The sequence below is a fragment of the Tsukamurella strandjordii genome (assembly GCF_039525985.1).
Classification (GTDB): domain Bacteria; phylum Actinomycetota; class Actinomycetes; order Mycobacteriales; family Mycobacteriaceae; genus Tsukamurella; species Tsukamurella strandjordii.
Map to the genome: position 1 here is coordinate 451,151 of NZ_BAAAII010000008.1, position 57,671 is coordinate 508,821.

Consider the following 57,671-nt stretch of genomic DNA (forward strand, 5'->3'; position numbering starts at 1 on the left):
ACGCGCAAGCAGGAGGAATCATGACCTACGACATCGACGAACTCGCCTCGGCGGCGCCGGACGCCGTCTCCCGCACGGCCGAGGTCCGCGACACCGGCGAGGGCGACGTCTTCGTCTCCGCCTCGCTGAGCCAGACCTACCCCACCGACCCCGCCGACCTGTGGGACGCCGTCACCAACGCCGAGCGCCTGCCCCGCTGGTTCGCGCCCGTGCACGGCGATCTGGAGCTGGGCGGCCGGTTCCAGGTGGAGGGCAACGCCGGTGGAACCGTCCTCGAATGCGAGGCCCCGCACCGCTACCTGGTGAGCTGGGAGATCATGGGCGGCGCCTCGAAGGTCGAGGTCACGGTGACCCCCGACGGTGACGGTGCCCGGCTCACGCTGACCCACTTCGGCGACAACGCACGAGACTTCTACGAGCAGTTCGGCCCCGGCGCCACAGGCGTCGGCTGGGACCTGGGCCTGCTGGGCCTGGCCGCTTACCTCACCACGGGCCAGGACCGCCCCGAGGACGCCGAGGCCTTCTTCGCCACTGCGACGGCGAAGTCCTTCGTGGCCGCCTCCGCCCAGAAATGGGCTGAGGCCACGGCCGCCGCGGGAGTCCCGCAGGAGCAGGCCCGCGCGCAGGGCGAGCGCACCGCCGCGTTCTTCTCGGGAAGCTAGCGAGGGCCTAGGCCGCGGCGGCCACCTCGACCGGAGCCTCGGCCGAGGAGCCGGACTTCTCGGAGCCGGTGTCGCTCTTCGCCGAGCCGGACGAGGCCGAGTCCTTCGCCGACCCCGTCGAGGTGCTCCGCTCGGTAGCCGCCGTGCCGGTGCCCGTGGTCTCGGCGGTCCCGGTGCTCGGGGACTCGGAGGCCTTGGCTCCGGTGTCCTTCGTACCGCTCGATGCGGTGCCCGATGCGGTGCCCGACGCGGTGCCGGTGGAGCTCGTGGTCGCCGTCGGGGCGGTCACCGCCGAGGTGGACGCCGATCCCGAGGAGACCTCGGCCGAGACCCGCTGCGGTGCAGTCACTGTCGGCTCGCCGGCCGCGGTCACCGGTGCGACGGTGGCGGGCTCGGTGGGCTTGGTGGCCAGGTAGCGCGATGCATCGCCGGTCCCGGTGGCGGCGGCGCGGACGCCCTCGACCACGCCGCCGGCGAGGCCGGCGGTCACCGCGAACGGGTTCACCAGGGGCAGCAGGCCGAAGGGCGTCTGCCGGCCGTAATCGCCACGGGAGTAACCGGTCTCGATGAGGACGCGTGCCACCGGCGAGACGAGATCGACGAGCGGTCGCACGAGTCCGGTGGTGCCGGTGGCGGCGGCCAGGTCCAGCAGCGGCAGCATGATCGGCAGGATCGTGGCGGGCAGCGTCACGTAGCGGGTGTCGCCGCTCACCTGGCAATAGGTTGCCGCGGTGCAGTTCTCGGTGGCCGCGGTCACGGCCTTGCGCACCTGATCGGGGGTGTAGCCGATCGGTGTGGCGTTGGCCGGATCGTCGCCCTTGGGGGTGAGGTACTTGCCGTGCACGTACCAGAAACCGGCGAGCGCGTTGGCAGTGGCGAGCAGGTTCACGGGGTAGCGCGGGAAGTCGGTCACGCCGTCGTACTGGAAGGCCACGTCGGTGGTGTTCACCGTCGTGGAGGTGTTGGTGGGCGTGCCCGGCTTGAAGGTCACGTCGAGGATCGGGATGTGGCCGAGGAAGGACGGGCGCGAGAACAGGCCGCCGTTGGGGCGACTGGCGTTGCCGATCAGCACGAACGAGACGTTCTCGGGTACGCCTCCCGGCTGCGCCGCGAGCTGCTGCTTGACCTCGCTGACCACGGTGCCGCCCTGGGAGTAGCCGAAGATCACGATCGGCGAGGTCTTGTCGGCGGCGCCGTACGCATTCTTGAGGCTGGTGACGCCGCTGGCCACCGAATCGTCCCACTTGGCTCCGCTGAGGCCGCCCCAGCCCTTGAGCGGGATCGGCCAGAACTCCGCGATGTACGGGACCGGGGTGGCGGAGCATCCCTGTGCGCAGGCACCGGTCGGCGCCACGTAGTAGCCGACGGCGTTCTCCTGGTAGTTCGGCACCGGTGCCGGATTCTTGGTGCCCGTGCCGGGGACCACGAGCACGGTGGTGGCGGCCCAGACCACGGCACCCGCGAGGGCGGAGCCGACGGTGAGCGCGATGGCGCTCAGCAGCGCGATCAGCCCGGTGGCCAGGCGGCGGGGGCGGTACGTCGATACGAACTCCGGCATGGATCGCTCAGCTTTCGGCAGGAAGGGACGGACTTCGCCGATCAGCCTGGCACAGTGTTCGTCATTGCATCGGCCGATGATGACCGGATCTCACAATATTCATCGATCGCTTGCTCAGCCTTCATCATCGAGGTGCCCGCGGCCCGCCACGAACCGCGCGAACTCGGCGGCGGGCGTCCGTCCGTCCCCCGATGCGGTCACCACCACGACCGATCGGACGGCCGCCGCATCGGTCAGCCGCACGTGCCCGTGCGGGAAGGGGGGATCGCCGGGGGCCGGGCCGGGCACCAGCGCCAGTCCGAGGCCCTCCTGCGCCATCGCGCGGGCCATCGCCATGTCTTCGGTCTCCAGCACGATGCGCGGCTCGAAGCCCGCGCCCAGGAACAGTGCGTCGGTCGCGGCGCGCGTGCCCAGGCCGGCCTGCGCCAGGATGAAGCCCTCGTCGGCGAGCTCAGCGAGCGTCACCTCGTCCCGCCGGGCGAGCGGGGAGTCGGGCGGCGGCACCACCACGAGGGCCTGGTCGAACAGCGGTGTCACCGTGAGACCTTCGCGCTGCGGGGGTGGCGAGACGAGGGCGGCGTCGATGCGCCGCGCGGCGACGGCGTCGAGCAGATCGTCGGTGACACCCTGCTCGAAGACGAACCGCACGTCCGGGTGCGGGCGCCGATAGGCCGCCACGATCCGCGGGACGAAGGAGGCGCCGAGCGTCCGGATGAAGCCGAGCCGGATCAGCGGGACGGGGGAGGCCTTCAGGTCCGCGCGCTGCAGGCCCAGCGCCAGATCGTCGAGGGCCCGCTCCGCGTAGAGCGCGAGCTCGACGGCGGCCGGGGTGGCGACGATGCCGCGACCCTCGGGCACGAACAGTCGCAGGCGCAGCCGGCGCTCGAGCCGGTGGATCGAGCGACTCACGGTGGTGGGGGTGAGCTGGAGGTCGGCCGCCGCACCGGCGAAGCTGCCGGTCCGCATGACGGCATGGAACTCGGTGAGCCCGGGAGCGAGGGCGTGCTGCCGCGCGGACGTCGATTGCTGCATATTTGCATCGTAGCGCTGCAAAAGATGCTGTTTTCATACCGAACGCAGAGCAATAGCCTGGGAGTAGTTAGCCAAGCGATGAAAGGGGCGTCATGACCCAGGCAGCAGCCGCCGCGACCGTGGGTTCCTCGGTGACCGGCCCGCAGATCCCCGGTCCGCGCCGGTCCGCATCGATCGGTTTCCTCGGCGGGATCTCGGGAGGCCTCCTCGGTGGTGGTACCGGTGTGGTCACCGTCCCCGCCCTGGACCGGCACTCGACCCTCCCGCGACACGTCATCCACGGCACCTCGACCCTCGCCAACGTCTCCGCCGCGCTAGTCGGCTCCATCGTCTACGCCCTGCGGGGCGGTCACGTCGACTTCGTGCCCGGTATCGGTCTGATGATCGGCGGAGTGGTGGGCGCCTACGTGGGCGCCCGCTGGGTCTCGAAGGTCCCGGAGGTGGTGCTCCGGTCACTGTTCGTCCTGGTGCTCGCGCTGTCGGCGACCAAGTTCCTGTTGCAGGGCTTCGGCATCCAGGTCGGCTCGTCGTCCGGCCTGTTCCACGGCACCGCCGTGATCGTCTCCGTGGCAACGGTGACCGGCCTCCTGGTGGGTGCGTACTCGGCGGCGATGGGCCTCGGCGGCGGCCTGCTCGTGGTGCCGGTGATGGCCGTGCTGTTCGGCGCCAACCTGCACACCGCGGCCGGAACCTCGCTGCTGGTGATGCTGCCCAATGCCATCGTCGGGGCGGTCACCCACATCCGGCACGGCAGCGCCGACCTGCGCGTCGGCAAGCCTCTCGCGCTCGCTGCACTGCCCGGCGCACTGGTGGGCGTGAGCCTCGCGCTCGCCCTTCCGGAGAGAGGACTCGCCGTGGTTCTGGGTACCTTCATGGCCTTCCTCGCGGTGCGCGAGGTGCTCCGCTGGCGGCGGTCGGCGCGGGCAGCACGCCTCGCCGAACAAGCCTGACCTGGTACTACACCCCCACTCGGTCCGCTCGGGCCGGAGGTCTGTCCGGACCGTGACGGGAAAGGAGCGCGCTGTGTTCCCCGCGAATGATTCGTCGACGAAAACGACTGGTAGTAGAATTCCCGTCATGGCAAGCGGGGAGATGGCGGCGGGGGCGGAGGCCCACCTGCTCGCTCAGCGCCTCAACGCGCTGTACGAACGCGAGGCGAAGGCGGGGCGCCCCCGCACCAACAACGCGATCGCCCAGGAGCTCCGGGACCGCAATCCCGGATTGCGGGTGTCGGGCGGGTACCTCTCGGCGCTGCGCAACGGAGGCCGCGCCAACCCGTCGATCGAGCTGCTGCGGGCCCTGGCGTCGTACTTCGAGGTTCCGATCGATCACCTGACCGCGCCGAGCACCGACGACGAAGCCGCACTCGCAGCCGAACTGGTGATGCGGGAGGCAGGAATCCGTGCACTCGCGCTGCGGGCCGAGGGCCTGGGTGAGGCGAGTCTGGCCAGCATCGTGGCCATCATCGACAATGCGAGGAAGCTGGAAGGCCTGCCGGCGGCGGGCGGCGCAGCACACAACCCGGCCGACGAGTAGTCGGCCGGGCTGCGGGCGGGATCGACTCAGGCGGCTGCGGGCAGCTGCTCCAGAGTGTCGAAGTGGCGCAGGATCTCCGGTGCCGCGGCACGGATCGACGCACCGTGGTCCGCGTCCTCGAGCACGGACAGGCGGGCGCCGGGCATGGTGCCGGCCAGCAGCCAGGAATCGGCCAACCGCTCGGTGTCGTGCTCGCCGGCGAGGAACAGCGCGGGCGTGAAGATCCGTGCGTAGTCGTCGATCTCGCGGCCCTCGTCCAGCTCCTGGGAGTCGAAGAAGGCTGCGAGAGCGCCGGGCTCGTTGGTGCGCAGACGATCGCGCGCCGCAGCGCTCAGCGGGCGCTCGCGCTGCGTGTCCCAGTGGTCCATGAAGGTGTCCATCGAGCCACTGTCCAACGCGGCGCGGGCGCCCGGGAAGAACACCCGGTCGGCCATCGAGGGCTGCGGGCGGTGCGAACCACCCACGCACACCATGGATTCCAGTCGTCCGGGTGCGAGGAACGGAATCCGCAGCGAGGTGCGTGCGCCGAGCGAGAAGCCGACCGTGTGGAACCGGTCGAAGCCGAGCAGATCGGCGATGCCGAGCAGATCGCGGGCCATCGTCTCGATCAGGTAGTCCTTCGGATCGCGCGACTTGTCGCTGGCGCCGTGGCCCAGCATGTCGACCTCGATCAGCGGGCGCTCGCCGTGCAGGGCGTCCGTCACTCCGATGGAACGCCAAACGCCTGCGGACTGGAAGGTCCCGTGCAGCAGGAAGACCGGGGTCATATCGGCCGCGTGGTCGGCGGCCGGGGTGTAGCGGTAGGAGATCCGGACGCCGGTGGGCCGCCGGAAGGTTGCAGTTCGGGTTTCGACGACGGATTTCTCGTTCATGGCGAGTACCTCGGGGTCGTACGGGCATCCCCGTTGCGGGGAGGAGGACGACGTCCGGCGGCGTCGGCGGAGCGTCTGCACACCAAGGTATCTACTGGCAGTAGAAATCGGTAGTGACCCGAATCACTTTTTAGGTTTGTTTACGATCCGTTAACGCCCGATATTCCCGGGCCACCGAGCTCACCCACGAAATCTGCTGGTCAAGAGGTAGATCAGGCCTGCGGGTGATGCCGCCGAACCCGCACTCGCCCTCGATCCCCGTGTCCGATTTATGCATCTGTAACACCGCCCCACGGATCTCCCGAGCGAACTCGGCGCTCGACTGTGGGTGTGATCGCTCCTCGACGCCGGGCAGCAGCGGCGCCAGGTGCAGCAGCCCGTCGTGGATGTCCACCATCATTCGATACACGCGGATCTCCGCGTGCGCGGCCGCGAACCACGGCGAGGGAATCGCTCCCCGGGTGGTGTTCAGATCCGTCCACAGCGGAGTCAGGGCGCGGCAGGTGCGGCGCGCTCGGGCACTCCGCGTGGCGTCGAGCCATCGGTGCCGCGCCTCGGGATAGGCGAAGCCCACCGCCAGCAGGAGCGCCGCGAGGATCGCCGTGGGCGCCGTGAGGTATTCGAGTGCCACGGGCGGGGTTCCGTGCGCACTCGACATGGCCTTCGCCGCCTGGTTGGCGGCGAAGACGAGATCGAGGACCACGCCGGCGGAGATGATCGCCAGGGCGGTGCGCAGCGTGGGGGTGAGGCCGTCGCCCAGTCGATCGGTGTGGAACCGGCAGGCCCCGAGCAGGATGATCAGGCCGATCGCGAGCGACCCCGCGTAGGTGAACACCAGTGCCGCCCCGGTCGGTTGCTCCGCGAGCTTCGCGCTGACGGAACCCACGAGATCCGTTCGCGGCGTGAGCCACCACAGCACGATCATCGTGACGGTGCAGGCGATCGCGGCACCGCCCACGGTGAACCCGAAGGCGCGGGACACCGAGCCGTGCCGCCACGTCCGGGCCACCAGGATCATCGACGCGCACCACAGCGGCGAGATGGAGTAGGTGATCAGCAGTGACGCGGAATCGGCGAGGACGGCGTTCACTCGGCGCACGATCCACGGTGCGGCACTGGCGAATCCGAGTGCCTTGAGAGCGAAGGACAGCGCCAGCCAGCGGCGCACCTGTGCGGCCCTCCCCGGGGTGAAGCAGGTGGCGGCGATCAGCAGGGCTGCGAGTGCGCAGGCCAGCGCCGCCCCCGTGAAGAGGGCGTTGTTCAGCGCGACGACGGTGGGCGGCGGCGGCATGGCGGGTTCATCGCGACAGCAGGTGCGGGGCGAGGGTGGCGATGAGGCCGCCGTCGTCGGCCACGCGGTCCGCGGTACGGCCGCGCTCGCGACGCACCTGTGCGAAGGCCGTCGCCAGCAGCTCGGCCTCCTGCTCCTGCGCGGGATCGGAGTGCGCGCTGCGCAGCAGCATCGGACGCTCGACGGCACGGTCCAGGTGGCCGCACAGCAGGTGGCTGAGCTCGTGGAAGATCACGTGTTCGGTGAAGAACGGGGGCAGGCCGGTGGCGTGCACGATGGTGTCCCGATCGCGGCCGCCGAGCACTGTCCCGGTGATTCCGGTGCCGGTGAGGTCGGTGGCGGCGATGTCGATCGGCCGCCCGCGGCGCTCTGCCACGAGCTGCACGAGTTCCGGTGCCGTGGACCAGCCCTCACCCAGGCCGCGTGCGAGCCGCATCGCGTCGGCGAGGTCGATCACGGTCCACTGCATCACTGTCTCCGGTGCGGGGGCATGGGTGCGGATGCCACCCGAGGGTAGTGACAACCGGGCTCGCGCGCAGCGGAAGCACTGTTTTGTGAGGGACCACACTATTCGGGCATGTCGCCCAAACGGGACGGCTCTCAGTCGGCCTCCGCCGCGGCGAGCACCCGGGCGAGCCGGTCCGGGAGCAGGTGCGCGCCGTCGGCCTCCAGGGTCACCGCGTCGTCGCCGAACACGGTGCGCGCCCGCGCCGCGGCCCGGGGTCCGTCGAGCATCCGGTCCCGCGCGCCGAAGGTCGCCGTCACCGGTGCCGAGATGGCGGCGAGCACCGCATCGTCGAATTCGGGCAGGCCGTCGGTGCGCGGTGCGAAATTGCGGAAGGTGAGCCCGCTGAAGGCGGCGAGATCGGATTCCAGGCCGGGTTCGCCCGATGGGTGCCAGCCGGTGAAGTAGCTCATCGCCCGCCGCCGCCCGGGCTCGCCGAGCAGGCTCAGCAGACCCGCCACGAACAGCGGGGCGATGCGGCGCGGACCGAGCCCGCCCGGTACGAGCAGGCCCAGCGCGGACACCCGCGACGGATGCGCCGAGGCGTAGTCGAGTGCCACCCAGCCGCCCAGCGATTCCCCGATCACCGTCGCCCGCGGCGCCGCCAGCGCCTCGGTCACCCCGGCCAGCCACGAGGCGTGCGCTCCGGGGTCGAGCGGAAGCCGGGGGACGACGGTGCCGCCCGGCTCGCCCGGCAGGTCGATCGCGTGCACCCGGCGCGAGGCCGCGAGGCGTGGGATCTCCGCGGTCCAGTTCAGCGAGGTCCCGCCGGAACCGTGCAGCAGGATCACGGGCGGAGCGTCGGCGGGGCCGGCGCTGAGTACATGCGTCCCATCGACGACGGTGCGCTCCACCTCGGGCAGGTACTGCGCGATCAACCGCGCGTATTCGTCGTGCACCGCGCGGGCTCCCGCGTCGCTGCGGAACCGTGGATCCGTCACCGTCGGACTCCTCTCCAGAGGCTCCAGTCTCGCCTACTCTCGGGAGATGTTCGAGATCGAGCGCGACCCCGCCGCGGTGGTACATCGACGGTGTTCCACTTACAGATCAGGACGACTGCCCGCAACGCGAAGATCGCATCACCGGAATTGTGGTGGTGGCTCATCACCGAAGATGCCAACTGGTATCAGCCGTTCGGCCCCGGCTCCAGTGTCGTCGAACTCGATGACCACCCGGTGGTACATATCTCGCACGCTGATGCGCTCGCATACTGCCGCTGGTCCGGACGGGCGCTGCCCAGTGAGGCGCAGTGGGAAGCTGCAGCCCGAGGAACTCTCACCGGACAGCCCTATCCATGGGGCGGCCAGCCACCCACCGATGCGGACGAGCCGCGAAAGCTGAATATATTCCGCGGTACCTTCCCCGGTATTCCGCCGGAGTACCCCATAGGGACGGTTCCGGTGCGCTCATTCGCGCCCAATGACTTTGGGCTCTACAACACTGTCGGCAACGTGTGGGAATGGTGCGCAGATACTTTCGCTACCGGTACCTACCGCGAGCGCGCCGAATCCGGGCAGTTAGTCACCGACCCCTTCGTTCGCGATCCCGCCGCGCCGGATCGCGTGCTGCGGGGAGGTAGCTACCTCTGCAACGCCGGCTACTGCGCCCGCTACCGCACCAGCGCCCGTGGCCACGCAACTCCACTGACCACCAGCACCCACATCGGATTCCGCACCATCGCCGCCAGCTAAGCAAGGCGAGGCAAAGGCCCGGTCCGCTGATAGAATCACTAATAACCGCAGCATCTTTCGGACGGAAGACAGAAGACGTGCGCACAGACATCATGGAACAGCTCACCAGCCGAACGCTGGCTCCGATCTACGACCTCAACAAAGTTCCTGCGAACGTTCCACAGACCTGGATCGACGCCGCCCGGCTAGGCGGCCCCGAAGGTGTTCGCTCCTTCCTTGACGATCCCGACAACGTAGCGTTGCGCGAAACACTCCCGCTGATGACGAGCTACATCTACGAGTACGCAGTTGACCTGTTCATCGCAGAATTCAGGCGCCCCGACCATGAAAACGCCAAGCCAGAGCCTGTCCTCGCCTATGCGTTTCTGGCTCACGATGAACAAGAGCCCTACCTGACATTAAGAATCGGTCCCCTTCCATGGATCGTTGATTATCCGGATGGTTACCCGGCCGACCTCAAGCAACTTGCGACGGTTCACGCCGGATTTTTCGATGACTGGACGTTCGGCGGACCTGCGCCCGTCGACGTGTTTAAACCACTCGGTGGATTGCACCTAGAGAAGATGGAACGGAAGATTGCCGCCGCGGACACCGATCTGTTCCCCTTCGATTTTCAAGACGAGCACGGCAACAGTGTTCCGAGATCGGAGCTTCCCGACATCCACAGCTTGTGTCCTGTGTGGAGTCTCGGAGATAGAGAGTGGGTTCGGTTCCTGTGTGTGGACCGCACCTCTCAACAGGTTTGGTTCGTAATTCCGTCTGAAGAAGTGAGCCGAGAGTTCGGAACGGCTTCGAAGTACATCGATGACGCCGTAGGCACGTCGTTCTCCGCTATGCCGACGCTTAGCTCGAACCCTGCCCCCTTCGGGTGACTGCGAACCGTCTCATGTTGATCTTGCTGGGGCGGCCCTAACGCTGAATCGATTCGCTTGGTCGATCTCAGAAGTTCTGTCTTGCCGTGTTAGCTGCTGGGACGCAACAGCGCGGATGCCAGCCCGACGCCACAAACGCTAGACCAGCGGGACGCGACGTGGCGTGCACGGGTGGAAGTCAACGGGGAGGGCGCTCTTCTCGGTGTTTGACCCGGCGCGGCCACTCTGACGGCCGAGTGGGGGCACAGCCAAGCGCTGCGGCGGCACAACAGCGACATGATCGGCCTCTCGGTGCTCCGCGCCGCGTACGCGCCACCCAAAGACTGAGGTCGCACCAGGCGGCGCGAGCCATGGCGATGGTCCTGGCGGTACGCGCACCGAGCCACTCAACGAAGAACGGCCCGCGACCATGCTGGTCGCGGACCGTTCTCGCGGCGGAGGATAGGGGATTTGAACCCCTGAGGGCTATTAACCCAACCCGCGTTCCAGGCGAGCGCCATAGGCCACTAGGCGAATCCTCCGTGGACCATCCTAGACGACGGCCCCCGTACACCTGAAATCGGCCGGACCCGTATAGTGGTGGACGGACTCCGCGCGGCGTCCATCCTGTGAACTCCCCCAGGGCGGGAACGCAGCAAGGGTCAACGGGCTCTGGCGGGTGCGCGGAGTCCCCTTTCATGTTCGGGGCTGATCCGTCGGAGGCGCGAATGTCCACCTATGTGTCCATGAGCCCGGCGGAACTCGCCGCCGTGCACAGCGACCTCACCGCGAGGTACGACAAGCTCAAGGCCGCCGGACTCACGCTGGACCTCACCCGGGGCAAGCCCGCCCCCGATCAGCTCGACCTGTCGAACGCGCTGCTCGCGCTGCCCGGCGAGGGCGACTACCGCGCCGCCGACGGCACCGACACCCGCAACTACGGCGGCCTCGCCGGCCTCCCGGAGATCCGCGCGATCTTCGGCGACCTGCTCGGCATCGACTCCGCCCAGCTGTACGCGCAGAACAACTCCAGCCTGGAGATCATGCACCGCCTGATCACCCTGGCCTGGATCCACGGCACCGTGGACGGTGAGCGCCCCTGGAGCGCTGAGCCCACGGTGAAGTTCCTCTGCCCCGCCCCCGGCTACGACCGGCACTTCGCGATCACCCAGGAACTGGGCATCGAGATGATCGTGGTCCCGATCAACCCCGACGGCCCCGATATGACGGTGGTCAAGGAGCTCGTGGCCAACGATCCGGCGATCAAGGGCCTGTGGGCCGTGCCGAAGTTCTCCAACCCCACCGGCGCCGTGTACTCCGAGGAGGTCACGCGCGAGCTGGCCACCATGCCCACCGCGGCACCCGACTTCCGCATCTTCTGGGACAACGCCTACGCCGTGCACCCGCTGGAGGGCGACGCACCGTCGGACCCCGACATCCTGGGCTTCGCCGCGCAGGCCGGCCACGCGAACCGTCCGTACGTGCTGGCCAGCACCTCGAAGATCACCTTCGCCGGCGCCGGCGTCAGCTTCCTGGGCGCGTCCGCCGAGAACCTCGCCTGGTACGGCAAGCACGTGGGCCTCACCTCGATCGGGCCCGACAAGGTGAACCAGCTGCGGCACGCCCGCTTCTTCGGCGACGCCGACGGGGTGCGCGCCCACATGCGCCGCCACCGCGACCTGCTGGCCCCGAAGTTCAGCCGGGTCCTGGAGATCCTGGAGGAGCGGCTCAGCGAGGCCAAGGTGGCGTCCTGGAGTGACCCCAAGGGCGGCTACTTCATCAGCCTCGACGTGCTCGACGGCACCGCCAAGCGCACGATCGCCCTCGCCAAGGAGGCCGGGATCGCCCTCACCGCCGCGGGTGCGACCTTCCCGCTGGGGGAGGACCCGCACGACCGCAACATCCGCCTCGCGCCGTCGTTCCCCGGCATCGAGGAGCTGGAGACGGCCATGGACGGCGTCGCCACCTGTGTACTCTTGGCTTCTGCTGAAAAACTGATGCAGCAATAAGGATCTTGAGCAGGAGGATCGCGCCGGTGGCGGACGACATCAGCCGGCGGTTCCCGCGCCAGTGGTGGGTCATGGCCCTCTTCGCCGTCGCGGCGGGCGTCGCCGTGTGGCAGCAGTTCGTGCGGATTCCGTTCTCCACGCCGATGTTCGGCCTGTTCCACAACCAGATCGACGCCGAGGTGTACCGCAGGGGCGGCGAGATCGTGGCGCACGGCGGCGACGGCCTGTACGACGGTCCGCTGCTCAACGACATCCTGCCCTTCACCTACACGCCCTTCGCGGGCGTGATCTTCGTGCCGCTGTCGTGGATGTCGACCGAGGTGCTGCGCTGGGTGTGGACCATCGCGATCATGGCGGCCCTGCTGGCCTGCATCCTGATCGCCTTCCGGCTGCTCGGCTTCGCCCGCGACGGCCGCGTGTGGTTCGCCGCGATCTGCCTGACGCTGGTGGCCACGGTGCTCGAACCGGTGCGCACCACCATCTGGTTCGGGCAGATCAACGTCTTCCTCATGCTGATCCTGCTGTGGGACCTCGGACGCCCGAAGGGGGCGCGCGGCAAGGGATTCAGCATCGGCATCGCCGCGGGCATCAAGCTCACGCCGTTGTTCTTCCTCGCCTATCTCGTGGTCACCCGGCAGTGGCGCGAGGCCCGCAACGCGCTGATCACCCTCGCCGGCACCGTGGCCATCGGCTTCGCGGTGATCCCGCAGGAATCGCTGAAGTACTGGTCGGGCACGTTCCTCGACGCCAACCGCGTGGGCGAGCCCAACCAGGTGGGCAACCAGTCCATCAACGGCCTGATCGCCTACCTCTCCCATGCTGACGAACCGTCGACCGCGCACTGGCTGCTCGCGGCCGTGCCCGCCGCGCTCGCCGGTCTCGCCGTGGCCGCATGGGCGTACCGGCGCGGTCACGTGCTGCTCGCGATCACCCTCGTCGGCCTCACCGCGTGCGCCGTCTCGCCGTTCTCGTGGGGCCACCACTGGGTGTGGTTCGTGCCGCTGCTCATCGTGCTGCTCACCCCGGCGCTGCTCGCGACGGACTGGTCGCACCGTCTGGCCTACCTGGTGGCGCCGCTCGCGCTGGTGGCGGCCACGTTCATCTGGGTCACCTACTTCCCGGGCCTGCAGCCCACCGGCGTGGAGACCGTGCACGACACCTACGCCATCGGGATCTTCCTGCGGCCCTTCGATAATCCGGTGCTCAAGGCCCTCGCCGGCGGTGTCTACGTGTGGCTGTTCCTGGCCACCCTGATCGGCAGCGCGGGGTACCTCGCCCGGGCGGACCGGTCCGGCCGTGCGGCCTGACGACGCGTCCGATCCCGGGGCCGAGCATCGCCGGCTCCTCGCCTACCTGGGCGCCGCCATGATCGCGGGCGGGCAACCCGTGCACGAGGTGGAGGACGAACTGCGCGCCGTCGCCACCGCGCTGGGCCACCCGATGACCCAGGTCGGCGCCACACCCACCGGACTCACCGTGGGCCTGGCCCCCGGCGACCCGGCCACCTTCGAATCGATCGACGGTCCGCTGCGGCTGGAACAGTCCGCCGTGGTCGACGATGTGCGACGGGGCCTGGTGGCCGGGACCACCGCGCCCGACGAGGCCTTCGGCCGGCTCGGCTCGCTGCGCTCGCTGCCGCACCGCTACTCCCGCTGGGTGCAGGACGCCTCGTGGTCGGTGATCGCCATCGGTATCGCGATGCTGCTGCAGCCCGGGTGGGCGAACATCGCCGCGGCGGCGATCGGCGGCGTGGTGGTGATGCTCCTGGTGAAACTGTCCGGGCGGGTGCAGTTCGCGTCCACCCTGCTGCCCACGATCGCGGCCTTCACCGTTGCCACCGGCGTCTTCGCCGCGGCCCAGGCCGGCTGGCTCGACGGTCCGCTGCGCACCCTGCTCGCGCCGCTGGCGGTGCTGCTGCCCGGTGCGCTGATGGTGACCGGCATGTCGGAACTGGCCGCGGGCGCGATGGTCGCGGGCACGGCACGGCTCACCTTCGGCATCGTCCAGCTGATGCTCTTCTCCATGGGCGTCTTCAGCGCCACCACGATGCTGAACGTGGCGCCCGAACTGATGATCAACCTGCGCGTCAACGAACTCGGCTGGTGGGGGCCGCCGGTGGGCCTGCTGCTCATCTGCATCGGGGTGTGTCTCAACGAGGGCGCGTCGATGCGGCTGCTGCCCCCGATCGTCTGCGTGGTGGCCGCGGCCTTCGGCGCCCAGCTCGCCGGGCAGGAGCTCTCGGGTGCGGTGCTCGGCGGCTTCCTCGGTGCCGTCGCCGGGAGCCTCGGCGCCTCCATCGCCGAGTCCATCCGCCCCGATCTGCCGCGGCTCGTGGTCTTCCTGCCCGCCTTCTGGGTGCTGGTGCCCGGCAGCCTGGGGCTGCTGTCGGTGACCTCGGTGGGTCTCGATCCGGCGCAGGGCGCACGCACCGCGGTCGACGTGGCCGCCGTCATCTGCGCGCTCGCTTTGGGGCTTTTGTTCGGTTCGGCGCTGGCGCAGGCATTCACCGGAAAACGCCGGGGCCAGCGCTGATCGGTGCGCGTTCCGGAGAGTTCATCCCGGCAACGGCGACTGTTCAAATACATATGTTCCTATGCATGAATGACGACATTCGAGGGTAAGAAGGTGCGCACGGCGCTGGCCGCGAGCACGGTGGCGGCGGTCGCGATCGTGGCCGCGGCGTGCGGGAACAAGAGCGACGGTCTCGGCACGTCGGGCGATACGGCCGCCGGCGTCGACATCAAGCGCGAGGCCGCCGGTGACATCACCACCAACGGCGGGGCCCGCCGCCTCGACGGCGATCAGACCAAGGCGATCGCGGATTCGATCCAGAAGTCGAAGGCCAAGAACGTCATCCTGGTGATCGGCGACGGCACCGCCAACCAGGAACTCACCCTCGCTCGCGACTACCAGTGGGGCGCCGGCGGCCAGATCCCCGGCATCGACCAGCTGCCGCTGTCCGGTGACTACACCACCTACGCGCTGAACAAGGACACCAAGAAGCCCGACTACACCACGGATTCCGCCGCCTCCGGCACCGCGTGGTCCACCGGCACCAAGACCTACAACGGCGCCGTCGGCGTGGACGTCAACGGCAAGGCCCAGCGCTCGATCCTGGAGATCGCCAAGGCCAACGGCCGCAAGACCGGCAACGTGACCACCACCGAGCTGCAGGACGCCACCCCCGCCGTGCAGGTCGCGCACGTCGCCCAGCGCAAGTGCTACGGCCCCGTCGAGACCAAGGAGAAGTGCGGCTCGGACTCCCTGGCCAACGGCGGCCCCGGCTCGATCACCGAGCAGCTCCTCGCGGCCCGCGCCGATGTGACCCTCGGCGGCGGCTGGAAGACCTTCCAGCAGACCGCGGATGCCGGTGAGTACAACGGCAAGACGCTCGAGGTGCAGGCCAAGGAGCGCGGCTACCAGATCGTCCGGTCGGGTGAGGAGCTCGACGGCATCAAGGACGCGAACCAGGACAAGCCCCTGCTCGGCGTGTTCGCCGAGGGCAACCTGCCCCGCCTGTGGGACAAGGCCACCGCCACCAAGGAGGGCGGCAAGGAGCCGGCCGTCACCTGCTCGCCCAACCCGGCCTTCGGTGCCACCCCGAAGCTGCAGTCGCTGACCAAGAAGGCCATCGACCTGCTCAAGAACGACAAGGGCTTCTTCCTGCAGGTGGAGTCCGGTTCGGTCGACAAGGCCAACCACGACGCCGACCCCTGCGGCCAGATCGGTGAGACGGTGCAGCTCTCCGACGCCGTGAGCACCGCGCTCGAATTCGCCAAGCAGGACAAGGACACCCTCGTCATCGTGACCGGCGACCACGCGCACACCAGCCAGATCATCGAGACCGGCTCGGTGACCCCGGGCCTGACCCGCACCCTGAACACCAAGGACGGCTCGACCCTCACGGTGAACTACGGCACCTCGCTCGATCCGGGCGAGGAGCAGCACACCGGCGGCCAGGTGCGCATCGCCGCCTACGGCCCCGGCGCCGCCAACGTGGTGGGCGTGACCGACCAGACCGACCCGTTCTTCTACATCACGGACGTCCTCGGCCTGGACCGCACCAAGAAGTAGCCGACTCACCTCGAAGCCGCACCCGTGCACGCCGCGGGTGCGGCTTCGTCGTCGGCCCGGCACCGGGACCGACGGGGCGCTAGCGTGGACGGTGCACACGCAAACGAGGGGAAGACCATGTATCCGTACCCGGCCCCGGTGCCGCGCCTGTACCGCGCCCTCGCGTTGATCCAGGCGCTGATCGCGATCCTGGCCCTGCTCGGCCTGGTGATCTACTGGATGACCTCGGCGACCGAGGAGCCCGTGCAGCCCCGTCGCTACGCCGATTACTACTACGACGACGCGGTCGCGGTCTTCGCCGTCGTCGCCGTCCTGCTGGTGGTGCTGTTGGTCTCGCTGGTCGGGCTCGCCGTGTTCGTCGCCAAGGGCTCCCTCGGCGCCAGGGTGGCGAGCTGCTGCGGCTGGGCGATCCTGATGATCGGCGGACTGGTGGCGGTGCAGGTGCACCCGGCCTTCGTGCTCGTGCTGTTCGTCTCGCTGTGCATGCTGTTGGCGCTGGCCCTGGCGGACCGGCTGTCGTCGAGCCGGTCCGCTCCCGCGTCGGTGTCCGCGGCGGCCCCGGCGGCTTTCCAGACCGGGCAGATCCCCGTGCAGCAGCCCGCCCCCGCACCGTCGGACACGGGGTCGTTCCCGCAGCAGCCGAACGGCCCGCAGTAACCGTCGGACGGCACCGGTAGCCTGACACCGTGGCTCTCTACCGCAAGTACCGTCCCGCGACGTTCGCCGAGGTCGTGGGGCAGGAGCACGTCACCGATCCCCTGAGCACCGCGCTCGATTCGGGACGCATCAACCACGCCTACCTGTTCTCCGGTCCGCGCGGCTGCGGTAAGACCTCGTCGGCGCGCATCCTGGCCCGGTCGCTGAACTGCGAGCAGGGCCCCACGTCCACCCCGTGCGGGGTGTGCAATTCGTGCGTGGCCCTGGCCCCCGGCGGCCCCGGCAACCTGGACGTCACCGAGATGGACGCCGCCAGCCACGGCGGTGTCGACGATGCCCGCGAGCTGCGCGACCGCGCCTTCTACGCCCCGGCGGAATCGCGCTACCGCGTCTTCATCGTGGACGAGGCGCACATGGTCACGCCGCAGGGCTTCAACGCGCTGCTCAAGATCGTGGAGGAGCCGCCGGAGCACCTCATCTTCATCTTCGCCACCACCGAGCCCGAGAAGGTGCTCACCACCATCCGGTCCCGCACGCACCACTACCCGTTCCGGCTGCTCGCGCCGAACGTGATGCGGCCGCTGCTGGAGAAGATCACCGGCGCGGAGAACGTGGCCGTCGAGCCCGCCGTGTATCCGCTGGTGATCCGCGCCGGTGGCGGTTCCCCGCGTGACTCGCTGTCGATCATGGACCAGCTGCTGGCCGGCGCCGGAGCCGAGGGCGTCACCTACCAGCGCGCGCTCGGCCTGCTCGGCGTCACCGATGCGGCGCTCATCGACGCGGCCGTCGAGGCGCTCGGCACGGGCGACGGTGCGGCCCTGTTCGGGGCGGTCGAGCGGGTGATGGAGGCCGGTCACGATCCCCGACGGTTCGCCACCGACCTGCTGGAGCGCTTCCGCGACCTGATCCTGCTGCACACGGTGCCCGATGCGGCCGATCGCGGCCTGATCGACGTGCCCGTCGACGTGCTGGAGACGATGCGGTCCGAGGCCGCGCAGCTGGGCCTGGCCACGCTCACCCGGTGCGCGGAGGTCACGCACGCCTCGCTCGCGGAGATGCGCGGCGCCACCTCGCCGCGCCTGCTGCTCGAGGTGATGTGCGCGCGGATGCTGCTGCCCGCGGCCGACGAATCGCAGGCCGCGCTCCTGCAGCGGGTCGAGGCCTTGGAACGCCGTCCCGCCGGGGCGCCGTCCGCCGCGGGAGCGCCCGGTCCGTCCGCGGCCCCGGCGCCCGCCGAGGCGTCCGCACCCGCCGCGGCGCCCGCGGGTGAGCAGCGCTTCGTGCGTCCCAGCCAGCGCGCGCCCGAGCCCGCCGCGCCCTCGCAGCCCGCAGCCGCTCCCGCTTCCGCTCCGCAGGATCCGCCGGCACCGCCCGTGCAGCAGTCCGCGCCCGCGGCTCCGCAGCCCGAGCGGGTCACCGAGCCCGTGGCGCAACCGGCACCGCTCGCCGAGCCCGTGGCGCAACCGGAGCCGGCAGTCCAGCCGGAGCCCGCCGCGCGGCCGGAGCCCGCACCGGAACCGCCCACCGAGGCCGTACCCGTGCTGCACCGTCCGGAACCGGAGCCGACGCCGGAGCCCCCAGCGCCCGAGCCCACCCCGGAACCCGCAGCCTCCGAGTCCGCTGCCGCCGAACCCGCTGCTCCGGAACCTGCTGCTCCGGAACCGGCTGGGGCACCGTCGGGCCCGAGCCTCGACGAGGTGCGCACCGCGTGGCCCAAGGTGCTCCGCGCCGTGGGCGACCGCAGCAAGGTGACCGCCACGCTGATGACGAACATGCAGGTGGTCGGCATCGCCGGCGATACCTTGCATCTGGCGCTCGCGATCCCCGCGCTGCTCGCGCGGTTCAGCGATCAGCAGCACGTGGGCAACCTGCGGGAGGCCGTGCGCGAGGTCTTCGGCACGCAGTGGAACGTCGAGGTGGGCGACGGTGCGGGTGCACCCCAGGCCGCGGCCCCGCAGACCGCGAATCGTCAGCGTCCACCCGCCGAGCAGGCCCGCAAGGCGCCCACCTTCGAGCGGCGCAGCCGCCAGGGCGATCAGCAGGCGCAACAGCCCGACGCCCGGCCCTCGGGCCGGGAGAACCGCGCACCGTCGCACCACGACGACATCCCGCTCCCGCCCGAGCCGGAACCTGAGCCGGAACCCGTCGCCGAGGTCTCCGAGGAGGAGATGATGGCCGAGGCGGCCCGCGAGGACGCCGTGGCCGGCGGTTCCTCGGCTCCGCGGCGCGATCCGGAGGAGATCGCGCTCGAACTGCTCCGCAGCGAACTCGGAGCGCGGCCCATCTGATGCGGCTCACGGTGCGGGCAGCCGGCGTCGTCGCGACAGCGATGATGGCGGGATCGGTGCTGTCGTGCGGTTCGCCGAGCCCGGCGCCGCAGGCCGAGCCCACCGTGGTGCGTAAGGACAAGGAACCGATCAACAAGCGCATCAAGAACATCGGCGAGAACTACGTGGTCCGCTGGGTGAGTGGCAATTACACCAACGAGCGGATACCCGGCCCCAACTCCTACTGGCTCGACGCCTCGATCACCCTGCGCGACGACGAGGTCGCCAGCGGCCTGCGCGCCGCCGCGGGGAGCCCGGTGGGGCACGAGACCCCGGACGTGCCCGCGGAGATCAACCGCAGCGGCGACCCCGGAATCACCAGTGCCGGGCTCAACGCCTTCGTGGCGGTCGAACCCGGCACCGTGCGCGCCTACCTCTATCCGGAGCGGGGCGTGCTCGTGGTGAAGTACCTCGGCGGGAACTAGGCCTTCCACCAGGGCCGCAGGGGAAGATCGCCCGCGCCGCCCTTGGCGTCCAGCTTGACCGCCAGGATCTGGTGCAGCTGCACCACGTTCCGTTCGAACCCGAGCCGTGAGCCGGCCATGTAGAGGCCCCAGACGCGGGCGGTACCCAGGCCCACCTCGGCCACGGCCTCGTCCCAGTTGTCCACCAGGTTCTGGCACCAGGCGGCCAGGGTGAGGGCGTAGTGCTCGCGCAGGTTCTCCTCGTGCCGCACCTCCATCCCGCCGATGTCCTGGATCGCGGCGATCACCTTGCCCGAGCCGGTCAGCTCACCGTCGGGGAAGACGTACCGGTCGATGAACTGGCCACCCTTGCCGGACAGCTTGTTGTCGTGCCGGGTGATGGTGTGGTTCAACAGGAGTCCGCCGGTCTTGAGCTTCTCCCGCAGCGAGCTGAAGTACGCCGGGTAGTTCTGCACGCCGATGTGCTCGGTGAGGCCGATGGAGCTGATCGCGTCGAAGTCGCTCTCCGGTACATCGCGGTAGTCGCTGTAGCGCACCTCGGCGAACTCGCCCAGGCCCTCCGCCTCGATCGCGGCCTGCGCCCACTGCGCCTGCTCCTTCGAGAGCGTGGCGCCGATGGTGTGCACCCCGCGCCGGGCGGCGTAGCGCACCATGCCGCCCCAGCCGCAGCCCACGTCCAGCAGCCGGTCGCCGGCCTTCAGCCGCAGCTTCTCGAAGACCAGGCGGTACTTGTTCTCCTGTGCCTCCTCGAGGGTGGCATCAGCGGTGGGGTAGCAGGCGCAGGTGTAGGTCATCGACGGTCCTAGCACCAGCTCGTAGAACCGGTTGGACACGTCGTAGTGGTGGTGGATCGCCTCTGCATCGCGGGTCTTGCTGTGCCGCAGTCCCTCCGCGATGCGACGCCACCGCGGCAGCGCCTCCTGCGGCGGCGGCGCGATGGGGATCAGCCGCTCGGGTCCCACGGAGCGCGCGATCTGCGCGAGCAGCCTCGGCGTGGGCTTGGCGAACTTCAGGTCGTCCGAGAGGGCGCGCAGCGCGGGGTACGGATCACCGGCGGGGGCGCCCGTCAGCTCCAGATCGCCCGCGATGTAGGCGCGGGCGAGGCCCATATCGCCGGGGGCTGTGGCGAGATATGTGGTGCCGCGGGGCGTGAGGAGTTCCAGGCCGTACTGCGCATCGTCCGGCCCGGCCGACGAGCCGTCGTAGGCCTTGACCCGGATGGCCAGATTCCCACCGGCCACCTTCTCGATGACCTCGGCGAGGCTCAGCTTGGGAAGATGCTCGGTATTGGTGTGGCGCGACATGTTTCACTGCCTCCTGACTGTCTTGTCGTACAGCCCCAGCAGCCTGCCCGCGGGGTCGTAACGAGTCTTCAATTGTTCCAAGACCGGGCCGCCGTAGAGCGCGTCGAACTCCTCACGCCCGTAGAAGGCCTCCGAGTAGAGCGACTTGTGGCCGCCCAGTTCCGAGACCTTCTCCTCGATGAGCCGGTTCGCGCGACCGTCGATCTGGCCGGGCTGCTTGGGGACTGCGGACCAGAACCCGATGTTCACGTAGGTGCGGTGGGGTTCCAGCGGGTACAGCGGCCACGGCCGCTGCGGGTCGGCGCCGACGGGCGCGGGATCACGCAGGCGCAACGGGCACAGCCAGATCGGTTCGATCGGGATCTCCCGCAGGAACCAATCGAGGAAGTCGGTCAGCTCCTCGATCCGCACCTCCACGTCCTGCACCACCCGCTCGCCGGGCGGCTCGCCCTTGCGGGCGGCGAGCCGGTCGCCGATGTCGTAGCGCCGGTCGAGCGCCACCAGCTTCCAGTAGAAGCTGCTGCGCAGCAGGTGCTTCGGCCAGTAGCGCCGCACCTTCGGGTTCTGCGCCCCGAAGGCCCGCGAGCACCAGAACCAATCGGTGTCCCAGCGCCACAGGTAGTCGTGCGTGGTGAGCCGGTCGCGGGTGATCCCCTCGGCGTGCTGCAGCGAGCGGTAGTAGACGTCCATCCCGGTGTAGTCGCTCACCGGACCGTCCTCGTCGGACTTGCGGCCCAGCGTGAGGTAGGCCTCATCGCGGGTGAAGACCACGCCGTCGAGGTAATCGACCCGCTCCCCGTCGAACTCGCCGGCGTCCACGATGGCGTTCATCGTGGTCTGCAGGTCCGACAGGTCGTGGAAGCGCACGTGCCGCAGTTCCACGAACCGCTCCACCTCGTCCAGCTCCACGGTGAGCCGGGTGGCGTAGCCGAGCGTGCCGTAGGAGTTGGGGAAGCCGAAGTACAGATCGGAGTTCGGGCCGTCCGGGGTGGCGGTCACGATCTCGCCGGACCCCGTGAGGATGTCCATCGAGCGCACCACTTCGTGCGGCAGGCCGGCGTGGAAGGAGCTCGACTCGATGCCCATGCCGGTCACCGCCCCGCCGAGGGTGATCGTCTTGAGTTGCGGCACCACCGTGGGAGCGAGCCCGAAAGGCAGTGTGGCGGCGACGAAGTCTTCGTAGGTGCAAACCCCGCCGACATCGGCGGTGCGCGCCTCGGGATCGATGGAGATCACCGAGCCGAGTCCGCTCACGTCGAGGCCGGGCGCATCGGACGCGGCACGGGCGCGGAACAGGTTCGACGTCTTCTTCGCCAGTCGCACTCGGGAATTCACGTCGATCGCTCGATAGCTGGCCAGGAGGCGTTCGAGGCCCTCGCGGTACGCGGCCTCGCCCCCGATCGCGATCGGCGCTGTAGTGCGGGCCTGCGTTCTGATGCGAGCACTCACCTCTTGGACGCTATACCCGTCGGCCGCTGTGCGCGCGTCCGGCCACCCATTCGCTAGGCTCAACGTCGAACCCGAGAGCAGAGGAACGAGCTACGTTGGCCCAGGTAACCGCCACCAAGTCCATCACGATCGCCGCCACGCCCGAGCGCGTCCTCGCGGCGGTCACCGACTACACCCATCGCGGCGAGATCCTGCCGCCGAACTACCGTGACTACCGCGTGCTGGAGGGCGGCCAGGGCACCGGCACCGTCGCCGAGTGGGTCCTGCAGGCCACCGAGAAGCGCTCGCGGAACGTGCACGCCACCGTCACCGTCGATGGCGACACCGTGACCGAGAAGGACGCGAACTCCTCGATGGTCACCACCTACCGGGTGGTCGCCGCCGACAGCGCGGGCGATCAGACCACGGTCACCATCACCACCACCTGGCAGGGCGCCGGCGGCATCGGCGGCTTCTTCGAGAAGACCTTCGCGCCCAAGGGTCTGGCCCGCATCTACGGCGAGCTGCTCACCAACCTCAGGGTCCAGCTCGAGAAGGGCTAGTGACCGCACGCCGCGGTAGCAGCGGGCGGCGCCGGCATCGGGGCACCCCGGTGCCGCCGCTCCCACTGCGCGCCGGCGTCGATGCCACCCGGCTGGTGATCGCCGAGGAGGAGGCCGGGCAGGCGCTCGGCGACGTCCTCGAGGCGCGGTTCCCCGGCACGGGCGATTACCTGGCGGGGGAGTACGCGACCGGCTCCGTCGTCACCTCCGACGGTGCGCCGCTCGGTCCCGGATCGCCAGTGGCCGCGCGGCAGGCGGTGTGGCTGTACCGGGAGCTGCCCCACGAGGTGCCGGTGCCCTTCCCGATGCCGGTGCTCTACGCCGACGACCGCATCGTGGTGGTGGACAAGCCGCATTTCCTGGCGACCATGCCGCGCGGTGCCCGGGTGGTGCAGAGCGCGCTGGTGCGGCTGCGCCGCGAACTCGACGAACCGCGGCTCTCGCCCGCGCACCGTCTGGACCGGCTCACCGCGGGTGTCCTGCTGTTCACCCGCGACCCCGCGGTGCGGGGCCCCTACCAGCAGCTCTTCGCCCAGGGGTTGGCGCGTAAGGAGTACGCGGCGCTGGCCCCGGTCCGGCCGGATCTCGGCCTGCCGGTCACCGTCGAATCCCGGATCGAGAAGACGCCCGGCATCATGCGGGCCTACGAGGTCGACGGTCCGGTCAACGCGCGCTCGCACGTCGAGCTGGAGGCGGAACTCGGCTCCGTAGGGCGGTACCGGCTGCGGCCGGAGACCGGCAAGACGCATCAGCTGCGGCTGCACATGGCGCGCCTGGGGGTGCCGATCCTGGGTGATCCGCTCTACCCGGAGCAGCGCGAGGTGGTCGACGGCGATTTCACCGATCCGCTGCGCCTCCTGGCCCGGCGGCTGGCCTTCGTCGATCCGATCGACGGAACCGAGCGGGAGTTCGTGAGCGCGCGGGAGCTGACGCCCTAGCGCGAGCCGAGGTAGGTAGCGACGCCGCCCGCGATGGCGCGGGCGAGGCGTTGCTGACCGTCGGCCGAGGCGAGCATCGCCGCCTCCGTGGGGTCCTTGAGGTTGCCCGATTCGACCATGATCGACGGTACGGTCGCCAGGTTCAGTCCGGCGAGGTCGGACCGCGGGTACAGCCCACCGGAGCCGAGGTAGGTGGCCGGAGTGAAGCCGCCGCCGACCAGCGCGTCCCGCATGACCTGGGCGTATCCCGAGGAATTCTGCTGGGCGGTGTTGAGCGGCGGCGAGGAAAGATTCACGTGAAACCCTCGGTTACCGGCAGCGGAGCCGTCGGCGTGGATCGAGACCGCGGCGTCGGCGCCGAACTGGTTCGCGGCGGCGGCGCGCGCGTCCACGCACGGTCCCACCGAGGTGTCGTCGTTGCGGGACATGAGCACCTGGGCGCCGGCGGCCTTGAGGAGTTGGTACACCTGGTAGGCCACGGCGTAGTTGAAGGTGTGCTCGGCCAGCCCGTTCACGCCGGTGGTGCCGGTGGTCTGGCACTCCTTGGTGCCTCCGCGGCCGTTCGGCACCTGCTTGCCGATCGAGGCGTCGTTGCTGCCGTTGTGGCCGGGATCGATGAAGATCTTCTTGCCCGCGAGCGAGCCCGCGTCGAGCGGCGCCGCGTTGTTCACCAGGGCGGGCTCGGAGGGCGATAGGCTGGAGCAACCGGTGAGGATCAGGGCCGGAACGAGGCTCGCTGCCAGCAGGGCGATACGGGTCTTCACAGCTCGGACTGTACCGCCTCATGCGGCGCAGTGGTAACACAAGTAACACGAATCGGACATAGCGGGTCGGTGGACCGGCGGAGGGAGACGGCAATGCAGCCCGGAGGCTCGATGGAAGACCTGATGGCCCAGGTCGGCGCGATGCAGCAGCAGCTCATGGCCGCGCAGCAGGAACTCACGGCCACCACGGTCGAGGGACAGGCCGGCGGCGGCCTCGTGAAGGTCACCGGCACCGGCGACGGCCAGGTGACCTCCGTGGTCATCGACCCCAAGGTCGTCGACCCGGAGGACGTGGAGACCCTGCAGGACCTGGTCCTGGGTGCGCTCTCCGACCTCACGAACAACACCGCCGAACTGGCGCAGCAGAAGATGGGGCCGCTGGCCGGCGGCCTGCCCTTCTGACCTCGTGTACGAAGGCCCCGTTCAGGAGCTGATCGACGAGCTCGCCAAGCTCCCGGGGGTGGGACCGCGCGGTGCCCAGCGCATCGCCTTCCACCTCCTGGGGGCGCAGCCGAGCGAGATCGATCGGCTCACCCATGCCCTCACCCGCGTGCGCGACGACGTGCGCTACTGCGAGGTGTGCGGCAACGTCTCCGCCGAGGTCCGGTGCCGGATCTGCTCGGATCCCCGCCGCGATGCGTCCAAGATCTGCGTGGTCGAGGAGGCCAAGGACGTTCAAGCCGTGGAGCGCACCCGCGAGTACCGCGGGCTCTACCACGTGCTGGGTGGGGCGCTGAACCCGATCAAAGCCATCGGTCCCGACAAGCTGCGCATCCGCGAACTGCTGGTCCGCCTCGGCACCGTGGTCGACGGGGTGGAGGTGGCCGAGGTCATCATCGCCACCGACCCCAACACCGAGGGCGAGGCCACGGCCGCCTTCCTGGTGCGCATGCTCCGCGACTTCCCCGGTCTCGCCGTGACCCGGCCCGCCGCTGGTCTCCCGATGGGCGCCGAGCTGGAATTCGCCGACGAACTCACCCTGGGCCGCGCGATGAGTGGCCGCCGCTCGCTGGCCGAGCCACCGCGCGTGCTCGAAGAGACACCGCCGAGCTGACGTGGACGCCGCGCAGTTGCTCACCCGGCTGGGACGCGCCGAGGGCATCGTCGCCGTGGACGGCCCGTCGGGTGCGGGCAAGTCGACCTACGCCGAAGGGTTGGTCGCCGACCTGCGCGCCGACGGTGCCCGCGTCGCGCTGGTGCGCACCGATCACTACGCCACCTGGGACGATCCGGTGTCCTGGTGGCCGCGGCTCATCGACGAGGTGATCGTCCCGCTCTCCCGTGGCTGGGATGCGCACTACCGGCCCATGGTCTGGCGCGACGGTACGCCGCGCCCCGGCCCGGAAGTGCGGTTGCCGTGGGCGCCGCTCGTGGTGCTGGAGGGCGTGTCCAGCGCCCGTCGCTCCTTCGCCGACCGGCTGGAGCTGGCCCTGTGGATCGAGGGCGGCACCGCCGCGGAGCGGCTGGAACGCGCGGTCGCCCGCGACGGTGAGGCCGAGCGGGAGAACCTGCGCCGCTGGCAGGAGTTCGAGCGCGGCTGGTTCGCGGTGGACGGCACGCGGGAGCGGTGTCTGCCCGTCGTCGCGAAACTGTCCGTGGGAGGCCCGACGTCGACATAGTGGTCGCCGGTGCTCCCTGAGAGACAGTTTCGCGACGCGGTTCGCATCAACCTGTCGGTGCGGCCTGTCAAGGTGGAGGTATGGACGCCGCCAAGGAGGATCTGCAGCGCTATCTCGATCACGCACGGGATGCGCTGATCTGGAAGCTCGACGGCCTCGGCGAGTACGACCTGCGCCGGCCGCTCACGCCTACCGGTACCAACCTGTTGGGCCTGGTCAAGCACTGTGCGATGGTCGATGCGGGGTACCTCGGCGACTGCTTCGGCCGGCCCTTCCGGCATCCGAACCTGCCTGATCCGCTGGGGCCCGAGGCCGATCCCAACGACGATCTGTGGGTCCGCGCGGACGAATCCAGCGCGGCGATCCGCGATCTGTTCGCGCAGGCGCGGGCGCACGCGACGGCCACTGTGGCCGCGCTACCGCTCACGGCGGAGGGTGTGGTGCCGTGGTGGGGCGAGAAGGGCCGCGGCGTCACGCTGCACCGGCTGGCGGTGCACGTGATCCTCGACCTCAGCAGGCACGCCGGTCAGGCCGATATCGTGCGGGAGCAGATCGATGGTGCCGTCGGCCTCCTTCCGGACAACACCAATCTGCCGCCCGACTACGACTGGGCCGCCTACCGCGCCCGGGTCGAGTCCGCGGCCCGCGTCGTTGAGGGCGTGGTCTGACCGTGTCGACCCCTCCCGCTCTCCCCTCCCCGCCATTCAGCTCGGCCGAGGAGGCCGCGCGTTTCGCTCGGATCTTGAGCCTGTACTTGTTCGAACTCGACGGCGTGCCGGCACCGGCATCGGCGGCACGCTTCGTGTTGGCGGGACTTCTAGATCAGCATTCGCCGCAGTCGCGGTATCGATTCGAACAGTCGGCGTCTAATAGCGTGGCCTGCGATGGATGTGCGGTTCGGTACCCGTGCCCGACGGTGCTTGGTGCCGCCTTGACCACACGATTCCCGCTGGGGTTGAGTCCCGAGGATCTCGCCCGAGAGATGCAGAGAACGTCGCTCGGGTTGCCCGCGGATGCCGTGATCGAGGACGGTTTGATCGTGCTTCCGGATACTGATGGGGTGTACACGTGGAGGAGGAACGAGAGCGGTCAATGGACCAAATCGTGGGTCGGCAAAGGCGGCGAGGGCGAGTGGCTTACCGGCGAAGATGACGCGATGCTTGCCGTCTTGATGACCCTTGGGAAGCGCCGTGGTCAGCCGTTCGGATGGCGGGTACTGGAGGAGGATCTCGCTGTTGCTCGCGCGGCGCATGGCCATGGCAGGGCTTGGTGGCGCGACGAATCCATGCGGCCGTACATCGCTGATTTACCGAATCCATTGGAGCCTAACTAAATGCCGCGTGACATTGCGCCGGGGTACGCACTCTTTGACACCGCCGTCGGACGGTGCGGCATCGCCTGGAACGGCGAGGGCACGGTGACCGCGGTGCGGCTACCGGAGGAATCCGACGAGCGGATGCGTTCCTTCGTGGCGAAGGACGGCGTCGCTGAAACCACGCCGCCCCAGCGGATCCAGACGGTGATCGATGCCGTGGTGGCGCTCACCGCCGGCGCCGATCTGACGGACGATCTCACCTGGGTCGCGTTGGACATGAACGGGCTCACCGATTTCCAGCGCGCGGTGTACGAGGTGGCGCGCCGCATCCCGCCGGGGCAGACCCGCACCTACGGCGATATCGCCAACGAGATCGGCCTGCCGGGATCCGCCCGTGCGGTGGGCCGGGCCCTGGGGGACAACCCCTTTCCGCCGGTGGTGCCCTGCCACCGGGTCACCGCGGCGGGCGGGCGAACCGGCGGCTTCTCGGCCTCCGGCGGCGTGAACACGAAGATGCGCCTGCTCTCGATCGAACAGGCCGTCCTCGGGCTCTGGTAGACCTATCGCCGCAGGCGTTCGCGGCGCAGCAGCTCCACATCGGGGAGGTCCAGCGGTGCGAGCTCGCGGCCGGTGGCCTTCGCCAGCAGGTAATCCGCGAGCTCGGGATTGCGGGCCAGTGCCGGACCGTGCATGTAGGTGCCGAGCACGCTGCCCTGGATCACGCCGTCCACGGGCTCGCCCGCGCCATTGCCGGTACCGCGCGTCACCCGCATGAGCGGTGCGGCGGCGGGGCCGAGAGTCGAACCGCCGCGGTGGTTCTCGAAACCGGTGAGCGGCTGCGTCAGGCCCTCCACGAGCGGGCGTCCCTCGATCTCGCCGATCGACCGGGTGGCCTGCGGCGAGGTGGTGAGGTCGAACAGCGAGATGCCGTCCACCTTCTCCCCCTCGGAGGTCTCGTACCAGTGCCCCAGCACCTGGATCGCGGCGCAGATCGCCAGCACGGGTGCGCCCTTCGCGGCCGCCTCCTGCATGCCCGGGTACTTCGACAGGTGCCGCGTCGCCAGTCGCTGCGCGTAGTCCTCGGCGCCGCCCAGGGTGTAGATGTCGCAGGACGCGGGCACGGGATCGGCGAGGGTGATCGGCAGGACCTCGGCGTCGATGCCGCGCAGGCGGGCGCGCTGCCGCAGCACCAGGGCGTTGCCGCCGTCGCCGTAGGTGCCCATCACATCGGGCAGCACCAGACCGATCACCAGCGTGGAATCGGTGATCCGCGTTTCGGATCCGGAGAAGTCGATCATCGGGTGCGCCCCTCCAGTGCCGTGTTCAGATCGCGGAACGCCGTGTAGTTCGCGAGTACCTCCACCCGCCCGGGCGGGCAGGAGGCGATGGCCGCCACCGGATCCGCGACCAGGGAGTGTTCGGCCCCGGCGTAGGTGAGTCGCACCGCCAGATCGGCGCCGCGCTCACCGGACGCCACCACCTTGCCGTTCTCGAACCGCTCGAACTGCACGTCCCACAGCCAGGACAGGTCCTCGCCGTCGGGCACCTGTCCGTTCACGGCGATCACCAGTCCTTCGGCGGTGCCGTCGATCATCGACATCGCCTCCTGCCAGCCGGCCGGGTTCTTGGCCAACAGCATTCGCACGGTGTGCTGGCCGACGGTCACCGTCGAATACCGTCCTGCCACCTCGCCCACGGTGCCCACGGCGCGCACCGCGGCGGCGGGGTCGGCGCCCATCGCGACGGCGGCGGCCACGGCCTGGGCGGCGTTGCCGCGGTTCGCCTTCCCGGGCAGCTTCAGCACCAGCGGTGCCACGAAACCGTCCGGACCGTAGATGTTCGTCTCGTCCACCCACCAGTCGGGCGTCGGCCGCGCGAAGTCGGTGCCGGTCGAGTACCAGTGCTCACCGTCGCGCACGATCGGCTCGCCCGACCGGGGGCAGGAGACCGAATCCGAGGTCCAGCCCGCGCCGGCCGCGACCCAGACGACCTTCGCCGCGTCGTAGGCCACCGAGGCCACCAGCACGTCGTCACAGTTGGCCACCACGGTCAGATCGCGGTGCGCGTCCACGGCGGCGCGGATCTTCCGCTCGATGGCGTTGATCTCGCCCACCCGGTCGAGCTGATCGCGGGACAGATTGAGCAGCACGAGTGCCTCGGCGTGCACGGCGTCGAGCACGTGCGGCACGTGCAGTTCGTCGACCTCGAGGGCGGCGAGTGTGGCCATCCGGTGGGCGGTGAGGGCGGCGACGATGCCGGCGTCCATGTTGGCGCCGTCGGCCTGCGTGGCCACCTGCCGGCCGAGCGTGGCGAGTGCGGTCGCCGCCATCCGGGTGGTGGTCGACTTGCCGTTGGTGCCGGTGATCACGGCGGTCCGCTTGCCCGCGGCGAGGCTGGTCATGAGATTCGGATCGATCTTCAGCGCCACGAGGCCGCCGATCATCGAGCCCTTGCCCCGGCCTGCGCGCTGTGACGCCCAGGCTGCGGATCGGGCGGCGAGCAGCGCCGTGCGGGCGCGGAGGGGGAGTCCGGGCATGCGCTCCAGGATAGGCCACCTGCCCCTACGCTGGATTCATGGCTGAACTCCACGAGGATCGTCGCCGGGCCCTGTCCTTCGGTGCCATCGCCGACGCCTACGACCGGCTCCGTCCGCGCTACGCGGATTCCACCGTCGATGCGATCGCTGCGGGCGCCGCGACCGCGGTCGATGTGGGGGCCGGGACGGGCATCCTGTCGCGCCAGCTCCGCGACCGCGGGCTGGACGTGCTGGTGGTGGAACCCGATGCCGCGATGGCGGAGGTGGCCCGAGCCTCCGGCGTGCCCGCCGAGGTGGCCACCTTCGAGGAGTGGGACACCGCCGGCCGCACGTACGACCTGGTGACTTTCGGTCAGTCCTGGCACTGGGTGGACGCCGACGCCGCGGTGCCGCGGCTCGCGGGCCTGCTGAATCCGGGTGGGCGCGTGGCCCTGCTGTGGAACAAGCTGCGGCCGACCACCCCGTCGAACGAGGAGCTGCGGGCCGCGAGCGAGGACTACGTCAACGTGGACGCGGTGAGCGCCGACCCCACGCGGGCCGAGTTCGCGCTCGCCGCGCTGGGGGAGCGGTTCACGGCGGCGGGCTTCACGGTGAGCACGCGCGAGGATTCCTGGACCGAGACCCAGCCCGCCGGCCGGTGGCTCGACCTGGTCTTCACGTACTCCGCCCACTCCACGCTGCCGGACGATCGCAAGGCCGCCCTGCGCGCCGCGCTCGCCGGGGTGATCGGTGATCGCGATGTGCAGCTCGGCGCCTCGACCATCGCGCTCATCGCGCAGCGGTAGGCCGGGTCAGGCGGTGACCGGTGCCGGTTCGGCCGACGGTGCCGCCCGCGGGGCCCGCTGCATCATCCCGGCGAGGCACCCGGTGATCACCACGGCGGCTCCGACCAGTGCGAGCGCCGACGGATGCTCGCCGAGGAACAGCGAGCTGGCGGCGATCCCCACCACCGGCACCATGAGCGAGACGGGCGCCACCGTCGACGACGGGTACCGGGCCATGAGCCAGGTCCACAGGCCCGATCCCACGACGGTGCCGAGCAGCACGATGTAGGCCAGGCCGCCGAGCGCCTTGATCCCGGCGTCGCTGGTGAAGCTGTGCGCGAGCAGGGTCCAGCCGGTGGTCGGTCCCTCGATCACGGCGCTGAGGATCAGCATCGGAATCGGCGGCACCACGGCCATCCACAACGTGAGCCGCATCGGCTCCTCGGCGCGTGCCAGCCGGCTGCCGAGGTTGCCGAAGGCCCAGCCGAGACCCGCGGCCAGCGTGAGCAGCACCGGGACCACGCCCGCGGCGGCGCCGTGGCCGGCCCGGTCGGCCACGATCAGCCCCATCCCGGCGACCGCCACGGTGATCCCCACGATCTGCCGCGTGCTCAGCTTCTCCCGGAGCAGCAGCGCGCCCAGCACCACGGTGAACGGTGCCGACGACTGCAGCACCAGCGAGGCGAGACCGGTGGGCATGCCGAGGTGCATGGCCAGGAACAGGAACGCGAACTGCAGCGTTCCGAAGCCCACGCCGTACAGCACCAGCCAGCGGGTGGGGACGTTCGGCCGCGGCACGAACAGCACCACGGGGATCGCGATCACCAGGAATCGCAGCGCGCCCAGGAAGAAGGGCGGGAAGTAGTCGAGCCCGTACCGGATGGCCAGGAAGTTCAGCCCCCACAGCACGACGACGGTGAGGGCGACGAGGCGGTGGCGGGGACTCATGACAGTCGAGTCTTCCGCGGATGAATCCTCAGAACAATCGAATACTTCTGCACGGAGTATGTAGTAGCGCTTAACTGACGTAGCCTGATCGGCATGGACGTTCATCGCCTGCGGATCCTGCGCGAGCTGGCCGATCGCGGCACGGTGGCGGCTACGGCGCGGGCGATGGACATGACGCCTTCCGCGGTGTCGCAGCAGCTCAAGGTGCTGGCCCGGGAAGCCGGGGTGGATCTGCTGGAGCCCGACGGTCGCCGGGTGCGGCTCACCGATGCCGGGCTCGCCCTGGTGGTGCGGGCGGAGTCGGTGTTGGGGGAGCTCGATCGTGCCCGGGCCGAGATGGAGCGGTACCGCTCGACCCCGACGGGGGTGGTGCGGCTGACCCTGTTCCCGTCCGCCGCCGAACTGCTCCTGCCCGGTGTCCTGCGCCGCGCCGCGGCGGCCGGCGTGCAGGTGCTCGCGGCGGACGCCGATCTCCCCGGCACCGAACTCCCTGCGATGCTCGCCGACGCCGATGTGGTGGTGGCGCACCGCGATGAGCGCGCCCCGGCCCTCGGCGGCCCGCGGATCGCATCACGGATTCTCATGCGTGAGCCGATCGATCTGGTGGTCCCGGTCGATCATCCGCTCGCGGCCGCCGGGCGGGTGGACGCCTCGCAGCTCGCGGACCTCGATTGGATCAGCGTGCGCGATGGCTTCCCGGTCGACGATGTGCTCCGCTCGCTCGCGACCCTCACCGGTGTGCAGCCGCGGGTGGTGCAGCGGATCAACGATTTCCACACCATTCAGGCGATGGTGGCCGCCGGGCTCGGTGTGGCCCTGGTGGCGCGGCACGCGGTCACGCACCCGCGTGTGCGTGGCCTGGAGATCGTCGGCGTGCTCGCGGCCCGCATCCTGGAGGTGGCCACCCGGCCGGGTGCCGAGCGGCGCCCCGCGGTGGCCGCGGTACTGCGTGCGCTCGACGAGGAGGTCGCCGCCGTGCACGCGGACGGTGTTGGCATCAAGCAGATTCCAACGGTCGACCGGGGCTGACGGAGCTGGGATCGTCCCGGTGTGACTGCGCAGGGAACGAGGGCCGAGCGGCGGAGGGTGGCGCTCGCCTCCTTCGTCGGGACGTCGGTCGAATGGTACGACTTCTATCTCTACGGAACGGCTTCCGCACTGATCCTGGGGCCGTTGTTCTTCCCATCGGCTTCGCCGGCGGGTGGTGTCCTGGCCGCCTTCGCCACATACGCCGTCGGATTCCTCGCCCGGCCGCTGGGCGGGGCGATCGCCGGGCACCTCGGCGATCGGATCGGCCGCAAGCGGGTGTTGGTGGCCTCGCTCGTCCTGATGGGACTGGCGACCAGTGCGATCGGCCTGCTTCCGGGGTACGCGGCCATCGGCGTCGCGGCGCCGGTCCTGCTCACCCTGCTGCGCCTGCTCCAGGGCCTGTCCGCCGGAATCGAATGGGGCGGAGCGGTTCTGTTGGCCGTCGAACACGCACCGGCGGATCGGCGCGGGCTGTTCGGAGCGCTCCCGCAGGCCGGATCGGCCGCGGGAATGATCCTCGCCACCTCGATCTACACCGCGGTGCACGCCGTGCTCGGCGGTGCCGCGTTCACGGCGTGGGGGTGGCGGATCCCGTTCCTGCTCAGCGCCGTCCTCGTGATCGTCGGTCTGGTGGTGCGCCTCTCGGTGCGGGACTCCGCCGAGTTCGAGGAGCTTCGGGCGAGCGGCGGCGTGCACCGCTCCCCGGTCCGCGAGGTGCTGCGCCGGCACCGGCGCACCGTCGGGCTCACGATCCTGATGCGCATCGGCCAGAACTCCGTGTACACCCTCTACACCGTCTTCATGCTCACCTACATCGTCCGTGAGGTCCGCTCGGACGGGGCGCCGATCGGCCTGGTGGCCACGCTCGTGGCGTCGATCATCGGGTTGGCGGCGACGCCGCTGTGGGGCGCACTGTCCGACCGGCTCGGGCGCCGGCCCGTGTACCTGTTCGGGGCCTTGGTCACCGCCGTCTTCACCGCACCGGCCTTCGTGTTGATCGGGACGGGAAGCGCTGCGCTGATCGTGCTGGCCTTCGTGATCGGTATCAACATCGGGCACGACAGCCAGTACGGAGCGCAGGGCGCCTTCTTCGCCGAGCTCTTCCCGATCGACGTGCGGTACAGCGGTGCATCGATCGGATACGCGGTGGGTGCCGTTCTGGGCGGTGGGCTCACGCCGCTCGTCGCCGCCGCGCTCCTCACCGTCGGCGGCGGAACGCCCTGGCTGGTGGCCGGGTTCGTCTCCGTACTGGCGGTGCTCTCCGCCGTGGGAGTGATCCTCGCGCCGGAGACGCGGCCGGTGCGGCGCGCGGTGCCGCAGGATCACGTTGCGGCGGAGGCGATCGCATGACCCGGCCGCTGCTGCTGAGCGCCTTCGCCATGGCCTGTGTGGGTCACCAGTCCGCGGGCCTGTGGACCCGGGCGGAGGACCGGAGCACCCACTACACCGATCTGGATCACTGGATCTCGCTCGCCCGCCTGCTCGACGAAGCGGGATTCCACGCCCTCTTCCTGGCGGACGTGCTGGGCACCTACGACGTCTACGGCGGCAACCGCGACGAGGCGGTCCGCTCCGCGCTGCAGGTCCCGGTGAACGATCCGATCCTGGCGGTGTCCGCCATGGCCGCGGCCACGCGGAATCTCGGCTTCGGCGTGACGGTCTCGACCACCTACGAACAGCCTTACGCGTTGGCTCGGCGGATGACCACTCTCGATCACCTCACTCGCGGGCGGATCGGCTGGAACGTGGTCACCGGGTACCTGGACTCCGCGGCGAAGAACCTGGGCTTCACCACGCAGATCCCGCACGATCAGCGCTACGACATCGCCGACGAGTACCTCGAAGTCTGCTACAAGCTGTGGGAACACTCGTGGACCGACGATGCCGTGATCGCCGACCGCGGCACCGGCGTGTACGCCCGTCCCGACCAGGTGCGCGACATCGACCACCGGGGAGAGTATTTCACCGTTCCGGGCGCCTTCCTGTGCGAGCCCTCGCCGCAGCGCACCCCGGTCATCTTCCAAGCCGGGGCCTCGCCGCGTGGGCGGCGGTTCGCGGGCCGGCACGCCGAGGCGGTCTTCGTGATCGGCCCGACTCCCGCCTCGGTGCGGTCCACGGTGGCGGCGGTCCGCGCGGAGGCGGAGGCCGAGGGGCGCGATCCGCGGTCCGTACGGGTGATCGCGGGGCTCACCGCCATCGTCCGCGCCACCGACGAGGAGGCGGAGTCCGCGCTCCTCGAATACCGTGAATCCGCCAGCGAATCCGGGGCGCTCGCCCTGTTCGGCGGATGGACCGGGGTGGATCTGGCGGGCCTCCCGTCCGACGCTCCGCTGGTGCACGTGACCACCGATGCCAATCGATCCGCGCTCGACGCCTTCACCCGCGACGCCGACCACGAGTGGACGGTGGGCGAGCTGGCGCGTTTCGTGAGCATCGGGGGTCGCGGACCGGTGCTGGCCGGTTCCCCGGCGACGATCTCCGATCGCCTGCAGCAGTGGCAGGACGAGGCCGACGTCGACGGCTTCAACTTCATGTACGTGACCCTGCCCGGGACCTTCGCCGAGCTCGCGGAGCACCTCGTGCCGGAGCTGCGCCGCCGCGGGCTGGTCGACGGACCGGGTGCGGCACAGTCGACCCTGCGGGAGCGGCTCGGCACGTCCGACGGTCCGCGGCTGCCACCGACCCATCTCGCGCGGCGGCTCGGCATCGGCGCGCAGGCGCTGTCCTAGGAGTCGAAGGCCACCACCGTCGAGGTGGCGCCGCGCAACGCGCCGACGGCCTCCGCCTCGATACTCACGGCCGCACGGTCCGCCGCGGCCAGTCGGGCGAAGGGCGTCACGGTGAGCGTGAGCCGGTCCCCGTCCTTGCGGGGCCGCCACAGCCCCACGATGCGGCCGTCGAGCAGGACGGTGCCGGGTTCGCCGACCGGTCGCCAGATCGCGCGGTGATGCTCGGGGGCGACGATCACGGAGTGGTCCCGCGCCTGCGTGTACGGGTCACGCGGCGGCAGCAGTCGCACGCCCGTGGGGAGTTCGGACGCACGGAGCTCGGAGAGGTCGTCGGTGTGCACCCAGGCGCGGGCGCCGTCGGTGTCGACCCGTTCGAGCCGATCGGCGAGGGTCTCCCACCAGGGCCCCACGTCGCCGGCGCGGACACCGAGCCAGGCGGCGAAATCGGCTCGGGTGGTGGGTCCGTAGCAGCGGAGGTAGCGGCGCAGGAGTTCGGCGCGCGCGTCCTCGGGCGCGCGGGCGGGCACCGGCTCGGGCAGCCACTCGTCGGTGAGCGCGAAGGGCGCGGTGTTGCCGTCACGGGGTGCGAAGCAGACCTGTCCGCGCAGGGCGAGGATGCGGACGCAGAAGTGCACGACGGCCTCGCCGAGGGGCTGACCCGGTGCGTGCGGCCCCTCCGCCTCCCAGACGGTGCGCTGTTCCGCGCCGAGCTCGGGTGCGATCGCGCCGGCCACCTCGGCGCCGAGCTGTGCGATCGCGAGTCGCCGATCGGCGAGCACCGTGGCGGTGTGGCGCGCGGTGAGATCGACGGCCTCATCGAGGCCGAGCCCGAGGGCATCCAGCGCGGGACCCACCCCCTGGATGAGATGCCGCGCGGCGCTCTCGGTGGGCGGCAGCACCCCGGTGGTGAAGACCGCCGCCTCGGCGGTCGGAACGAGGAACGGCGCACCGCGCATGCACCAGGTGCGCAGCAGGAGACGCGATTCGAGCGCCTCGGCCACCGTGCCGGGGGCCACGCCGCGCACCCGGGCGTGCAGCGCGAGGAGCGCGGAGCCGGGCGGGCTGTCCTGGACGCCGCACCGTCCGGCCGCGGTCGCGAGTGCGGCCTCGTCGAGCCGTTCCGCGAGGCCGTGCGTGCGCAGGCGGAATCCGATGATCTGGTCGTTCGTGATGTTCGGCACCGCCCTCCACGCTAGCGCGGTGCGCCCTCCACGGTGTGCAGCCCGGCGGGCAGGAAGCGGGTGAGGAGGCCGCGGGCGGCGGCGGTGTCGCCGTCCACGAGGTGGGTCATCATGGCGCCCTCGTACAGCGCGATGGCGTACCGGGCGAGGGCCTGGGCCTCGGCCGGAGCGACGTCGAACCGGGCGATCGCGGCCGCGAGGCGGTCCCGCACGGCGCGATCGCGCGCGGTGAGCCGGGCCGCGGCCGCGGTGTCGCGGGCGGCGTAGATGGTGAACTCGGTGGACAGCAGAGACCACCGGCGTTCGTCGGGATCGTCGGACCCGGCGGCGAGTGCGGCGTTCGCGATCGCCTCGTCGAGCGTGGGCGCGGATTCGATCGCGCGGGCGATGCGTCCGATCTGGTGCTCCGCGTGCCGGTCGAAGAGGGCGAGGAACAGCGCCTCCTTGCCGGCGAAATTCGAGTAGAAGGCGCCGCGGGAGAGTTCCGCGCGGGCGCAGATCTCGTCCATCGAGGCGGCGTGGAAGCCGCGCTCGGCGAACACGGCGAGTCCCGCGTCGAGGAAGCGTTCGACGCTGCGTGCGCGCGTGCGGTCGCCTTTCGCCACCAGTACCTCGCATTCCGTTGACCCGGGCATCGGTGCGTGCCATGATACCGATAACTAGACCACCCAGTCTATTTATCGATCGAGAGGCGATCCATGGCGGAGGCGCAGCACACCGGACCCGACGGATTCCGTCCCGATGCGATCGTGGTGGGTGCGGGCCTCGCCGGTCTCGTCGCCGCGTACGAACTGTCCCGCGCGGGTCGCCGGGTGCTGATCCTGGATCAGGAGAATCGCAACAATCTGGGCGGCCAGGCGTTCTGGAGCCTGGGCGGCCTGTTCCTCGTGGATTCGCCCGAGCAGCGTCGCCTGGGCATCAAGGATTCGAAGGAACTCGCGCTACAGGACTGGTTCGGTTCCGCCGGGTTCGACCGTGACGACGAGGATCACTGGCCTCGGCAGTGGGCCCGTGCGTACGTCGATTTCGCCACCGATCGTAAGCGGGATTACCTGCGCCGCTTGGGTCTCGGCTTCACTCCTGTGGTCGGGTGGGCCGAGCGCGGCGGCGGCGCGGCCGACGGTCACGGCAACTCGGTGCCGCGTTTCCATCTCACCTGGGGCACCGGCCCCGAGGTGGTGCGCGTCTTCCGCGAGCCGGTCGAGCGGGCCGAGCAGGCCGGCCTGGTCCGGTTCGCCTTCCGGCACCGGGTCGACGAACTGCTGCGCGGCGACGACGGTGCCGTGACCGGCGTGCGCGGCGCGCTCCTCGCGGAGAGCGATACCGAGCGCGGCGTGGCGTCGAACCGGGATACGGTGGGCGATTTCGAGTTCCGGGCCCCGGCGGTCCTCGTCACCTCGGGCGGCATCGGCCACAACTTCGAACTGATGGAGAAGTACTGGCCCACCGACCGGCTGGGGCCCTTCCCGCAGCACATGATCGCCGGTGTGCCCGCACACGTCGACGGGCGCATGCTCGCGATCTCCGAGGAAGCGGGCGCGAACATCGTCAATCGGGACCGGGTGTGGGCCTACACGGAGGGTATCCACAACTGGGACCCGATCTGGCCGCAGCACGCCATCCGCATCATCCCGGGACCGTCGTCGCTCTGGTTCGACGCGAACGGTAATCGCTTCGCCGCCCCCAATTTCCCCGGCTTCGACACCAATTCGACGATGAAGGCGATTCTCGAGACCGGCTACGACTACTCGTGGTTCGTGCTCACCGAGACGATCATCGAGAAGGAGTTCGCACTGTCCGGGTCCGAACAGAACCCCGACATCACGGAGAAGGACCTCAAACTGGCCCTCGGTCGGATCAAGTCCAAGGGCGCTCCCGGCCCCGTCGAGGCCTTCAAGCAACACGGCGAGGACTTCATCGTGGCCGATACCCTCGAGGAACTCGTCGAGGGCATGAACCGGATCGGCCGCGGCGGTCACGTGGACATCGAGCACCTGCGTGGGCAGATCGTGGCCCGCGATCGGGAGGTGGCGAACGCCTTCAGCAAGGATGCGCAGCTCCAGGCCGTCCACAATGCCCGGAACTACCTGGGCGACAAGGTGGTACGGGTGGCCAAACCGCACCGCATCCTCGACCCCGAGCACGGGCCGCTCATCGCGGTGCGCCTGAACATCCTCTCCCGCAAGACGCTCGGCGGGCTCGAGACCGATCTCTCGGCGCGGGTCCTCGGGTCCGACGGTGCGCCCGTCCCCGGCCTGTACGCCGCGGGCGAGGTGGCCGGTTTCGGCGGTGGCGGCGTGCACGGCTACAACGCCCTGGAGGGCACCTTCCTCGGCGGGTGCATATTCTCGGGGATGACAGCCGGACGAGCCGCGGCCGCAGCGACCGGCAATCCGACTGGAGGGAAGACGGCATGAGCGCACGCACCGCCCTGGTGACAGGGGCATCGTCGGGAATCGGACTGGAGGTGGCGCGCCTGCTGGCGCAGAAGGGCTACCGCGTGCTGGGCACCAGCCGCAACCCCGACACCGTGCCCGCCGATAAGCGCATCCCCGGCGTCGAGTACCTCGCGCTCGATCTCGCCGATCGCGCGTCGGTGGCCGCGTGTGCGAAGGCGGCCGGAGATGTGGACATCGTGGTGAACAACGCCGGCGAGAGTCAGTCCGGACCACTGGAGGAACTGCCCGCCGATGCGGTGGACCGGTTGTTCCAGACGAACGTCTTCGGTGCCGTCCAGCTGACGCAGCCGCTGCTCCCGGGCATGCGGGATCGCGGTTACGGCCGCGTGATCATGGTGGGATCGATGCTCGCCAGCTTTCCGCTCGCCTACCGCGGCTCCTACGTGGCCGCCAAGGCGGCGCTCAAAGGCTTCGCCGCGGCTGCGCGCCAGGAGCTCTCGCCCTTCGGGGTGTGGGTGAGCACGGTGGAACCCGGTTCGATCGCCACCGGCATCGGCGAGCGCCGTACCAAGTACGTGGCCGATGATTCGGTGTACCGCACCGACTTCGACACCATGATCGACAATCTCGACAAGAACGAACGCGCGGGGATCACGCCGAAGCAGGTGGCCGAGGTGATCGTGAAGGCGATCGAGGCTGATCCGCCCCGCGAGTTCTACGCGGTGGGCAGCAATGCGCCGTTCGTCTTCCTGCTCAAGCGACTCGTGCCCATCGAGGTGGTCTCGAAGATCGTGGCCAAGCGGCACGGACTCAAGCGGTAGTCCGTGCTGGTCCTCATCGAGCCGTCGGGGGCGTACCTGAGCTGCCTGGTGTGTCGTGGCACCCGATTCCGGCAGCGCGAGGTTCTGATGAACACCAGTGGCGCCACGATGTTCGGCTTCGATTGGGCGAACAAGTCCGGCGACGGTGCGATCTGTGCCGCATGCGGATTCGTCCATACGTTCATGGGGCCTGGCCACCGGTGGGTGGATCCGGGATCAGTGCCCGAGGCGCAGCGGCCGCCGGAGGTCCTGTAGGCGGGTCCCGGGTTCGTGCGATAGATGTCCTTGGTGCGGCCGGCGTCTACTACGTTCAGCCGGCGAGCGCGGAACCCAGGATCTTCGCGGCCTCCTCGAATCGCGAGGGCTCCGGTCCGGCGTAGGCCAGCCGCAGGTAGTTCCCGGTGGGTTCGGCCGGGAACCATTCGTCGCCGACACCCACGATGAGCCCGTTCCGTCGACACCGGTCGACCACCGCGGCCAGCTCCACATCGTGGGGCAGCCGTGCCCACAGGGCGAGTCCGCCGCGCGGCACCCTGTCCACCGAGACCGACGGTGCGTGCTCGTGCAGTGACCGCAGCAACAGATCGCGGCGCTCGCTGAGCTGACGCCCCAATCGCCGTACGTGAGTTCGCCACGCCGGCTGTGTGATCACGTCGAGCGCCACGGTCTGCAGCACCCCGCTCGTGTACATGGCATCGGCCTGGATATCGGCCACGATCCGGTCGCGGGCGGGACCGCGCGCCACGATCGCCGCCACCCGGACCGCCGGCGCCACGGATTTGCTCAGCGACCGGATGTACACCACGTGGCCGGATTCGTCGCGGGTGGCCAGTGGTACCGGCTCCGCGTCGATACTGAAATCCCGGGCGTAGTCGTCCTCGATGAGGAATGCCCCGGCGGTGCGCACCGCGTCGAGGATGCGTTCGGCGCGTTCGGAACTCCACACCGCTCCCGTCGGGCTCGCGAAGGCGGGCTGCGCGTAGAAGGCGCGGGCACCGGTCTCGGCGAGGATGCGCTCGACCACCTCGGGATCCGGGCCGTCCGGTCCGCTGGGAACCGGGATCACGTCGACCCCGGCGCTCTCCGCGGCCAGGATGGCGCCCCAGTAGGTGGGCGACTCCATCAGCAGGGGCCGCCCGGCGCCGACGAGCGCGCGGAAGGTCGTGAGGAGTCCGCCCTGGCTGCCGGGGGTGACCACTACATCGCGGGCCGAGGCCGGGGCCACCCGGGCGGGCGTGAGCGATTGCAGTTCCGTGGCGAACCAGGAGCGCAATTCAGGGATTCCCGCGCTGGGGGTGCGATCGAGCAGTGACTCGTTCCGCGCGGCACGGGCGAAGGCCGCGCGCACGAGCCTTTCGGGTAGCAGCTCCCGAGCGGGGTAGCCCGATTGCAGGGCGATGGCGTCACCGTCGTTCGGCCGGAGCGCGGTGGGCGTACCGGGCGTGCGCCGCCCCTGCACGCCGAGTGCCGCGGTCTGCCAGCCGAAGTCGACGGGGCGTGCCGGGCGCTCTCCGCGGACGAAGGTGCCCACACCGGGGCGGGATTCGACGAGCCCCTGCGCCGCGAGGGAACGCAGCGCCCGCTGCACCGTGACGGGGCTGACCTGGTGCTCCGCCACGAGGGTTCGGGTGGACGGCAACTGCGCGCCGGAGGGCGCCGAGGCGATCCAGGTGCGCAGCGCTGTCGCGAGCCGATCTCCACTGCTATCGTTGAACATGAATCAACAGGATAGCGCTACTCTTCTCGAGCGGCGACCGATATCGTCACCGTCGCCCTCCCGTGGCCTGGTCTGGGGCCTGGTCGGTGTGGTCGCCTTCTCCTTCTCGATCCCGCTCACCCGGGTCGCGGTCGCCGACGGCGGCCTGCCGCCCCTGTTCGCGGGCGCCGGGCGAGCGGTGATCGCCGCGGCACTGGCCGCCATCGCTCTGATCGCCACCCGGCAGGCGTTGCCCCGCGGATCGCAGTGGCTGCGCGTGGCGGTGGTGGCCCTGGGGGTGGTGGTCGGTTTCCCGGTGTTCACCTCATTCGCGTTGACCACCGCGTCCGCATCGCACGGTGCCGTGGTGATCGCCCTGCTCCCGGCGGCCACCGCCGTGGTCGCGGTGTGGCGCGGCGGGGAGCGTCCGCCGCTGCGCTTCTGGGTGCTCGCCGCGGCGGGCACCGTGGCCGCCGTGGCCTTCGCGGTGCTGCAGGGCGGTGGCTTCGGCTCGCTCCGGGCCTCCGACCTCCTGTTGTTCGGTGCGGTGATCGCCGCCGCGGTCGGCTACGCGGAGGGCGGTCTGTTGTCCCGGGAGATCGGTGCCTGGCAGACGATCTCGTGGGCACTCATCGTGGCCTCTCCGGTGATGGTGGTACTCACCGCGGTCAGCGCCCGGAACGGCCTGCACGCGACCACCAACGGCTGGCTCGCCTTCGCCTACCTGGGCGTGATCAGCATGTACCTCGGCTTCTTCGCCTGGTATCGCGGCCTCGCGATCGGCCCCATGACCACGGTGAGCCAGGTCCAGCTGGCGCAGCCCGTCTTCGGAATCGCCTGGGCTGCTCTGCTTCTGGGTGAGAGTATCGGCTAGTCCACGATCCTCGGCGGCCTCGCGGTGATCGCCTTCGCCGCCCTCGCCATCCGCACCCGCACTGGTCGTGGAGTCAGCGCAGTCGGATCGATGCCGAATCGGACGTGATCTCCGCGGCGAAGGCCGACATCGCGCGCCCCGCCGCCAGAACGGGAGCGGTCGAACGGACTGTCCGGCTGAGGATGAAGGCTCCTTCCAGCGCAGACAGAGCGGCAAGGGTGAACTCGCGTGCGGTCTCCGGTGGAAGCCCGCGCCCGACGAAGTACTCGGCACCACGCTCGAACCAGCCCTCGATTATGTCGGCGATCGCCGCGCGCAGCTCAGGTTCGGTGTCTGCGACCTCACCCGCGACGGTACCGACCGGGCACAGGTTCAGCCATCCTGCCGCCTCCATCTGCTGTGCCGCTGCTTCGAAGGTGAGCTGAACAGTCGTCGATAGATCTTCGTGCTGATCAAGCAGTGCGGGAAGCAGTTCCATGTACGCCGCGCCCGCATCGTGGAGTGCGGAGCGGGTGAGCGCGGGCTTGCCTTCAGGGAAGTGGTGGTACATCGAGCCGATGGTGGACGTGGCGGCAACTGTCACGTCCTTCACCGAGGTCCCGTTGTAGCCGCGGCGTCGTAGCGACTCCGTCATCGCGACGATGAGGCGGGTGCGGGTGTTTGACGGATTGTCGCTCACGCACCTAGCCTAGAGTAATCGTTCTAGAACGAGCATTCTAGGGAGTGGTGAGCCGTGCCGACCATTGATCTGACTGCGGGCCGAGTGCACTACGTGGAATCCGGGGAGGGGCCGCCGGTCGTCTTCCTACACGGCCTGTTGATGAACCACATCGTCTGGGACGGGGTGATCGACCTGCTACCGCCGCACTACCGATGCATCCGTCCGACATTGCCGTTGGGCGGGCACACGGAACCTCTGAAGGTCGACGCCGATCTGTCGATGCACGGTTTGAACGTGCTGATCGCCGAATTCCTTGAGGCTCTCGAGTTGGACGATGTGACCGTGGTTCACAGCGACTGGGGCGGCGGGCTCTTCCTCACCGCCTACGGTCTCGATCAACGCGTCGGCGCGATCGTCGCCCTACCCTGTGAGGCCTTCGACAACTTCCCGCCCGGGCTCCCGGGCGTTGCAGCCAGGGCGGCGGCCTACCTTCCAGGTGGCGTGTGGTTCGCCCTGTGGCAGATGCGGATCCGCTGGCTGTCGAGGCTGCCGATGTCCTTCGGATGGATGACGACTGCATCGCTGGACGACGCCATGGTGCGCGGCTGGACCGAACCGGGCCTCAACGACTCGAGGGTCCGGCGTGATCTTCTCAAGTACCTTCGCTCTGGCTTCGACAAGCGTGTGCTGATTGAGAACACCGAAGCGCTGAAGCGATTTCCGGGAGAGGCCCTCGTCCTGTGGTCTGCTGCAGGGAAGGTCATGCCCCGAGACCACGGCGTCCGCCTGATTCGTTTGATCCCTCGCTCGACACTCGTCGAAATCGACGACGCTTACGTTCTCGCCCAGATCGACCAGCCCGCGCGTATCGCTGCGGAGCTGTCGCGATTCCTCGCGGGCCGGCACGCGGCCGGGCGTAGAAACGAGTGATGGGTGGAGGTATCGCTGCGAGCGCTTCTGCGAAGCCTAGCGAGCAGCAATACCTCCACCCATCACGGTCACGTCGTGACTACGGAGCCCACGTCCGCGTCGACGCCTCGCCGACCGCTTCCTGCTCCGACTGCACGCTGCCGTGCGCGCGGTTCACCGCGGAGACGACGGCGCGGAGCGATGCGGTGGTGATCGACGGTGCGATCCCCACGCCCCACACGGTGCGGTCCTCGTCGCCCACGCGGACGATCGCCTCGACGTAGGCGGCGGCCTGTGCGTCGTCACCGGCGGACAGGGCGTGCTCGCTGTAATCCAGGACCCGCACGTCGAAGCCGACGGTGCCGATCGCGTCGACGAAGGCCGCGAGCGGACCGTTGCCCTCGCCGGAGATCTCCTGCTCCTTGCCGTTGACCTTGACCACCGCGTCGATGCGGTCCACGCCACCGTCGACCTCGGATGCGGTGACCTTCTGGCGCATCCGCTCCAGGGGCAGGATCGGGTCGATGTACTCGCCGGCGAAGACGTCCCACATCTCCTTGGGCGTCACCTCGCCGCCCTCGCCGTCGGTGATCTTCTGCACCGACTGGCTGAACTCGATCTGCAGGCGGCGCGGCAGCGCCAGGCCGTGGTCCGACTTCATGATGTACGCGACGCCACCCTTGCCGGACTGGCTGTTCACGCGGATCACGGCCTCGTACGAGCGGCCCACGTCCTTCGGGTCGATCGGCAGGTAGGGCACCTGCCACAGGATGTCGTCGACGTCCTTATCGGCCTCGTCGGCGTCGATCTTCATCTGATCGAGGCCCTTATTGATGGCGTCCTGGTGGCTGCCGGAGAAGGCGGTGTACACCAGATCGCCGCCGTACGGGTGGCGCTCGGGCACGGGCAGCTGGTTGCAGTACTCGACCGTGCGCCGGATCTCGTCGATATCGGCGAAGTTGATCTGCGGATCGATGCCGCGGCTGAACATGTTGAGGCCCAAGGTGACCAGACAGACGTTGCCGGTGCGCTCGCCGTTGCCGAACAGGCAGCCCTCGATGCGGTCGGCGCCGGCCAGGTAGCCCAGCTCGGCCGCGGACACGCCTTCACCGCGGTCGTTGTGCGGGTGCAGCGACAGGATCACCGAATCCCGGCGGGCCAGGTTGCGGCTCATCCACTCGATCGAGTCCGCGTAGACGTTCGGGGTCGCCATCTCGACGGTGGCCGGCAGGTTCAGGATCATCGGCTTCTCCGGTGTGGGAGCGATGATCTCGGTCACGGCGTCGCACACCTCCTTGGCGAAGGAGAGCTCGGTGCCGGTGTACGACTCGGGCGAGTATTCGTAGCGCCACGAGGTGTCCGGGTACTTCTTCTGCTCTTCGAGCACCTTGTGCGCAGCGTCGGTGGCGATCTTCTTGATCGCCGCCTTATCGGCGCGGAAGACCACGCGGCGCTGCAGTACGGAGGTGGAGTTGTAGAAGTGCACGATCACGTTCTTCGCGCCCTGGCAGGCCTCGAAGGTGCGCTCGATCAGCTCGTCGCGGCACTGCACCAGCACCTGGATCGTGACGTCGTCGGGGATGGCGCCGTCCTCGATGATCTCGCGCACGAAGTCGAAATCGGTCTGGCTGGCGGACGGGAATCCGACCTCGATCTCCTTGTAGCCCATACGAACCAGGAGATCGAACATGCGGCGCTTGCGCGCCGGGCTCATCGGATCGATGAGCGCCTGATTGCCGTCGCGCAGGTCGACGGCGCACCACAGCGGGGCGGTCTGGGCGACCTTGTCGGGCCACGTGCGGTCGGGGAGCGAGATCTGCTCGACCTCGTCGGCGTACGAGCGGTACCGGTGATTCGGCATGGCGCTCGAGCGCTGCGGGTTCCACGCGGGCTGCCCGGGATTGCGCGGGCCGGCCGGTGCGGAGATCTTCGATACGCCGGAGGTGTAGGAATCGGCTGCAGGACTCATGGTGACGAGGCTACTTTCTCGTATCTCCCCACGGATCAGGGGGAGGAAAGCCGGCGGAGAAGCCGGGAGGGACTCGACCGGCGCTGCCGTTGCACGGCTCAACCCGCGACGGGGAGCCGGTCTGGATCAGGCCCCGCCGCGGCAACCGAGGAGAAGGGCGCGCCGCTGCACACCATCACGATAACCCACGGCCGGCGAATCCGGACCCCGGGCCGTCCAGTCGGGGCGAAGACGCGGTGTCAGCACGATGAAGACCTGATGACAACGACTGTGATCTAGAACACGATCTAGTCGGGGTCGGTGAACTTCCAGCACCGCATTATTTCGAATGTTGCATCGACGACGCGCTCTCAATGATCCTTCAGCAGCGCAAATCGCCAGCTTGCCTACTGGGTAGTGAACTTCGTCAAACTATACGTCGTTCGACCTGCGGTCTTTAAAGCGGTGCGCCCCTAAAATAACCATGGTTATGAATGTTGCGATTTCAACGAGACGCTCCCTACAATTCTTGCGATTGCAAGGCTCGGAGTTTGCAACGCGACAGTAGGAGAGCTTGGTGGACCACGTGGTGCACTCCCTGACCGGAGCCCAGTACGGAATGTGGCTGAGTCAGCAGATGTCGCCCGACGTCTCCTACTCGGTGGCGCAGTACGTGGACTTCCGCGGCGCGCTCGACGTCGAGCAGATGACAGCGGCGACCCGCGCGGCCAGCGACGAGTTCGTCTCTCCCTATGTGCGCATCGACGTCGACGAGTCGGGCACCCCGATCCAGCGGATCGACCACACCATCGACGCCGGTGCCCAGGTGATCGACATCGGCCTGGCCGACCTGCCCGAGGAGGAGCGCGTCGCAGCCGCCGTCGAGTGGATGCGCGCCGAGTACTCGCGCCCGCTCGACCTGGCCACGGATGAGCTGATCATCAACCGCCTGATCGAGGTCTCCGAGGACCGCTGGTTCTGGTACGCCCGCGCGCACCACGCCGTGATCGACGGTTACGGCGCCTCCACGCTGCAGCGCCGGGTCGCCGAGTTGTACACCGCGCTCGTCACCGGTGAGGACGCGCCCGCGCTCAAGCCGAAGCCCCTCGCACCCGAGGGCTTCGTCAACGCCGAGGAGAAGTACTTCGCATCCGCGCGCGCCGAGGGCGACGCGCAGTACTGGTCCGGCATCGTCCCCACCCTGCCCGAGGCGGCGGGTCTGGGCCGGCGGATCAGCGGCCCGTCCCCGCTGAACCTGCGCCACAACGGCGATTCCAGCCACGAGATGGGTGCCCGCCTCGACGCCGGTGCCGAGCGTCTCGGCACCAACCGGTCCGGCCTCGTCATCGCCGCCTTCGGCGCGTACGTCGCGGCGATCGCCGGACGCGACGAGATCTCGATCGCCGTGCCGGTCGCGGCCCGCACCACCGCCGCCTTGCGCGGCTCCACCGGCATGACCGCGAACGTGCTCCCCGTCCCGGTCCGCGTGGGCGAGGGCGCCACCGTCTCCGACGTGGTCGACGGCACCGGTCTCGACCTGCGCAACGGCCTGCGGCACCAGCTCTACCCAGCGGCCCGGATGGAGGCGCCCACCCTGCGCGAGGGCGTGGTGGGTTCCACCTTCGGCGACACCATCAACATCATGATGTTCTCGACCGCGATCACCCTGGGCGAGACCGACGGCAAGCTCAATCTGCTCACCTCCGGACCGGCGGAGGACGTGGCCGTCACCGTCTACGAGTCCGAGCAGGGCGCTGTCCGGATCGACATGGAGGCCAACCCGGCCACCTACACCGAGGCCGATCTCGCGGCGCATCACGCGCGCTTCATGGAGTACCTCGACCGGTTCGCGGCCACCGCCGGCCCCACTCCGCTCTCGCAGCTGGCCGTCGCCACCGAGTCCGAGGCCGAGGCCTGGAAGCGGTTCGCGGGTGCCACCGCCGACGCCCCCGCCGCTGCCGGCCCCTCGGTCCCGATGCCGGAACTGCTGCGCCGCACCGCCGCGGCTGAACCCGATCGGGTGGCCGTGGTCGACGGTGATCGCAGCATCACCTACGCCGAACTCGATCAGTACAGCGACCGCCTCGCGCGCTACCTGATGTCCGTGGGTGCGAAGCCGGAAGAACGTGTCGCGCTGCGTATCCCGCGTTCCCTCGAATCCGTGATCGCCGTGTGGGCGGTCACCAAGACCGGTGCGGCCTTCGTGCCGATCGACCCGAAGCTGCCCGCCGAGCGCGCCGAGCACATCGGCGAGGCCGCGGCGCCCGTCGCCACCGTCACGCCCGCCGACCTGGCCCGCGTCTGGGGTCCGGGCGCGAGCGCCGGCTCCGGTGCCGCCGATTGGCCCGAGATCTCGCTCGACACCCCGGCCTACCTCATCTTCACCTCGGGCTCGACCGGCCGCCCCAAGGGCGTCAGCGTCACCCATAACGGACTGTCGAGCCTCGCGGCCGAGCTGGTGCGCTCGCACGGGCTGCCCGACGGTGCGCGGGTCATGCACTTCGTCTCGCCCGGCTTCGACGCCTCCGTGCTCGAACTGCTCATGGCGGTCGACAGCCGATCCACCCTGGTGGTCGTGCCGCCCGATGTCTACGGCGGAGAGGAACTCACCGAGATCCTGGCGCGCGAGAAGGTCAACGGCGGCTTCATCACCCCCGCCGCGCTGGCCACCCTCGATCCGGCCGAGCTGCCCGAGCTCACCTCGCTCGGCGTGGGCGGCGACACCGTGCCGCAGGCCCTGGTCGACACCTGGGCGCCGAACCGGAACCTGGTCAACGTCTACGGCCCCACCGAGACCACCATCGCGGTGACGCTCGGCGAACTGACCGCCGGCGAGCCCGTGCGGCTCGGCGGCCCGATCCCGGGCACCCGTCTGTACGTTCTCGACTCCTACCTCCGCCCCGCCGCGGCCGGCGTCGCGGGCGAGCTGTACATCTCCGGCCCGGGAATCGCCCGCGGCTACCACGGCAACCCGGTGCTCACCGCGGAACGGTTCGTGGCCAACCCCTTCGAGGACGACGGTGCGCGGATGTACCGCACCGGCGACCTCGTTCGCTGGACTGAGTCCGGATCGCTGGAGTTCCTCGGCCGCATCGACTCCCAGGTGAAGCTGCGCGGCTTCCGCATCGAGCTGGGCGAGATCGACGCCGCCGTGATGCGGGTACCGGGCACCGAACGCGCCGTGACCGTGGTCTCGGGCGACGACACCGCCACCGCGGAGCTGATCACCTACGTGACCGGAACCGCGGCCGTGGACGCGATCACCGCGAGCATCGCGGGCGAGCTGCCCGCCTACATGGTGCCCGCGCACATCATCGCGCTCGACGAGTTCCCGCTCACCGTCAACGGCAAGGTCGATCACAAGAAGCTGCCGCAGCCCGAGCGCACCGTCGCCGCCGCGTCCACCGGCCGCGTGCCCAAGACCGACGCCGAGAAGCTCGTGGCCGAGGCCTTCGCCGAGGTGATCCCGGGCGTCGACAAGGACAAGCTCAACGTCACCACCACGCTCTTCGACCTCGGCGGGAACTCGCTGTCGGCCACCCGCATCGCGGCCCGCGTCGGCTCGGCCACCGGCAGCCGGGTCAGTGTGGCCACCGTCTTCGCCCACCCCACGGTCGAGGGGCTCGCCTCCGCGATCGGCGGCGCCCCCGCGCCCGCCCCGGAGCCCGAGGACATCATCCACGCCGATCCCGCCACCGAGGATCGGGCCGAGGAAGCGGCCGACCTGCTCCCCGCACAGCATCAGATGTGGGTGCGCAACCGGGTCAGTCCCGATGGCTCGTACCACATTCCGGTCGCGCTGCACCTGCGCGGCGACGTGGACGTCTCCGCGATGCGCGCCGCCCTCGGCGACGTGGTCGCCCGGCACACGCCGCTGCGCACCGTGTACCGCAACGGACCCACCGCGGGCGAGCCCGAGGTGCAGGTGCTGCCCGCCGGACCGAACCTGGTGCCCTTCACCGAGCGCGAGGTCGCCGAGGACGAGCTGACGGCCGCCTCGGTCGAATACGCCGGTGAGCCCTTCGATCTGGCCGCCGACGTGCCGATCCGCGCGCGCCTGTACAAGGTCGATGCCAAGCATCAGGTGCTCGTCCTGGTGATCCACCACATCGCCGCGGACGGCTGGTCGATGATGCCGCTGGCCGGCGATCTCGCCTCCGCCTACGCGGTGCGTACCCAGGGCAAGGCGCCGCGCTTCGCGCCGCTGCCGCGCACGTACACCGAGCACGCCCGCTCCTACAAGCGCCGTCTCACCGGCGCCCCCCGCGAGGCACTCGACGCCTTCTGGGCCGAGACCCTCGCCAATCCGCCGGCCGAATCGGTACCGCCAGCCGCGGTGCCGCGATCCGGCGGCGTGGTCTCCGGCGCGAGGTCGATCGGCACCCGCGTGGCGCCCGAGGTGTGGGCCGGAGTCGCCGGCCTCGCCCGTGCCCACGTGACCACCCCGTTCATCGTGGTGCACGCCGCGCTGGCCGCCGCGATCACGCGCCTGTCCGGCCAGGAGGACCTGGTGATCGGTACCGCTGTCGCCGGTCGTGGCGAAGCGGAACTCGACGGCCTCGTCGGCATGTTCGTCAACTCGATCCCGCTGCGCACCCGGACGCCGCAGAGCGCCACCTTCGCGCAGCACCTGAGCGCCGTGAGCCGGGGCGACCTGGAGGCGCTGGACAATTCGGATCTGCCCTTCGAATCGGTGCTCGAACTGGTCGACCCGCCGCGCGCGGCCGGCCGGCACCCGATCTTCCAGGTGATGCTGAACCAGCGCCCGTTCGACACCCAGCACTTCCCGATGGCCGGCATCGACGTCGAGGTGGTGCCGGTCGACGTCCCGATCGCCCGCTTCGACCTCGAGGTCACCCTGACCGGCGACGGCACCATCGAGCTGCGCTACGCCTCCGAGCTCTACCGCACGGAGCAGGCCGAGTCGATCCTGGACGCGATCGTCTCCGTGCTCACCGCGGTCGGCGGCAACCCCGAGCTCACCATCGCGGAACTGCCGATCATGTCCGAGCAGCGCCTCGCCGAGCTCACCCCGGTGCGCGGCGTTCCCGCCGATTTCCACACGCCGCTCGGGCAGCTCATGCGCGAGGTGGCACGCACCTTCTCGGAGCGGCCCGCCGTCATCGACGGTGACCGCACCCTCACCTACCGCGAGCTGTACGCGGAGGCCCGCAAGGTGGCCGCCGCGGTGATCGCCGCGGGTTCGCGCCCGGGCGAGGCGGTTCTCACCGACCTGCCGCGCTCCGCGGAATCCGTGATCGCCTTCTGGGGCATCGCGCTCGCCGGAGCCGCTGTGGCCCCGGTGGATCCGCGCTACCCGCAGGAACGCCGTGACTACATCGCGGACGACATCCGCGCGCGGGTCGGCGTCACCGCCTCGGGCGGCGCACCCGGTCTCAAGTGGATCGCCATGGACCGGATCGACGAGGACGGCCCGGGTTACGACCCGCAGATCGTGCCGAGCATCGACGACGCCGCCTACGTGATCTACACCTCCGGTTCCACCGGCAAGCCGAAGGGCACCGTGGTCACCCACCGCGGCCTGGAGAACTTCGCCGAGGAACTGCACGTGCGGATGCAGACCGGCAGCGATACCCGCGTGATGGCCTTCGCCTCCACCGCCTTCGACGCCACCGTGCTCGAGCACCTCATGGCGCTGCGGGTCGGGGCGCCGCTGGTGATCGTCCCCGCCGCCACCACGGGCGGCCGCGAACTCGAGCGCGTGATCGCCGACAACGGTGTCACGCACGGCTTCCTGACCCCGTCCACGCTGGCCACCCTGGAGCCGGAGAACGTGCCCGGATGGAAGAACGTGCTCGCCGGTGGCGAGGCGATCAACCCCGGACTCGCGGCCAAGTGGAGCGCCGGCCGCAGCCTGCACAACGGCTACGGGCCCACCGAGACCACGATCATCACGGCGATGTCGGATCCCCTCTCGGGCGACGGACGCGTGCCGATCGGCCCGCCCGTGCGCGGGCAGGAGCTGATGGTGCTCGACGACCTGCTGCGCCCCGTGCCCGTGGGCATGCCGGGCGAGCTCTACGTGGCCGGGCCGCAGCTGGCGCGCGGGTACCACCGCCGCGCGCAGCTCACCGCGTCGCGCTTCGTGGCGAACCCGTACGGGGCACCCGGTTCCCGGATGTACCGCACCGGCGACGTGGTTCGCTGGGTCCGTTCGGATTCGGGCGACCTGATCATCGACTTCGTGGGCCGCAACGACTTCCAGGTGAAGATCCGCGGTATCCGGATCGAGCTGGGCGAGATCGACTCCACCATCGGCACCATGCCGGGCGTGGGCTTCGTCTCGACCCAGGTGCGACCCGGCCCCGACGGCCAGCCCGCCCTGGTGGCCTACGTCAAGGGCGATGCCATCGATCCGGCCGCGGTGCGCTCCTTCGTGCGCACCCGACTGCCCGGCTTCATGGTGCCGGCCGCCGTCGTGGTGATCGACACCGTGCCGATGGGCAGCACGGGCAAGCTCGACAACGCCGCGCTCCCCGAGCCGCGGTTCGGCGGCACCGGTAACGCCGCGGCCACGCCGACCACCCCGGGCGAGGCCCGTGTCGTGGAGGCCTTCCGCAAGGTGCTGGGCAACGAGCAGATCGGCGTCGAGGACGACTTCTTCGACCTCGGCGGGAACTCGCTGTCCGCCAACGAGCTCGTGGGCCTGCTGGGCAACGGCATCGAGGTGCGCACCGTCTTCGACCTGCGCACCCCGTCGGCCATCGCGGCCGCACTCACCGGCGATCCCGATTCGATCGCCCACGAGGCGGCACTCGAGGACCAGGGCCTGCGCCGCGTGCAGCGCGGCGACCGCATGCCGCTGTCGTCTGCGCAGGAGCGGATGTGGCTGCAGAACAAGATCGATCCCGGCCCCACCTACAACATCGGCGCGGCGTTCTTCGCGGCGCGCCCGGTGGACAAGCGCATCCTCGACGAGGCGCTGCGGGACGTGCTCGCACGTCACGAGAGCCTGCGCACCCGCTACCCGTCCGGCACCGAGGGCCCGTACCAGGAGATCCTGGCCGCGGACGCGCCCGCGGTGCAGGAGTTCGCCGCCGAGCAGGGCACGGCCGCCTCCACCGTGAGCAACCAGCGCGATGCCATCGCCGAGTTCGTGGCCCGGCCCTTCGCGCTCAACCGCGATCTGCCGATCCGGCTGCTCACTGCTCCCACGGGCACCGGCTCGATCCTCGCGATCGCGGTGCACCACATCGCCGCCGACGGTGCCTCGGTGGTGCCGCTGACGCGCGACCTGATGGCCGCCTACCTCTCGCGCACCGCGGGGAACGCACCGCAGTGGGAGGAGCTGCCGCTGCAGTACGCCGACTACGCGGTGTGGCAGCGCGGCCAGGCCGATAAGGACGCCGGCGCGGTGGACTACTTCGCCGAGCGCCTGCGCGGCATCCCGGACGAGAGCTCCTTCCCTGCCGACGGCCCGCGTCCGACCATCGGATCGACCGACGCCGGTGAGGTGGCCGTGGTGCTGCCGCCCGCGCAGCGGGAGGCCCTGGCCGAGTTCGCCGCCCGGCGCGGTGTCTCGGTGTTCATGGTGCTGCACGCGGCGCTCGCCGCGCTGCTGCACCGGGTGAACGGCGCCGACGACGTGGTCGTGGGCACCCCGGTGATCGGCCGCACCGATCGTCGCCTCCGTGACGTGGTGGGCATGTTCGTCAACACCGTGGCACTGCGCACCCAGGTCAAGGGCGAGGAGCCCTTCAACGCCCTCGTCGACCGCATCCGCAGCGGCGATCTCGACGACCTCGTGCACGCCACGGCGCCCTTCGAGCGCGTCATCGAGGCGGTCTCGCCGCCGCGCAGCCGCGATCGGCACCCGCTGTTCCAGGTGGTGCTCAGCCACCAGAACCTCGGTGATCCGCTCAGCGTGATCAGCTCCGACGGCGGCGGCATGTTCGATCTCGAGCCGCTCGATCTGGCCGCGGCCACCACCACCTTCGACGCCACCTTCGAGGTGCGCGAGGTGGAGGAGGGCATGCGCTTCAACCTGCGCTACCGCACCGACCTCTACACCCGCGGCACCGCCGAGGGCATCGTCAAGCGCCTGGTGCGGCTGGTCACCGAGGGTGTCGCCGCGCCCACCACCGCCGTGGCCGACCTGCCGGTGCTGCTGCCCGAGGAGGAGGAGATCTTCCTCCGCGCCAACAGCTCCGTCGAACCGCACACGATGGCCGAGATCCTGGCCCGCGCGGTGCGCCAGCGCCCGGGCGATCCGGCGCTGCGCGACGGTGCCGTGCGCTACACCTACTCCGAGCTGGACTCGGCGGTCACGGCCCTGGCCAACCGCCTCTCCGGCCTCGGCGTGGGAGCGGGAACCCGTGTGGCGGTCTCGATCCCGCGCTCCGCGGCATCGGTGATCGCGTTCTGGGCGGTCGCACGGATCGGCGCCGTGTACGTGCCGGTCGACCCGAACTACCCGGCCGAGCGGATCAAGTACATCCTCGACGATGCGACGCCCACCATGGGCCTGTCGGTGCGCGAGGCCGTGGGCGGCCTGCCGAAGGACATCGACTGGGTGCTGGTGGATCCGGGCGCGTCCCGGGTGCAGCACCCGCCGGTCGTCACGGCCGTGCCCGCGCACGTGGACGATCCCGCGTACGTCATCTACACGTCGGGTTCCACCGGGCGCCCCAAGGGCGTCGTCGTCCCGCACCGCGGCCTGGCCGCGATGGCCGACACCCTGGTGCGGCAGCACGCCGTGGGCAACGGCGCTCGCGTGCTGCACTTCGCCTCGCCCAGCTTCGATGCATCGATCCTCGAGCTGCTGCTCGCGACCTGGTCGCGCGCCGAGCTGGTGATCGCACCGACCACGCTGTACGGCGGCTCGGACCTCGGCGACTTCCTCGCCGACAACGAGGTGACCCACGCCTTCATCACCCCCGCGGCGCTGGCCACGATCCCGGATCGCGATCTGCCGCTGCTCGAGGCCCTGAGCGTGGGCGGCGACGTGCTGCAGACCGAGCTGGCCCGCCGCTGGTCCAACGGCCGGATCCTGATCAACGCCTACGGCCCGACCGAGGTGACCATCGCCGCGACGATGGGCCCGGTGGACGCCGACAGCGTGAGCATCGGCAGCGCCGTGAGCGATGCGCAGCTGATGATCTGCGACGAGCGGCTGAACCTGGTGCCGCCCGGCGCCGTGGGCGAGCTGTACGTGGCCGGCCCCGGCATCGCCCACGGCTACCTGGACCGCCCCGACCTGACCGCCTCGCGATTCGTGGCGAACCCCTACAGCGATGCCGAGGGCTACAAGCGCATGTACCGGACCGGAGACCTCGTGCGCTGGCGCGCCTCGGACTCGGGCGATCCCGTGCTCGAGTTCGTGGGCCGCAGCGACGATCAGCTCAAGGTGCGCGGCTTCCGCGTGGAGCCGGGCGAGGTGGCCACCGCGATCGAGACGCATCCGTCGGTCCGCCAGGCCGTCGTGGTCGTGGATCGCGGAGACGGCTCGGTCGAGGCGCAGGCCGCGGCGCGGCTGGTGGCCTACTACGTGGCCGACGGCGTGCTCGCCGCGGAGTCCGTGCGCACGCACATCGCGGATCGGTTGCCGCGGCACATGATCCCGTCCGTTCTCGTCCAGATCGACCGGGTGCCGGTCACGCCGCACGGCAAGACCGACCTCAAGGCGCTGCCGCCGGTGGCGTCCGAGCCGGTGAAGGTGGTCGCCCCGCCGGAGCCGGTTGCGCCCGCCGAGCCGGTCGCGATCGTGGAATCCCCGGCACCGGCCACCTCGCCGCGGGTGATCCGGCCCGAGGAGCCCGCCGCTCCCGCCCAGCCGGTGGTACCGGCGGCGCTGCTCAAGGCCGCTGCCGCCGCGCCGAAGAAGGCCGAGCCCGTCGTCGAGCCCTCCCGTCCCGCCGCCTCGGCGAGCATGGAAAGCGCCGTCGCCGAGGTGCTCTCGGACGTACTCGGTGTTCCCTCCCTGGGCCAGGACGACGACTTCTTCACGATGGGCGGCACCTCGCTGCAGGCCGCGATCGCCGTCGACCGGCTGCGGGAGCGGTTCGGCGCGGAGGAGGCCAGCATCCGCTGGTTCTTCGAGGACGCCACCGTGGGATCGCTGGCCGCCCGCATCGCGGGCAACCCGGGACCGGTGCCCACCACGGCTGTGATCACCGGCGTGGCAGCGGATTCCGATACCGCGATCACCGATCCGATCCTGCCGCTGCGCGCGGGTACTGCGGGCATCGACCCGCTGTACTGCGTGCATCCCGCGGTGGGCCTGGCGTGGAACTACCTGGGGCTGAGCAGCGAGCTCGATCCGAGCATCCCGATCATCGGCCTGCAGGCACCCGGCATCTCGCATCCGATGCCTCCCGCCGATTCGATCAAAGAGCTCGCGCGCGGCTACGTCCGGTCGATCCGGGCCACCCGCCCGCACGGCCCGTACAACCTGCTCGGCTGGAGCCTCGGTGGCCTCATCGCGCACGAGATGGCGGTGGAACTGCGCAGTCTCGGCGAGAAGGTGAATCTCGCGCTCATGGACGCGTACCCGCTGGGCGAGTACCGCGGTCCGCGCGAGGAGATGACGATCGCCAGCCTGCTGCGCGAGTTCGTCGGCCTCGACATCGACGAGGACACCGAGATCAGCACCGACGAGGCGCTCGATCTGCTCGCCGGCGCGGGCGGTCCGGCGCGCGAGCTCTCGCGCGGCCAGATGGAGCGGCTGTACTCGAACTACCGGCACAACGTCTCGCTCGGGTACTCCCATGTCCCGCGCGAGTACGACGGCAACATCCTGGTGTTCCGTGCCACCGAGCAGCCCACGGGCGGCCTGATCCCGCAGCTGTGGCGGCCCTACGTCACCGGCCTGGTGCAGGTGCACGACATCGAGGCCACGCACAACCAGCTCGGCTCGGCCCCGGCGATCGACGAGGTCGCCCGCACGATGAACGTCTTCCTCACCGGCAACTACACGCCGGTCGCGAAGGCGAACTCCGCATCGCTCGACGATCAGGAGCCGCTGGTCAGCGTGCGCGGTCTCGCCCGCAAGTACGGGCGCGGTAAGAACGCCGTGTACGCGCTCAACGGGGTCGATCTCGACATCGCTCCCGGGAGCGTGCACGCGCTGCTCGGACCCAACGGTGCCGGCAAGACCACCACGGTGAAGATCATCGCGACGCTGCTCGAACCCTCCTCGGGTTCGGTCACGATCGACGGGGTCGACGCGCTCGCCGATCCGCGGAAGGCACGGTCGATCATCGGCCTGTCCGGCCAGTACTCGGCGGTCGACGAGAACCTCACGGGACGCGAGAACCTCGAGATGTTCGCGCGCCTCTACGGTTTCGACAAGGATTCGGCGAAGGCCCGGGCGAACGAGCTGCTCAAGCAGTTCCGCCTGACCAAGGCCGCCGATCGCCGGTCGGGCACCTACTCCGGCGGTATGCGCCGCCGGCTCGACCTGGCCGGCGCGATCATCGCCCGCCCGCGCCTGGTGGTGCTCGACGAGCCGACCACCGGTCTCGATCCCCGCAGCCGCAAGGACGTGTGGGACGTGATCGCCCGGCTGAGCAAGGAGGACGGCATCGCGGTGCTGCTCACCACGCAGTACCTCGACGAGGCCGAGCTGCTGGCCGATCTGGTCACGATCATCGATCAGGGCCGGATCATCCGCAGCGGCACCGTGCCCGAGCTCAAGTCCGCCGCGGCGGCCGATCTCATCCAGATCGGGCTCCGCGAACGCGACCGGGCGACGGCCTGGCCGATCCTGGCGCGGCACGCCATCGACGGCACCGCG

At 70.0% G+C, this 57,671-nt stretch carries 46 protein-coding genes, 1 tRNA gene, 1 other RNA gene and 1 pseudogene (1 of these 49 cut by a window edge); 31 read left to right on the forward strand and 18 right to left on the reverse strand.

Going from position 1 to position 57,671, the window contains the following annotated elements; all coding sequences use genetic code 11:
* Positions 1-662 (forward strand): SRPBCC family protein (locus ABD108_RS16810; RefSeq protein ID WP_343930865.1); only part of this gene is annotated, 662 nt, incomplete at its 5' end.
* A gap of 7 nt (positions 663-669) precedes the next feature.
* On the opposite strand, the gene ABD108_RS16815 is transcribed toward ABD108_RS16810, so the two are convergent.
* Together ABD108_RS16815 and ABD108_RS16820 are read right to left on the reverse strand one after the other, a co-directional pair.
* Complete coding sequence (locus ABD108_RS16815; protein WP_343930866.1) at positions 670-2,220, reverse strand: PE-PPE domain-containing protein; 1,551 nt, start codon at positions 2,218-2,220, stop codon at positions 670-672.
* Between the two features lie 114 nt (positions 2,221-2,334).
* The gene (locus ABD108_RS16820) at positions 2,335-3,252 is read right to left on the reverse strand and encodes a LysR substrate-binding domain-containing protein (protein ID WP_343930867.1); all 918 of its coding nucleotides are present in this window, start codon (positions 3,250-3,252) and stop codon (positions 2,335-2,337) included.
* A gap of 92 nt (positions 3,253-3,344) precedes the next feature.
* On the opposite strand from ABD108_RS16820, the gene ABD108_RS16825 reads away from it, so the two are divergent.
* A complete protein-coding gene (locus ABD108_RS16825; RefSeq protein ID WP_255585611.1) occupies positions 3,345-4,202 on the forward strand; it encodes a sulfite exporter TauE/SafE family protein in 858 nt (285 codons plus the stop codon).
* A 127-nt stretch (positions 4,203-4,329) separates the two neighbouring features.
* On the forward strand, positions 4,330-4,788 hold the full coding sequence (locus tag ABD108_RS16830; protein WP_220657364.1) for an XRE family transcriptional regulator: 459 nt from the start codon (positions 4,330-4,332) through the stop codon (positions 4,786-4,788).
* A 26-nt stretch (positions 4,789-4,814) separates the two neighbouring features.
* On the opposite strand, the gene ABD108_RS16835 is transcribed toward ABD108_RS16830, so the two are convergent.
* The 4 genes from ABD108_RS16835 to ABD108_RS16850 form a co-directional block, all read right to left on the reverse strand.
* Positions 4,815-5,660, reverse strand: a complete 846-nt coding sequence (locus tag ABD108_RS16835) for an alpha/beta fold hydrolase (RefSeq protein ID WP_343930868.1) — start codon at positions 5,658-5,660, stop codon at positions 4,815-4,817.
* 130 nt (positions 5,661-5,790) lie between these two features.
* Positions 5,791-6,951, reverse strand: a complete 1,161-nt coding sequence (locus ABD108_RS16840; protein WP_343930869.1) for an MAB_1171c family putative transporter — start codon at positions 6,949-6,951, stop codon at positions 5,791-5,793.
* Positions 6,952-6,958: 7 nt separating this feature from the next.
* Positions 6,959-7,420, reverse strand: coding sequence for a hypothetical protein (locus tag ABD108_RS16845; RefSeq protein WP_343930870.1), 462 nt, complete (start codon positions 7,418-7,420; stop codon positions 6,959-6,961).
* A 131-nt stretch (positions 7,421-7,551) separates the two neighbouring features.
* Complete coding sequence (locus ABD108_RS16850; RefSeq protein ID WP_343930871.1) at positions 7,552-8,397, reverse strand: alpha/beta fold hydrolase; 846 nt, start codon at positions 8,395-8,397, stop codon at positions 7,552-7,554.
* A gap of 90 nt (positions 8,398-8,487) precedes the next feature.
* Between ABD108_RS16850 and ABD108_RS16855 the strand changes: the two genes are divergently transcribed.
* Together ABD108_RS16855 and ABD108_RS16860 are read left to right on the forward strand one after the other, a co-directional pair.
* Complete coding sequence (locus ABD108_RS16855; protein WP_343930872.1) at positions 8,488-9,147, forward strand: SUMF1/EgtB/PvdO family nonheme iron enzyme; 660 nt, start codon at positions 8,488-8,490, stop codon at positions 9,145-9,147.
* A gap of 77 nt (positions 9,148-9,224) precedes the next feature.
* Complete coding sequence (locus ABD108_RS16860) at positions 9,225-10,019, forward strand: hypothetical protein (RefSeq protein WP_343930873.1); 795 nt, start codon at positions 9,225-9,227, stop codon at positions 10,017-10,019.
* A gap of 435 nt (positions 10,020-10,454) precedes the next feature.
* Here ABD108_RS16860 and ABD108_RS16865 read toward each other — a convergent pair.
* Positions 10,455-10,540, reverse strand: a tRNA-Ser gene (locus ABD108_RS16865).
* Positions 10,541-10,601: 61 nt separating this feature from the next.
* Between ABD108_RS16865 and ffs the strand changes: the two genes are divergently transcribed.
* The 8 genes from ffs (at position 10,602) to ABD108_RS16905 (ending at position 19,490) form a co-directional block, all read left to right on the forward strand.
* Positions 10,602-10,696: signal recognition particle sRNA small type (gene ffs / locus ABD108_RS16870), an RNA gene on the forward strand.
* Between the two features lie 30 nt (positions 10,697-10,726).
* Positions 10,727-12,007: an aspartate aminotransferase type Ic gene (locus ABD108_RS16875; protein ID WP_343930874.1), complete on the forward strand. Its 1,281-nt coding sequence runs from the start codon at positions 10,727-10,729 to the stop codon at positions 12,005-12,007.
* Positions 12,008-12,033: 26 nt separating this feature from the next.
* Positions 12,034-13,314: a glycosyltransferase 87 family protein gene (locus ABD108_RS16880; RefSeq protein WP_343930875.1), complete on the forward strand. Its 1,281-nt coding sequence runs from the start codon at positions 12,034-12,036 to the stop codon at positions 13,312-13,314.
* The gene (locus ABD108_RS16885) at positions 13,304-14,539 is read left to right on the forward strand and encodes a threonine/serine exporter family protein (protein ID WP_220657372.1); all 1,236 of its coding nucleotides are present in this window, start codon (positions 13,304-13,306) and stop codon (positions 14,537-14,539) included. Before ABD108_RS16880 ends, ABD108_RS16885 begins: the two co-directional genes overlap by 11 nt.
* 69 nt (positions 14,540-14,608) lie before the next feature.
* Complete coding sequence (phoA, locus tag ABD108_RS16890; protein ID WP_343930876.1) at positions 14,609-16,081, forward strand: alkaline phosphatase; 1,473 nt, start codon at positions 14,609-14,611, stop codon at positions 16,079-16,081.
* 117 nt (positions 16,082-16,198) lie between these two features.
* Positions 16,199-16,738, forward strand: coding sequence for a hypothetical protein (locus ABD108_RS16895; RefSeq protein WP_343930878.1), 540 nt, complete (start codon positions 16,199-16,201; stop codon positions 16,736-16,738).
* Between the two features lie 29 nt (positions 16,739-16,767).
* Positions 16,768-19,026: a DNA polymerase III subunit gamma and tau gene (locus tag ABD108_RS16900; protein WP_343930879.1), complete on the forward strand. Its 2,259-nt coding sequence runs from the start codon at positions 16,768-16,770 to the stop codon at positions 19,024-19,026.
* Complete coding sequence (locus ABD108_RS16905) at positions 19,026-19,490, forward strand: hypothetical protein (protein ID WP_343930880.1); 465 nt, start codon at positions 19,026-19,028, stop codon at positions 19,488-19,490. Before ABD108_RS16900 ends, ABD108_RS16905 begins: the two co-directional genes overlap by 1 nt.
* Here the strand turns inward: ABD108_RS16905 and ABD108_RS16910 are convergent.
* Entirely contained in the window at positions 19,487-20,794 is a 1,308-nt protein-coding gene (locus ABD108_RS16910; RefSeq protein ID WP_220657377.1) for a class I SAM-dependent methyltransferase, read from the reverse strand. The genes ABD108_RS16905 and ABD108_RS16910 overlap by 4 nt on opposite strands.
* Positions 20,795-20,797: 3 nt before the next feature.
* Entirely contained in the window at positions 20,798-22,201 is a 1,404-nt protein-coding gene (locus tag ABD108_RS16915) for an FAD-binding oxidoreductase (RefSeq protein WP_425579796.1), read from the reverse strand.
* A 137-nt stretch (positions 22,202-22,338) separates the two neighbouring features.
* Between ABD108_RS16915 and ABD108_RS16920 the strand changes: the two genes are divergently transcribed.
* On the forward strand, positions 22,339-22,785 hold the full coding sequence (locus ABD108_RS16920; protein ID WP_220657378.1) for an SRPBCC family protein: 447 nt from the start codon (positions 22,339-22,341) through the stop codon (positions 22,783-22,785).
* The gene (locus tag ABD108_RS16925; RefSeq protein ID WP_343930881.1) at positions 22,785-23,723 is read left to right on the forward strand and encodes a pseudouridine synthase; all 939 of its coding nucleotides are present in this window, start codon (positions 22,785-22,787) and stop codon (positions 23,721-23,723) included. The genes ABD108_RS16920 and ABD108_RS16925 overlap by 1 nt, the downstream gene beginning before the upstream one ends.
* Here the strand turns inward: ABD108_RS16925 and ABD108_RS16930 are convergent.
* Positions 23,720-24,487: an Rv3717 family N-acetylmuramoyl-L-alanine amidase gene (locus ABD108_RS16930; RefSeq protein WP_305112348.1), complete on the reverse strand. Its 768-nt coding sequence runs from the start codon at positions 24,485-24,487 to the stop codon at positions 23,720-23,722. The two genes, ABD108_RS16925 and ABD108_RS16930, sit on opposite strands and share 4 nt — an antisense overlap.
* 93 nt (positions 24,488-24,580) lie before the next feature.
* Between ABD108_RS16930 and ABD108_RS16935 the strand changes: the two genes are divergently transcribed.
* The 6 genes from ABD108_RS16935 to ABD108_RS16960 all read left to right on the forward strand — a co-directional run bounded on the left by ABD108_RS16935 (position 24,581) and on the right by ABD108_RS16960 (position 27,979).
* Entirely contained in the window at positions 24,581-24,889 is a 309-nt protein-coding gene (locus tag ABD108_RS16935) for a YbaB/EbfC family nucleoid-associated protein (protein ID WP_220657381.1), read from the forward strand.
* Between the two features lie 4 nt (positions 24,890-24,893).
* Positions 24,894-25,541, forward strand: a complete 648-nt coding sequence (gene recR / locus ABD108_RS16940; RefSeq protein ID WP_220657382.1) for a recombination mediator RecR — start codon at positions 24,894-24,896, stop codon at positions 25,539-25,541.
* A gap of 1 nt (position 25,542) precedes the next feature.
* Positions 25,543-26,106: a uridine kinase family protein gene (locus tag ABD108_RS16945; RefSeq protein WP_220657383.1), complete on the forward strand. Its 564-nt coding sequence runs from the start codon at positions 25,543-25,545 to the stop codon at positions 26,104-26,106.
* An 80-nt stretch (positions 26,107-26,186) separates the two neighbouring features.
* Positions 26,187-26,774, forward strand: a complete 588-nt coding sequence (locus ABD108_RS16950) for a DinB family protein (RefSeq protein WP_343930882.1) — start codon at positions 26,187-26,189, stop codon at positions 26,772-26,774.
* Positions 26,775-26,848: 74 nt separating this feature from the next.
* A complete protein-coding gene (locus tag ABD108_RS16955; protein ID WP_343930883.1) occupies positions 26,849-27,439 on the forward strand; it encodes a hypothetical protein in 591 nt (196 codons plus the stop codon).
* The gene (locus ABD108_RS16960; protein WP_343930884.1) at positions 27,440-27,979 is read left to right on the forward strand and encodes a methylated-DNA--[protein]-cysteine S-methyltransferase; all 540 of its coding nucleotides are present in this window, start codon (positions 27,440-27,442) and stop codon (positions 27,977-27,979) included.
* Between the two features lie 2 nt (positions 27,980-27,981).
* Here ABD108_RS16960 and ABD108_RS16965 read toward each other — a convergent pair whose 3' ends face one another.
* Both ABD108_RS16965 and ABD108_RS16970 read right to left on the reverse strand, forming a co-directional pair.
* Positions 27,982-28,689 carry a type 1 glutamine amidotransferase gene (locus tag ABD108_RS16965; RefSeq protein WP_305112427.1) on the reverse strand — a complete coding sequence of 236 codons (708 nt, stop codon included), beginning with the start codon at positions 28,687-28,689 and terminating at the stop codon, positions 27,982-27,984.
* Between the two features lie 26 nt (positions 28,690-28,715).
* Positions 28,716-29,957, reverse strand: coding sequence for a Mur ligase family protein (locus ABD108_RS16970; protein WP_343930885.1), 1,242 nt, complete (start codon positions 29,955-29,957; stop codon positions 28,716-28,718).
* A 38-nt stretch (positions 29,958-29,995) separates the two neighbouring features.
* Between ABD108_RS16970 and ABD108_RS16975 the strand changes: the two genes are divergently transcribed.
* Positions 29,996-30,742, forward strand: a complete 747-nt coding sequence (locus tag ABD108_RS16975) for a class I SAM-dependent methyltransferase (protein ID WP_343930886.1) — start codon at positions 29,996-29,998, stop codon at positions 30,740-30,742.
* Positions 30,743-30,748: 6 nt separating this feature from the next.
* Here ABD108_RS16975 and ABD108_RS16980 read toward each other — a convergent pair whose 3' ends face one another.
* Positions 30,749-31,669 carry an EamA family transporter gene (locus tag ABD108_RS16980; RefSeq protein ID WP_220657389.1) on the reverse strand — a complete coding sequence of 307 codons (921 nt, stop codon included), beginning with the start codon at positions 31,667-31,669 and terminating at the stop codon, positions 30,749-30,751.
* 93 nt (positions 31,670-31,762) lie between these two features.
* On the opposite strand from ABD108_RS16980, the gene ABD108_RS16985 reads away from it, so the two are divergent.
* Genes ABD108_RS16985 through ABD108_RS16995 form a run of 3 tightly spaced genes read left to right on the forward strand, consistent with a single transcriptional unit; the run spans position 31,763 to position 35,427 of the window.
* Positions 31,763-32,698 (forward strand): LysR family transcriptional regulator, encoded by a 936-nt coding sequence (locus tag ABD108_RS16985; protein ID WP_220657390.1) that lies wholly within the window; start codon positions 31,763-31,765, stop codon positions 32,696-32,698.
* A 21-nt stretch (positions 32,699-32,719) separates the two neighbouring features.
* Positions 32,720-34,048 carry an MFS transporter gene (locus tag ABD108_RS16990; RefSeq protein ID WP_343930887.1) on the forward strand — a complete coding sequence of 443 codons (1,329 nt, stop codon included), beginning with the start codon at positions 32,720-32,722 and terminating at the stop codon, positions 34,046-34,048.
* On the forward strand, positions 34,045-35,427 hold the full coding sequence (locus ABD108_RS16995) for an LLM class flavin-dependent oxidoreductase (RefSeq protein WP_343930888.1): 1,383 nt from the start codon (positions 34,045-34,047) through the stop codon (positions 35,425-35,427). The genes ABD108_RS16990 and ABD108_RS16995 overlap by 4 nt, the downstream gene beginning before the upstream one ends.
* Here the strand turns inward: ABD108_RS16995 and ABD108_RS17000 are convergent.
* Both ABD108_RS17000 and ABD108_RS17005 read right to left on the reverse strand, forming a co-directional pair.
* Positions 35,424-36,608, reverse strand: coding sequence for a winged helix DNA-binding domain-containing protein (locus ABD108_RS17000; protein ID WP_343930889.1), 1,185 nt, complete (start codon positions 36,606-36,608; stop codon positions 35,424-35,426). The genes ABD108_RS16995 and ABD108_RS17000 overlap by 4 nt on opposite strands.
* An 11-nt stretch (positions 36,609-36,619) precedes the next feature.
* Complete coding sequence (locus tag ABD108_RS17005; protein WP_343930890.1) at positions 36,620-37,243, reverse strand: TetR/AcrR family transcriptional regulator; 624 nt, start codon at positions 37,241-37,243, stop codon at positions 36,620-36,622.
* Positions 37,244-37,306: 63 nt separating this feature from the next.
* On the opposite strand from ABD108_RS17005, the gene ABD108_RS17010 reads away from it, so the two are divergent.
* The 3 genes from ABD108_RS17010 to ABD108_RS17020 are packed head-to-tail and all read left to right on the forward strand — an operon-like array spanning position 37,307 to position 40,083.
* Positions 37,307-39,025 (forward strand): FAD-binding dehydrogenase, encoded by a 1,719-nt coding sequence (locus ABD108_RS17010; RefSeq protein WP_343930891.1) that lies wholly within the window; start codon positions 37,307-37,309, stop codon positions 39,023-39,025.
* Positions 39,022-39,828 carry an SDR family NAD(P)-dependent oxidoreductase gene (locus ABD108_RS17015; protein WP_220657395.1) on the forward strand — a complete coding sequence of 269 codons (807 nt, stop codon included), beginning with the start codon at positions 39,022-39,024 and terminating at the stop codon, positions 39,826-39,828. The genes ABD108_RS17010 and ABD108_RS17015 overlap by 4 nt, the downstream gene beginning before the upstream one ends.
* A gap of 3 nt (positions 39,829-39,831) precedes the next feature.
* The gene (locus ABD108_RS17020) at positions 39,832-40,083 is read left to right on the forward strand and encodes a hypothetical protein (protein ID WP_343930892.1); all 252 of its coding nucleotides are present in this window, start codon (positions 39,832-39,834) and stop codon (positions 40,081-40,083) included.
* A gap of 55 nt (positions 40,084-40,138) precedes the next feature.
* On the opposite strand, the gene ABD108_RS17025 is transcribed toward ABD108_RS17020, so the two are convergent.
* A complete protein-coding gene (locus ABD108_RS17025; protein ID WP_343930893.1) occupies positions 40,139-41,545 on the reverse strand; it encodes an aminotransferase-like domain-containing protein in 1,407 nt (468 codons plus the stop codon).
* On the opposite strand from ABD108_RS17025, the pseudogene ABD108_RS17030 reads away from it, so the two are divergent.
* Positions 41,544-42,506 (forward strand): annotated as a pseudogene (locus ABD108_RS17030) (DMT family transporter). The gene ABD108_RS17025 and the pseudogene ABD108_RS17030 overlap by 2 nt on opposite strands.
* On the opposite strand, the gene ABD108_RS17035 reads toward ABD108_RS17030, so the two are convergent.
* Complete coding sequence (locus ABD108_RS17035; protein WP_255585615.1) at positions 42,472-43,077, reverse strand: TetR/AcrR family transcriptional regulator; 606 nt, start codon at positions 43,075-43,077, stop codon at positions 42,472-42,474. The pseudogene ABD108_RS17030 and the gene ABD108_RS17035 sit on opposite strands and share 35 nt — an antisense overlap.
* 54 nt (positions 43,078-43,131) lie before the next feature.
* On the opposite strand from ABD108_RS17035, the gene ABD108_RS17040 reads away from it, so the two are divergent.
* Positions 43,132-43,989, forward strand: a complete 858-nt coding sequence (locus ABD108_RS17040) for an alpha/beta fold hydrolase (RefSeq protein WP_343930894.1) — start codon at positions 43,132-43,134, stop codon at positions 43,987-43,989.
* Between the two features lie 79 nt (positions 43,990-44,068).
* Here ABD108_RS17040 and leuA read toward each other — a convergent pair whose 3' ends face one another.
* A complete protein-coding gene (leuA, locus tag ABD108_RS17045; protein ID WP_220657400.1) occupies positions 44,069-45,937 on the reverse strand; it encodes a 2-isopropylmalate synthase in 1,869 nt (622 codons plus the stop codon).
* Between the two features lie 556 nt (positions 45,938-46,493).
* Here leuA and ABD108_RS17050 point away from each other — a divergent pair.
* Positions 46,494-57,671, forward strand: partial view of an amino acid adenylation domain-containing protein gene (locus ABD108_RS17050; protein ID WP_343930895.1) — the 5' portion only. 192 nt of this gene lie beyond the right edge of the window; only the first 11,178 of its 11,370 coding nucleotides appear in the window; its start codon is at positions 46,494-46,496; the stop codon falls past the right edge of the window.

Bases quoted from the DNA above. Each gene is read 5' to 3' on its own strand.
- ABD108_RS16815 (WP_343930866.1), bottom strand. From the start codon at position 2,220: ATGCCGGAGTTCGTATCGACGTACCGCCCCCGCCGCCTGGCCACCGGG.
- ABD108_RS16820 (WP_343930867.1), bottom strand. From the start codon at position 3,252: ATGCAGCAATCGACGTCCGCGCGGCAGCACGCCCTCGCTCCCGGGCTC.
- ABD108_RS16825 (WP_255585611.1), top strand. From the start codon at position 3,345: ATGACCCAGGCAGCAGCCGCCGCGACCGTGGGTTCCTCGGTGACCGGC.
- ABD108_RS16830 (WP_220657364.1), top strand. From the start codon at position 4,330: ATGGCAAGCGGGGAGATGGCGGCGGGGGCGGAGGCCCACCTGCTCGCT.
- ABD108_RS16835 (WP_343930868.1), bottom strand. From the start codon at position 5,660: ATGAACGAGAAATCCGTCGTCGAAACCCGAACTGCAACCTTCCGGCGG.
- ABD108_RS16840 (WP_343930869.1), bottom strand. From the start codon at position 6,951: ATGCCGCCGCCGCCCACCGTCGTCGCGCTGAACAACGCCCTCTTCACG.
- ABD108_RS16845 (WP_343930870.1), bottom strand. From the start codon at position 7,420: ATGCAGTGGACCGTGATCGACCTCGCCGACGCGATGCGGCTCGCACGC.
- ABD108_RS16875 (WP_343930874.1), top strand. From the start codon at position 10,727: ATGTCCACCTATGTGTCCATGAGCCCGGCGGAACTCGCCGCCGTGCAC.
- phoA (WP_343930876.1), top strand. From the start codon at position 14,609: ATGACGACATTCGAGGGTAAGAAGGTGCGCACGGCGCTGGCCGCGAGC.
- ABD108_RS16895 (WP_343930878.1), top strand. From the start codon at position 16,199: ATGTATCCGTACCCGGCCCCGGTGCCGCGCCTGTACCGCGCCCTCGCG.
- ABD108_RS16905 (WP_343930880.1), top strand. From the start codon at position 19,026: ATGCGGCTCACGGTGCGGGCAGCCGGCGTCGTCGCGACAGCGATGATG.
- ABD108_RS16910 (WP_220657377.1), bottom strand. From the start codon at position 20,794: ATGTCGCGCCACACCAATACCGAGCATCTTCCCAAGCTGAGCCTCGCC.
- ABD108_RS16935 (WP_220657381.1), top strand. From the start codon at position 24,581: ATGCAGCCCGGAGGCTCGATGGAAGACCTGATGGCCCAGGTCGGCGCG.
- ABD108_RS16950 (WP_343930882.1), top strand. From the start codon at position 26,187: ATGGACGCCGCCAAGGAGGATCTGCAGCGCTATCTCGATCACGCACGG.
- ABD108_RS16960 (WP_343930884.1), top strand. From the start codon at position 27,440: ATGCCGCGTGACATTGCGCCGGGGTACGCACTCTTTGACACCGCCGTC.
- ABD108_RS16970 (WP_343930885.1), bottom strand. From the start codon at position 29,957: ATGCCCGGACTCCCCCTCCGCGCCCGCACGGCGCTGCTCGCCGCCCGA.
- ABD108_RS16975 (WP_343930886.1), top strand. From the start codon at position 29,996: ATGGCTGAACTCCACGAGGATCGTCGCCGGGCCCTGTCCTTCGGTGCC.
- ABD108_RS16980 (WP_220657389.1), bottom strand. From the start codon at position 31,669: ATGAGTCCCCGCCACCGCCTCGTCGCCCTCACCGTCGTCGTGCTGTGG.
- ABD108_RS16985 (WP_220657390.1), top strand. From the start codon at position 31,763: ATGGACGTTCATCGCCTGCGGATCCTGCGCGAGCTGGCCGATCGCGGC.
- ABD108_RS16995 (WP_343930888.1), top strand. From the start codon at position 34,045: ATGACCCGGCCGCTGCTGCTGAGCGCCTTCGCCATGGCCTGTGTGGGT.
- ABD108_RS17005 (WP_343930890.1), bottom strand. From the start codon at position 37,243: ATGCCCGGGTCAACGGAATGCGAGGTACTGGTGGCGAAAGGCGACCGC.
- ABD108_RS17010 (WP_343930891.1), top strand. From the start codon at position 37,307: ATGGCGGAGGCGCAGCACACCGGACCCGACGGATTCCGTCCCGATGCG.
- ABD108_RS17015 (WP_220657395.1), top strand. From the start codon at position 39,022: ATGAGCGCACGCACCGCCCTGGTGACAGGGGCATCGTCGGGAATCGGA.
- ABD108_RS17025 (WP_343930893.1), bottom strand. From the start codon at position 41,545: ATGTTCAACGATAGCAGTGGAGATCGGCTCGCGACAGCGCTGCGCACC.
- leuA (WP_220657400.1), bottom strand. From the start codon at position 45,937: ATGAGTCCTGCAGCCGATTCCTACACCTCCGGCGTATCGAAGATCTCC.